Raw genomic sequence first — 56,580 nt, forward strand, 5'->3', positions numbered from 1 at the left:
CCTCGCCGACGCGCGCCGCGTCGTCCACGAGACCCATGGCGCGCGGGTACGCGCGGCGCAGGCGCGGCACCAGGCGGCCGGACTCCCCCGTCGTCGCGCCGTACATCGCGCCCAGGATGGCGATCTTGGCCTCCTGCCGGGTGGCGACGGCACCGCTCTCGACGATGCCCGCATAGAGGTCGCGCCCGCGCGCCGCCGCCGCGAGGGCGGTGTCGCTCGATATGGCCGCCAGGACGCGGGGTTCGAGCTGGGCGACATCGGCGACGACGAGCCGCCAGCCCGGGTCCGCCCGCACCGCCTCGCGCAGTTGCCGCGGCAGCTGGAGGGCGCCGCCCCCGGACGACGCCCAGCGGCCGGTGACGACGCCGCCGGGGACGAAGACGGGGCGGAATCTGCCGTCCGCGACCCATTCGGAGAGCCACGTCCACCCGTTGGCGGACAGCAGCCGCGACAGCTTCTTGTATTCGAGCAGCGGTTCGATGACGGGATGCCGCTGCTCGGCGAGCTCCCAACGGCTCGTGGACTCGACGAGCACGCCGGCGCGATGCAGCGCCCGCAGCAGCTTCGGCTGCGAGTCGAGGCTCGCCGTCGGATCCCCCAGCGCCGCGCGCACCCGCTCGGCGGCATCGGCGAGCTTCGCCGGCTGGCCGCCACCCGGTGGGCGTTCGCCCAGCGTCTCGACGAGGATGCGGTCGTGCGCCTCGGCGTCCCACGGGAGTCCCGCGGCCCTCATCTCAGAAGCGACCAGTGCGCCGGCGGACTCCGCCGCGATGAGCAGCCGCAGCCTGCCCGCCTCGGAACTGTCCGCGATGGCGGCACGCTGCCGGACGAACTCGGTCAGGGCGGCGTCGGCATCCGCGGGCGGGCCCGCGGGGCGCTGCGCCTGATCGAGCTCGAACAGCGCAGGCGCCGCGTTCTCGGCATCGACGTAGGGTGCGGCATCCCATTCCACCGCACGCCGCACCGCAGCGGAGTCGGCGACCAGGGCCGAGTCGCGGAGGATCGCGTGGCAGAGCCGCAGGTCGTGGCAGCGGGCGACGCGGATGCCGTCGGTGAGGAGGGCGCCGTACCACTGCGGGGTGTCATGCCAGACCCAGCGTGGCGCCCAGCGCGCCTCGGCGTCCGCGATCCACGACGTCAGCCGTGCCGGGTCGACCTCCTCGCGGCCGAGTTCGGTCGCGGACGCATCCAGCAGGATGGCGCGGACCAGGCGTGCGGTCCGTCCGAGGACGATCCAGGCCGGAGCCTCAGCTGCGTCCACGCCGGCACGGTCCGGCTGTGCTCACAGCCCGGATTCGTCGTCGCGCACCAGCAGGCAGCCGCACTCCGGGCACGTGACGACCTCGTCGTCCGCGGCCTGCCGCAGCACCTGCAGGTCGGTGCCGGCGAGCACCATGTTGCAGCCTTCGCACGTGCGACGGCGCAGGAACGCCGCCCCGGAGCTGCGGACGGCGACACGGTCGTACAGCGCGATGAGGTCGGCGGGAAGGGCACCGGCGATCGCTGCGCGGTCGCGGGTGGCGGCATCGAACGCCGCCGTCGCCTCGGCGACCGCGCGCTTGCCCTCGGCGCTGAGCTCGGCTCCCTCCGCGTTGGTCGCCGCGATCAGCGCCTCCTGCTCGGCGACGGCCGCGTCCGTCAGCTCGAGCCGCTCCATGACCGCGAGCTCGGCGTCCTCCAGGTCGCTCTTGCGTCGCGCGAGGGCGGCGAGCTCGCTCTCGAAGCCCTGCGCCTCCTTGGAGTTGGTGGATGCTGCGAGCCGCTGCGCGTCACGCGCGGCGCGGGCGTCGACGACGGCGACGTCGGACTCGATGCGCGACAGCTCCGTGCGCAGATCGTCGCGGGCGCCGAGACGCGTCGTGAGCTCCTGCGAGAGCTGCTGACGGCGCCCGAGCAGCTCCTGGACGCGACCGGCCTGCGGGGGGTTCTTGCGGGCGTTCTCGGCCTGGCGGATCCGGGCGTCGAGCTGGGCGACCTCGACGAGGCGGCGCTGGTCTGCGGGGCTGGCTTTCACGTGTCCAACCTACCGTGGGCATCGACGCCGCGATCGGCGGCGGCTAGCATTCGACGACCGGTCCTTCCGATGACGAAAGGCGCGCACCATGGGCGTTCTCCGCACCAAGTCCGTCGAGCGGTCCATCGCCGACACCGATGAACCGGAGTTCCGCCTCAAGAAGTCGCTGACAGCTCTCGACCTCACGGTCTTCGGCATCGGCGTCGTGATCGGGGCGGGGATCTTCACGCTCACCGGTCGCGCCGCGCATGAGGTCGCTGGCCCCGCGATCGTCATCAGCTTCGCGGTCGCCGCCATCGCCTGCACGCTCGCCGCCCTCTGCTACGCGGAGTTCGCGTCGACCGTGCCCGTATCGGGCTCGGCGTACACGTTCTCGTACTCGTCGCTCGGCGAGCTGTTCGCCTGGATCATCGGGTGGGACCTCATCCTCGAGATGTTCCTGGGCGCGAGCGTGGTGGCGCAGGGATGGAGCGCGTACCTCGGCACGCTCCTCGAGCAGCTCGGGATGCCGATCCCGGCAGAGATCGGCTACGGCGGCGTCGTCGACCTCATGGCGATCCTGCTGGTGCTCGTGCTCGGCGGGCTCATGACCTTCGGCATCAAGGAATCGCTCCGGGTGAACATGGTCCTCGTCGCGGTGAAGCTCTTCATCGTGCTGTTCGTGATCGTGGCCGGCCTCCTCTTCATCAATCCCGCCAACTGGTCGCCGTTCGTGCCCGCCGCGGCACCGACGGACGCGCCGACCGGCCTCAGCCAGCCGCTGCTGCAGTTCTTCTCGGGGATCGAGCCGACCGCCTTCGGCGTCGGCGGCATCTTCGCCGGCGCCGCCCTCGTGTTCTTCGCCTACATCGGCTTCGACGTCGTCGCCACGACCGCCGAGGAGACGCGCAACCCGCAGCGCGACCTGCCGATCGGCATCATCGCGTCGCTGGTGATCTGCACGCTGCTCTACTGCGCGGTCGCGCTGGTCGTGACGGGCATGGTGCCCTATCAGGACCTCGACCCCGCTGCCGCCCTCGCCAACGCCTTCGCGTTCCACGGTCAGACCTGGATGGCCACGCTGATCTCGGCGGGCGCCGTCGCCGGCCTCACGACGGTCGTCCTGACGCTGCTGATCGGCGCGACCCGCATCATCTTCGCGATGTCGCGCGATGCGCTGCTGCCGATGGGCCTCGCGAAGGTGCACCCGCGGTACCGCACGCCCTGGCTCATCTCGCTCATCGTCACGATCGTCGTCGCGGTCGTCGCCGGGTTCACGCCCGTCGGACTCCTCGAGGAGATGGTGAACATCGGCACGCTCTCCGCTTTCGTGCTGGTCTCGGTCGGCGTCATCGTGCTGCGCCGCAAGCGCCCCGACCTGCCTCGGGCGTTCCGCGTGCCGCTCAACCCGTGGCTGCCCGCATTGTCGGCGGCGATCTGCGTGTACCTGATGCTCAACCTCACCGTCGAGACCTGGCTGCGATTCGTGGTGTGGCTCGTCATCGGGTTCGTGATCTACTTCGCCTACTCGCACCGGCACTCGAAGATCGGCCAGCCCGGCTACGAGGACTTCGCGCTGCCGCATGTCGTCTCGCACCAGCGCGACGACAGCGACGACGATCCGCGGCCGGATCGGGAATGAGGAGCACGGTGGGCCCTGCCGGGATCGAACCGACGACATCCACGGTGTAAACGTGGCGCTCTACCAGCTGAGCTAAAGGCCCTCGCGGTCAGTCTACGAGGTGCGTCCGGTTCGTCCCGAACTCGGTAGGCTGGCAGATGGTGCGTTGTGGAGGGCTGACAAAGCCCGCGGCGCTCCGGTAGCGATTCCCTGGCATGATCTGCCAGACGACGAAAGGTCTTCTGTGACTGTCAACGATCAGGATCCGTACTCGCAGGAACCCCTCGACAGCGATCCCGATGAGACCTCCGAGTGGCAGGAGTCCCTCCAGCAGCTCGTGCAGGCGAAGGGCCACGGGCGTGGCCGCGAAATCATGCTGAGCCTGCTGCAGACCTCGCACGAACTGCAGCTGAACGTCCCGCAGGTTCCCACCACGGACTACATCAACACGATCGCCCCCGAGAACGAGCCCGAATTCCCCGGCGACGAAGAGCTCGAGCGCCGCTACCGCCGGTGGATCCGCTGGAACGCCGCCGTCACTGTCCATCGCGCACAGCGGCCCGGCATCGGCGTCGGCGGCCACATCTCGACGTACGCGTCGTCGGCCTCGCTGTACGAGGTGGGTTTCAACCACTTCTTCCGCGGCCTCGACGACCCGACCGGCGGCGACCAGATCTTCATCCAGGGCCACGCCTCCCCCGGCATCTACGCCCGCTCGTTCCTCGAGGGGCGTCTCACCTCGGAGCAGCTCGACGGCTTCCGCCAGGAGAAGTCGAAGGCGCCGAACGCGCTGCCGTCGTACCCGCACCCCCGTCTCATGCCGGAGTACTGGCAGTTCCCGACGGTCTCGATGGGTCTCGGCCCGATCAACGCCATCTACCAGGCGATGTCGAACAAATACCTCACCAACCGCGGGATCAAGGATCTCTCGAACTCGCGGGTGTGGGCCTTCCTCGGCGACGGCGAGATGGACGAGGTCGAGAGCCGCGGTCAGCTCCAGGTGGCTGCGAACGAGGGCCTGGACAATCTGACCTTCGTCGTCAACTGCAACCTGCAGCGCCTCGACGGACCCGTCCGCGGCAACGGCAAGATCATCCAGGAGCTCGAGAGCTTCTTCCGCGGCGCCGGCTGGAACGTCATCAAGGTCGTCTGGGGCAGCGGATGGGACGAGCTGCTCGCGAAGGACACCGACGGCGCGCTCGTGCACCTCATGAACACGACGCCCGACGGCGACTTCCAGACGTACCGCGCCGAGGACGGCGCCTTCATCCGCGAGCACTTCTTCGGCCGCGACGAGCGCACCGCTGCTCTGGTGAAGGACTGGTCGGATGACGACATCTGGGGCAAGCTCCGCCGTGGCGGTCTGGACTACCGCAAGGTCTACGGCGCCTACAAGGCGGCGACCGAGCACAAGGGTCAGCCGACCGTCATCCTCGCGAAGACGATCAAGGGCTACGGGCTCGGACATCACTTCGAGGGCCGCAACGCGACCCACCAGATGAAGAAGATGACGCTGCAGGACCTCAAGTACTTCCGCGACTCCATGCGGATCCCGGTCTCGGACGCGCAGCTGGAAGAGAACCCGTACCTGCCGCCGTACTACAACCCCGGCGGCAACGACGAGACGATCCAGTACATGCTCGAGCGTCGCCGGGCGCTGGGCGGGTTCCTGCCGGAGCGCCGCTCGCATCACGTCGGCCTGCAGCTGCCGGGCGACGAGGCGTACGCGCTGCCGAAGAAGGGTTCGGGAACGCAGGAGATCGCCACCACGATGGCGTTCGTCCGGCTCCTGAAGGACCTGCTGCGGGCGAAGGACTTCGGGCACCGCATCGTGCCGATCATCCCCGACGAGGCGCGCACGTTCGGCATGGACGCGTACTTCCCGACGGCGAAGATCTACAACCCGCACGGCCAGAACTACACCTCCGTGGACCGCGAGCTGCTGCTCGCGTACAAGGAGAGCCCGCAGGGTCAGATCATCCACGTCGGCATCAACGAGGCCGGCGCGGTGGCCGCGTTCACCGCCGCGGGCACGTCCTACGCCACGCACGGCGAGCCGCTGATCCCGGTGTACGTCTTCTACTCGATGTTCGGGTTCCAGCGCACCGGCGACGCGCAGTGGGCCGCGGGCGACCAGATGGCGCGCGGGTTCATCATCGGCGCGACGGCAGGACGCACGACGCTGACCGGTGAGGGCCTGCAGCACGCCGACGGCCACTCGCTCCTGCTGGCGTCGACCAACCCGGCCACCCTGTCGTACGACCCCGCCTACGGCTACGAGATCGCGCACATCGTCCGCTCGGGCATCGAGCGCATGTACGGCGGCAACCACCCCGACCCCAACGTCATGTACTACCTCACGGTGTACAACGAGCCGCTGGTGCAGCCGGCGGAGCCGGAGGGCGTGGATGTCGACGGCATCGTGCGCGGCATCCACCGCGTCTCGACCGCGGAGGGCGAGGGCCCGAAGGCCCAGCTCCTGGCGTCGGGCGTCGGCGTGCCGTGGGCGCTCGAGGCGCAGCAGCTGCTGCGCGACGACTGGGGCGTGCAGGCCGACGTGTGGTCGGTCACCTCGTGGAGCGAGCTGCGCCGCGACGGCCTTGCCGCCGACGAGCACAACTTCCTGCACCCCGAGGAGGAGCCGCACACCGCGTACCTCACCGACAAGCTGCGGGATGCCGCAGGCCCCGTCGTCGCGGTGAGCGACTTCATGCACGCCGTCCAGGACCAGATCCGCCCGTGGGTGCCGAACCGGTTCGCGACCCTCGGAGCCGACGGCTTCGGGTTCTCGGACACGCGCGCCGCCGCCCGTCGCTTCTTCAAGATCGACGGACCGTCGGTCGTCGTCCGCACGCTGCAGGCGCTTGCCGAAGAGGGTGCGGTCGACCGCGCCCTCGCCGCGCAGGCGATCGAGAAGTACCGCCTGCACGACGTGACCGCGGGAACGAGTGGGAACGCGGGCGGCGAGAGCTGACCTGACGACGATGGGCAAACCCGCCGAGGTGATGGACAAGGTCGAGACGCTCGCCTGGCTGCGACGCATCTCGGGTGACCTCGCCACCGTCACGATCAAGCGCCTCGACGACACGCTGCCCTGGTATGCCGAGATGCCGCCGGCCCGACGCTCCGCCGTCGGGCTGGTGGCACAGGCGGGCATCACGTCGTTCATCCAGTGGTACGACGATCCCGCCTCCACGCCCTGGATCGCGGCCGACATCTTCGCGGCCGCTCCCCGGGAGCTCCTGCGGAGCGTGAGCCTGACGCAGACGCTGCAGCTGATCCGCGTGACGGTCGAGGTGACCGAGGAGCGGGTAGCCGGCAAGGGCGAGCATCTGCGGGAGGCGATCCTCCTGTACTCCCGAGAGGTCGCCTTCGCCGCGGCGGACGTGTACGCCCGCGCGGCGGAGGCCCGTGGACTGTGGGATGCCCGGCTCGAGGCCCTCGTCGTTGACTCGATCCTGACCGGGGAGGCCGACGAGGAGCTGCCGAGCCGCATCGCGGCACTGGGCTGGCACGGCCACGGCGAGGTCGCGGTGCTCGTCGGCACGACTCCCCCGCAGTTCGACGTCGACCAGCTGCGCCGGACGGCGCGCAAGCTCGGCGTGGACGTGCTGATCGGTGTGCAGGGCTCTCGCCTGGTGCTCGTCGTGGGGCGCGCCGAGCCGGCCGCCATGGCCGAGGACGCCGTGACAGACCTGCCGTTCGCCGAGATCGCCCGACGCCTGGAGCCGGGGTTCGGAGCCGGCTACCTCGTGCTCGGTCCGACGGTGCCGGCGCTCGTGGACGCGAGCCAGAGCGCGCGGGCGGCGCTGGCAGGCTTCGCCGTCGCGCGGGCGTGGCGTCACGCGCCCCGCCCCGTCGAAGCGGACGACCTGCTGCCCGAGCGCGCCCTCGCCGGCGACCCCCTCGCCAAGCTCACCCTTGTCGATCGCATCTACCGACCGCTCCAGGCGCACAGCGCCGACCTGGTCGCGACTCTCTGGGCGTACCTCGACAACGGCCGCTCGCTCGAGGCGACCGCCCGCGAGCTCTTCGTGCACCCGAACACGGTCCGCTATCGCCTCAAGCGCGTGTCGGAGGTCATCGGCTGGGATGCGACGGGCCCCCGTGAGGCCCTGATCCTGCAGACCGCGCTGATCCTCGGCTCCATCGGAACGGATGCCGCCCGCCGCCGCCCGCCGGCGGCGCGACGCGGCGCCGGCTGACGCCGAGGACGACCCGACGTGTGGACCACGCACAAAGGCAACCGCGATTCTTGTGACGGTGTCGCCAGAACCCCCTCCACGATCCTTGACAGGATGGAACGGTGAGAATCGCGGTCTTCCCCGGACAGGGCTCCCAGTCCCCCGGCTTCCTGGCACCCTGGCTCGACGCGGACGGCGCAGCCGATCGGCTCGCGCAGTACTCGGAGTGGTCCGGCGTGGACCTCGTCGCCGCCGGTACCGAGTGGGATGCCGACCGCATCCGCGACACGCAGGTGGCGCAGCCGCTGATCGTCGCTGCGAGCCTGATGTCGTGGAACGCGCTGCCGGACCGTGAGCGCATCGCCGGTGTCGCCGGTCACTCCGTCGGCGAGTTCGCCGCGGCGGCCGCAGCCGGCGTCCTCAGCGAGCAGGCAGCATTGACGCTCGTCGGCATCCGCGGTCGCGCGATGGCCGAAGCCGCGGCTGCCGCCGAGACGGGCATGAGCGCGGTGATCGGCGGCGACGAGGCGTCCATCCTGGCGCGCCTCGACGAGCTCGACCTCGCGCCGGCCAACTACAACGGCGGCGGCCAGCTCGTCGTCGCGGGTGCTCTCGATGCGCTCCAGGCGCTGGCGGCGGAGCCGGTCGCCGGCACCCGCGTCATCCCGCTGCAGGTCGCCGGAGCCTTCCACACCCGCTACATGGCGCCGGCCGTCGAGACGCTGCGCGCCGCGGCGGCCGAGGTGGCGGCATCCGACCCCGACGTCCTGCTGTGGACCAACCGCAACGGCTCGGCCGTGACGTCCGGCCGCGAGTTCGTGGACCTGCTGGTCGACCAGGTCGCCTCTCCGGTGCGCTGGGACCTCTGCATGGCGTCTTTCGCCGACGCCGGCGTGTCGGGCCTCGTGGAGCTGTCTCCGGCGGGGACGCTCGTCGGGCTGGCCAAGCGCGCGCTGCGCGGAGTGCCGGCCGTCGCCGTGAAGACGCCCGATGACCTGGAGGCCGCCATCGCCCTGGTGGCCGTCGACGCATGACCGGAGTATCCGCATGACCCGCATCCTCGTTCAGCCCACCGGTGCCGCCCACACGCGCATCTACGCGTACGGCGCCGCCCGTGGCGAGATCGCCGTGCCGAACGACGACCTGATCGGTCCGATCGACTCGAGCGACGAGTGGATCCGCCAGCGCACCGGCATCATCACGCGCATGCGCGCCGTTCCCGAGACCTCGGCCATCGATCTCGCGACGGATGCAGCGACCGAGGCGATCGCCAAGTCCGGTGTGGACCCGAAGCTGATCGATGCCGTCATCGTCGCCACCGTCACCAACCCGAAGCAGACGCCGTCCGTGGCAGCCATCGTCGCCGACCGCGTCGGGTCGAACCCTGCAGCGGCCTACGACGTCAACGCCGCGTGCGCCGGCTTCTCGTACGGAGTCGCGCAGGCTGACGCCCTCATCCGCGGGGGTCTCGCCCACTACGCCGTCGTCGTCGGCGCCGAGAAGCTCAGCGACGTCGTTGATCCGACTGATCGCAGCATCTCGTTCCTGCTCGGCGATGGCGCCGGCGCCGTCGTGATCGGTCCGAGCGACACGCCCGGCATCGGTCCGACCGTCTGGGGCTCCGACGGCTCCAAGGCCGACGCCGTGGGCATGAACCACACGCTCACCGAATTCCGCGACGGCGTCGCACCGTGGCCGACCCTCCGCCAGGAAGGACCAACGGTCTTCCGCTGGGCGGTGTGGGAGATGGTCAAGGTCGCCCGCCAGGCGCTCGAGGCGGCCGGAATCGAGGCCTCGGACCTCGCGGCCTTCGTGCCGCACCAGGCGAACATGCGCATCATCGACGAGTTCGCCAAGCAGCTCAAGCTCCCCGACACGGTTGTGATCGGCCGCGACATCGAGACGACCGGCAACACCTCCGCCGCGTCCATCCCGCTCGCGACGCACCGTCTGCTGGAGGAGCATCCCGAGCTCAGCGGCGGGCTGGCGCTGCAGATCGGCTTCGGTGCCGGACTCGTGTTCGGTGCACAGGTCGTCGTCCTTCCCTGACCCGGCGGAGCGCGACCCTAGACTGAGACGGCCCGTTCGGGCCCCCGCAACCCCTAGAAAACAGGAGAACCCCATGGCATTCACCAACGACGAGGTCCTCGCCGGACTCGCGGAGCTCATCACCGACGAGACCGGCATCTCGGCCGACGAGGTCGCCCTCGAGAAGTCGTTCACGGACGACCTCGACATCGACTCGATCTCGATGATGACGATCGTCGTCAACGCCGAGGAGAAGTTCGGCGTCACCATCCCCGACGACGAGGTCAAGAACCTCAAGACCGTCGGCGACGCCGTCACCTTCATCACGTCGAACCAGGCGTAAACCCCCCGGTGGGGGCTGCGGCCCCCACCGGCGCATCCATGAGGATCTAGAACGACATGAGCAACTCCCGCATCGTCGTCACCGGCATCGGCGCATCGTCGCCGCTCGGCGGCACGGCACCCGAGAGCTGGTCCGCGCTCCTGGAGGGCGTCTCCGGCGCCCGCACCCTCGAGTACGACTGGGTCGAGAAGTACCAGCTGCCGGTGACCTTCGCCGCGGAGGCGAAGGTGCGTCCCGACACCGTGCTCGAGCGCCCCATCGCGAAGCGCCTCGACCCCTCGTCCCAGTTCGCGCTCGTCGCGGCCATGGAGGCGTGGGCGGATGCCGGCAGCCCGGAGATCGAACCGGAGCGACTGGGCGTCGACTTCGCCACGGGCATCGGCGGGCTGCACACGCTTCTCGACGGCTGGGACACTCTGCGCGAGAAGGGACCGCGCCGCGTTCTGCCGATGACGGTCCCGATGCTCATGCCGAACGCGGCAGCCGGAAACCTCTCGCTCCACTTCAACGCCCGCGCCTACGCGCGCACCGTCGCCAGTGCCTGTGCGTCGAGCACCGAGTCGATCGTCAACGCGATCGAGCACATCCGCGCCGGCTACGCCGACGTCGTGATCGCCGGCGGCACCGAGTCCGTCATCCACCCGGTGACGATCGCCGCGTTCTCCTCGATGCAGGCGCTCTCCCGTCGCAACGACGATCCCGCGACCGCCTCGCGGCCGTGCAGCGTCGACCGTGACGGCTTCGTCATGGGCGAGGGCGCGGCCGTCCTCATCCTGGAGACCGAGGAGCACGCGCGTGCGCGCGGCGCCAAGATCTACGCGGTCGCGGCCGGCGGCGGCGTCACCGCGGACTCGTACCACATCACCGCCAACGATCCCGAGGGGCTCGGCGCCTCGCGCGCGGTGCGCCTGGCGCTCGAGATGGCGGATGCCTCTGCCGACGACGTCACGCACATCAACGCGCACGCCACCTCGACGCCCGTCGGCGACCCGAACGAGTACACCGCGCTGCACTCGGTGTTCGGCGACCGCATCGACGAGATCCCGGTGTCGGCCACCAAGGCGTCGACCGGCCACCTCCTCGGTGGCACCGGCGCGCTCGAGGCGATCTTCACGGTGCTGGCCCTCCAGGACCGCGTCGCTCCGCCGACCATCAACCTGACGACGCAGGACCCCGAGGTGCCGTTCCGGATCTCCGGCACCCCTACGCCGCTCGGAGACGGGCCGCACCTCGCGATCAGCAACTCGTTCGGCTTCGGCGGGCACAACGCGGTCGCCGCGTTCGCCTCGATCTGAGGTCGCCGGAGCGACTGCGTCGGCCCGCGAAGCGGGTCGACCTCCCTCACACGAAGACGCCCCCGGTGAAGCCGACCGGGGGCGTCTGTCGTGTCAGGCGGTGGTTCGCGGTCTCGCTGCCCGGGATTCACGGCCTCCGAGCCTCGGTAGTGGCGCCTCGCACCGCCTGCGTCTGAGAGAGTCTCAGCCGACCTTGTGCAGCCAGACGACGGGCGCGTCGTCGCTCGCGTGCCGGAACGGCTCGAGCTCCTCGTCCCATGCGGCGCCGAGCGCGACGTCCAGTTCCCGCCGCAGCTCGAACGCGTCGCCGCCGGCGATCTCCATCGCGTAACGGACGCGGTCCTCGCCGATGACGACGTTGCCGGCGGTGTCGGTCTGCGCATAGTGGATGCCGAGACCCGGCGTGTGCAGCCAGCGGCCGCCGTCACTGCGTGGTGTGGGATCCTCCGTGACTTCGAAGCGCAGATGCTCCCAGCCGCGGATGGCCGTCGCCAGAGCCGACCCGGTGCCGGCGGCGCCCTCCCAATAGAACTCGGCGCGGCGGCTGCCGGTGAGGACGGGCTGGTCGACCCAGTCGAAGCTGACCGCTCTGCCCAGTGCTCGACCGACCGCCCACTCGAGGTGCGGGCACAACGCCCGTGGCGCGGAGTGGATGAAGATCACCCCACGCGCTTTTTGTGTCGCCATGATCTCTCCGTTCGTCAGGTGCGTCTTCCCCTACGACCTGTGACGGTGTCATGACGTGCTGTTCGGTTGTGCTGCCGCCCATTATCGCGGAGAGGGCGGGGAAATCACAAGACTGTGATTTCCCCGCCCTCTGCGATCGGGACGAGGAGGCTCAGGCCTCGCTCATCGCCTGGACCTCGGCCTTGCCCTTGGCGGCGTAGTACGCGGCGCGGGCGGCGTCGCGGCGAGCCTGCTCGGCCTGGCCGGCGTCGAGCACGTCCTGCGCGACCTCGACGTAGTCGGTGGTCGGCTTGCCGTGGTACTTCTCGATGTAGGCGTCGAGCTCGGGGCCGGACTCCCACGACGTGATGAGGCAGTAGCGAGCCTCGTCGCCGGTGTGGTGGACCGCGTGCCACAGGCGCTGCGTGTCGACGATCAGCTGGGCGCCGGCCGGAAGGGCGACGCGGTACTCGATGCTCGGGTCGGTACGGTTCTCGCGCAGCACGAAGTAGCTGTTCTTGTCGTCGGTGAGGTTGAAGAAGCCGCGGACGACCCAGCCGGTGCCGTCGGGGTTGAGCCGGTTGTTGTCGTCCTGGTGCAGGTTGTACAGCGCGTCGGCGTACGTGTTGGGCTGCAGCTCGATGACGCGGCAGCGGCCGACGTTCGCGCCCGGTTCCTGCGCGCGACGCGTCATGTCCGGTGCCTTCTCGACCTGCGAGGGGATCCAGACGCCGTCCTTGTCGGTGCGCGGGGGCGTGTGGTTCCAGAACCCGTTGCACTCGATCTCGCCCTTGGCCGAGGCCAGCGGCGCGAAGCGGGTGTCACCCGACGACTTCCAGTCGACGTACTCGATGGACAGCCACTCCTTCGGGTCGAGCTCCCTGTCGTAGGGGTCGAGGACCACGAAGCCGGTCTCATCGAGAGCGGCAGACTTGATGTAACCCATGACGAATCATGCCTTTCGGTCAGTGAGCCAGCACGTTTTAACAGGCTCAACTTAGGCAAGCCTACCTCGGGCCCCTGAAGGCTCCGGAGGACCGCGCCGTGAATAACCGCGGGGCGCCCGGGCAGCCGGTTCGGCGGGGTGAGCCCCCTTTAGACTGGATGGGCCATGGTCACTGCCACGAATGTCGACGCCACTGCTGTCAACACCATCGGATGGCTCTCGGCCGCGGATTGGACGATCGTCGTCCCTGTCTACCAGCGCCAGTACCGGTGGGACATCGGCGGATGCGAGCAGCTGCTCTCAGACATCCGCGCGGTGGCCGACCTCGACGATCGCCACATGCACTTCATCGGCTCGATCCTCTCGTCGGCCAGCGGCCAGGGCGAGGATGCCGAGCTCGTGCTGATCGACGGCCAGCAGCGGACGACGACCCTCATGCTGCTCGTCGCGGCGCTGCACCACACCGTCCGCGAGGCGGATCCGGAACTCGCCGATCAGCTGCAGCGCGTTCTCGTGCACTCCCACGACGCGACGCAGACGAAGCTGCGCCCGCATCGCGCATGGGCGTCGGTCTTCGAGCGGGTCGTGCTCGACCTCCCACTCCCCCACGGCGAGCAGCGCGACTCGCGGTTCGACGACAACTACGCGTTCTTCCGCAGCCAGATCAGCCTCGACGAGGCACCCCACATCTGGCGCGGTCTGCAGAAGCTCGAGCACGTGGCGATCACGCTCGGCATCGGTGCGAACGCGCAGCAGATCTTCGAGAGCCTCAACTCGACCGGCGAGCCGCTGCGCGACCACGAGCTGATCCACAACTACGTGCTCATGGGCCTCACCCATGCAGAGCAGCGTGAGATCGAAGCAGAGTACTGGCAGCCGATCGAACAGAACACCGGCGACTCGATCGCCGAATTCTGGCGGCAGTACCTGGTCATGAGAACGGGGCGTGAGGTGACCGTCGTCGGCGGGCGGGGCGTGTACGAGGCCTTCCGCCACGAGTTCCCCCGCCTCGAGTTCGCCGATCTGGTGCGCCACGCCGCCGAATGGCGAGACCTGTCCCGCGTGTACCGGGTGCTGCTGCACCCGAGCGAGGCGCCGGATGCCGAGATCACTCGCCATCTGTCCCACCTCAGCACCTTCGGCACCGGCATGTACCCGCTCGTCATGCGGGCGTACCGAGATCTCGAACTGGGTTCGATCGCGCGCGGCGAGCTGATCGAGACGCTCGAGATGGTGCAGTCGCTCCTCGTGCGCCGCTCGGTCGTCGGCACCGGAGTGGACCGCCTGGTGGCGCGCCTCTGCCGGGCGCGTGAACAGGGCCGCGGGGCGCTGGTCTCGGCGATCTCGCGAATCACTCCGTCGGACGAGCGCGTCGCGGTGGCGCTGAAGTACTCCGAGCTCCCCCACGCCCGGTACGTGCTGGGTCGCCTCGCCGGGGTCGATGGTGCCGGCGGGCTCGACGTCGAGCACATCTTCCCGCTCGCGCCCGGTGATGGCTGGTCGGGCGACGGTGTGCGGGAGTGGGCGTCGTACAGCGACGACGAGCAGAACAGCCACCGCGCCCTCGCGAACACGATCGGCAACCTCACGGTCCTCGAGGAGGATCTCGCGCTGCGCGCCTGGGACCGCTCGTTCCCCCAGAAGCAGGCGCTGTACGCCCGCAGCACCATCGAGACGACGTCGGCGCTGGCGGAGCTCCCCGGGTGGGGGACGGCGGCGATCGCGCAGCGATCGATGCAGCTGACGCGGCGCTTCGTCGAGGTGTGGAAGCGGCCCGGCGGTCCTGCGATCGACGACGACGGGCTCACCCCGATCCTCGACGCCGTCCGCCGGCGAGGGTGGCCTCCGGGATGGCACCGCGAGTGGTCGTACGTGGAGTACTGCGGCGAGCACTGGGAGGTGCCCGACGTCAAGTACCTCTTCAACCGCGTCTTCAAGCGGCTGTGGGCCGACTCACGCGACGCCGTGGTCGCGTACAGCGCGCGACGCGGCGGGCCCGTCTACACCGCGCAGTCGTGGAACGGCCAATGGGATCGCCTCGACGATGAGCACTCGCTCTACATGGGGTGGGACTCCAGCTACATGCTGAGCGCCGTGCAGGGTGTCCTCGAAGAGGCGGGCCTCGCGGCCGAGGTCTTCGTCAAGTACTCGTACATCGGCAGCGCGATGTGAGAAGGGGACGGATGCCTCGGCTCGAGGCATCCGTCCCCTTCATCGTGGGTCGCGCGCGGGCGTCACTCGAAGGTGACGGCGGCGTTCTCGTTGTTCAGCACGATCACCGGGGTGATCGAGGGGTGGCCCGCTGCCTGGATCTTCGCCAGGTCGAAGCGGAGCAGGGGCGTGCCGGCCGTGACCTTCTGCCCCTTCTCGACGAGGGTCTGGAAGCCATCGCCCTTCATGCCGACCGTGTCGATGCCGACGTGGATCAGCAGCTCGGTGCCGTCACTCAGAACGAGCGCCACGGCGTGACTGCTGTCGAACGTCGCCCCGATGGTGCCGTCGGCGGGAGCGACCACCGTGTCGCCGGTCGGCTCGATGGCCAGGCCCGGGCCCATGATGCCCTGCGCGAACGTCGGATCGGGCACCGCGGACAGCGGAACCACCCGTCCCTCGAGTGGCTGGCGCAGCGTCACTGTCGTGGTCGCCGGGGTGTCGGTGAGCACCGCGGTGGCGCCCGCGGCGGGAGCGATCGAAGGCTCGGGCGCTGCGCCTGCCGGCACGGCGACCTCGCCCGCAATGATCTGCTCCATCGCGTCCTTCACGAACTGGACGTTGGTTCCGTAGACCACCTGCACCGACTTGCCGCCCGGCTTCATGGTGCCTGCAGCCCCCGCGCGCTTGAGTGCGGTTTCGTCGACCTTGCTGGGGTCGTCGATCTCCATCCGCAAGCGCGTGGCGCAGTTCTCGAGTTCGAGGATGTTGTCCTTTCCTCCGAGCGCATCGATGAAGCGGCCGCCGGTGACCAGGTACTTGTCATCGGCCGCGTGCGTGTCGTACTCCGTGCCCTCGCCGAGGATGTCGTCGTCTTCACGGCCCGGCGTCTTCAGGTTGAACCGCTTGATGAAGAAGTAGAACACCACGAAGTAGATGAAGAACCAGAACACACCCATGACGGGGATGAGCCACGGGTTCTGCGCCATCGGGTTCATCCAGTTGAGGACGAGGTCGATGAAGCCGCCTGAGAAGCCGAAGCCCATGCGCACCGGCAGAATCTGGCTGATGGCCATCGAGATGCCGGTGAAGACCGCGTGCACCAGGTACAGCACCGGCGCCAGGAACATGAAGGCGAACTCGAGGGGCTCGGTCACACCGACGAAGAACGACGAGATCGCGCCGCCGAGCAGGATGCCGTAGGCGAGCTTCTTGCGTGTGGTCTTGGCCGTCAGGTACATCGCGAGGGCCGCACCGGGCAGACCGAACATCATGATCGGGAAGAAGCCCGTCATGTACTGACCGGTCACGCCGTACGTGCCCTCACCGGAGAGGAAGTTGTTCAGATCGTTGATCCCAGCCACATCGAACCAGAACACGGAGTTCAGGGCGTGATGCAGACCGACAGGGATCAGCAGGCGATTGAGGAAGCCGTAGATGCCCGTGCCGAACGGTCCGAGGGTGACGATCCACTCGCCGAACGTGACGAGGCCGCCGTAGACCCAGGGCCACACGAAGAACAGCGCGATGGCGACCACGAGGGAGAAGCCAGCCGTGACGATCGCCACCGAACGCTTGCCCGAGAAGAACGACAGGGCGTCGGGGAGTTTGGTGTCTTTGAACTTGTTGTAGCAGTACGCGCCGATGAGTCCGCAGATGATGCCGACGAACACGTTCTGCACCTTCAGGAAGGCGGGATCGACCTCGTTGACGTCGGCGATGCCGGTGTAGAGGGCGACCGTCTCCGGCTTGAGCAGCGTGGTGACGACGAGCCATGACACAAGCCCGGCCAGCGCCGAGGTGCCGTCGGATTTCTGCGCCATTCCGAGTGCGATGCCGACGGCGAACAGCAGTGCCATGTTGTCGAGCAGCGACCCGCCCGCAGCGCCGAGGAACGCCGAGACGAGGTTGGGACTCTTCCCGCCGTTGCTGATCCAGTAGCTCAGGCCCGACAAGATCGCGGCAACCGGCAGCACAGCCACCGGGAGCATGATCGATCGGCCGAGCCTCTGTAAGAACTTCATTGTTCGCCTCCACGAGGGGCCAGGGGACAGGTGATGTCGATGACGCTACAGGCAAACCGACTCGCGCGGCACTGGGTCCCCCTCCGAAAGTAAGGAGGGTGAACGAATCCGCCCGGGGCGTACCCGAGTGGGCCGTGGCGCGCGGCACCACCTCACCGGCAGCCCTCTACGCTGGCTCCATGACGGACTCGCCGACCGACACAGCGACGCGCATCCGGTGGGGCTGGTTCGCGGCGTGCATCCTCCTCGGATCCGCGGGGATCCTCCTCGGCATGCTCGTCGCCCCGCCCGAGGACCGATCGGGATACCTCGCCGGTGTGCTCGGCGGTGTCGGCACGACCCTGCTGCTGGTCGGCGTTGTGCTGCTCCTCGAGCGGCGGATCATCGACAGCGCCGTGAAGGTGGTGCGTGATGCGGCCGAGGAGGCGCGGATCCGTTCGGACCGGGTGATGCGCGAGCAGGTGCACGACCTGGAGGAGAGGATCACCGACCTCTGGGCGACGACGGAGACCGGCGAGGACGTCGCGCGCAAGCAGCAGCAGACGAGCCGGATGGCCCACGAGTTCACCGAGCGCGTCGTGAACGAGTACACCGGCGAGCCGGAGCCGTACGGCCCCGATCCCGATCCGGGCGACGCACGACGCTGATCACAGCCAGACGCATGGAGAACCGCCGCAACCCTTCGGGCAGCGGCGGTTCTCGACTCGTAGGGCGGGTGGGACTTGAACCCACGATCGTCGGGTTATGAGCCCGCTGCCTTGACCAGCTTGGCCACCGCCCCTCGGCACGGAGTGCGCAACGAGCCTACCGGTCCGCTCCGAGCGGTGCGTGCGTCAGCGCTTGTCGGGATCGTCGAGGCGGTCTTTGACGGGGGGCTCGGGCCACACCTTGGCGACCGCCTCGGTGACCTTGACGGAGCCGGTGCGCGGGTGCGCGGCATCCCCTGCTCCGCCGTCGCTCCCCCGCTGGATCGGCAGCTCCTGGCTCTCGCTGAGCACCTGCGGATGATGTCGTGCGAGCTGGAACACGCCCCACACGGCAATGGCGCCGACGACGGCGAAGGAGATGTAGACCCACAGCGGGGCGCCCGCCGCCTCTTGGAGCACCGTCAGACCGATGATGATCGCGACGATCGGGTCGATGACCGTGAGCCCCGCGACGACGAGGTCGGGCGGGCCCGACGCGTAGGCGCTCTGGACGAAGTAGGCACCCACGATGGCGCCGATGATCAGCGCGGCCAGGCACAGGAGGGTAAGCCAGTTGAAGTTGCTGTCTTTGACACGCTCGATGACGACCTTGGCCAGAGTCGCGACGAAACCGTAGATGACGCCGGCGGCGGTGATGTAGAACAGCGCACCCATGCGCTTGCGCAGCCAGATCCACAGTCCCGCGAACACCAGGGTGACGACGAGCAGCAGGACCAGAATCGTGATCAGCTGGCCGTTCGACACCGGCTTCTCGGTCGCGAACAGGGCAGCGATCGTGACGAAGATGAAGATGCCGCCGACGCAGGCCGCGATCGCGATGAGCGAGCGCTTCGTCGGCCGGTGTCCGCTTATCTGCGCGTTCAGCAGGGTCGTGATGACGAGGGCGACCGCGCCGAGCGGCTGCACGACGATGAGCGGTGCGAAGTACAGGGCCGACAGCTGGCAGACGATGGCGAGCCCCAGCATCACGGTGCCGATCACCCACGAGGGGCGGGCGAGCAGCTTCACCAGGTGACTGGGCCCGAGGCCCTGGGTCGAGTGCCCTCCACTGAGGCGCTCCACCTTCGTGACGCCGCGGTGCTGGTACTGGGCGCCGAACGACATGAACACCGCACCGAGCAGGGCGAGAGGGATGCCGATCAGGATGCCGGGGTTCTGGAAGGCACCGACGAGCTGATCGCCGACGTCCTCGAGTTCCACCGCTGTCCAGAGCACGTATCGACACTAGCCGCAGGCGCCGCTCGATAGGCTCAAGGCGTGGCTGTTCTCCCGATTCGCATCATGGGCGATCCCGTCCTGCATGCCCCCGCGTCCGTCGTCGAAGAGATCACGGATGATGTCCGCGCACTGGTCGCGGACATGTTCGAGACGATGGATGCCGCCCCTGGCGTGGGCCTGGCGGCCCCTCAGGTCGGCGTGCCTCTGCGCATCTACACGTACACGTACGCCGGCGACGACGGTGAGCCCTGGCGCGGCGTGATCATCAACCCGGAGCTCTGGATGCGGCCTCTCGAGCCGGGTGCGCCCGATCCGGACGAGGAGTCGGAGGGGTGCCTGTCGTTCCCGGGCGAGCGGTTCCCCCTGCGCCGTTCGGAGGAGGTGCTCGTGACCGGCATCGACCTCGACGGCGCACCCGTGAGCATCCAGGTAGACGGATGGCGGGCGCGCATCATGCAGCACGAGTTCGATCACCTCGACGGCATCCTCTATGTCGACCGCCTCGACGACGGTGACTGGAAGACGGTGCAGAAGATCGCACGCAAGCGCGGCTGGGGCCGGCCGGGAAGCTCCTGGACTCCGGGCGTGGACGACATCGAGGCCTGATCCTCGGCCTCCAGCGTATACCCCTGTCGGGTATACGCTGGAGGCAGGGCGAGGCAACAGGTCTCGCGATCTGCGTTCCGAGCGAGGAGAGACGGATGCCGCGACGGCGACTCCCCCGCTCCTGGCACCGTTGGTCGATCGCGGCGCGGATCGTCGCCGCGGCGGCGATCATCGTCGGACTCCTCGGCATGCATGTGCTCATGTCCCCGGCGACGCACGCCGCGCACATGACCGCCGCCGCTGACGGTTCTGCCATGGCCGCCTTCACCGTCTCCCCGCAGTCGCACCACGACGGATCGGCGGCGGCCGCGGCGATGACGGACGCGGCCGCGCTCGACGAGAGCTGCACGGGCGTATGCGCGGATCCGTCGAGCCGTGGTTCGTCTCACGGTCAGGACCACGGCATCTGGACCGTCATCTGCGTGCTGGCGCTGCTGCTGACCGTGCTGCTGGTCGTTCCCTCTCAGCGCTCGTGGCAGTCGCCATGGCGCCTCCTTCCTCCCGCAGGAGTGCGGTCGGTCGGCGGGATCGACAGCGCGCCGCGGCATCCACCCTCCCTCACTCTGCTCTCGATCAGCCGGACCTGAGTCGCCGACTCCCGGCTCTCTGCCGGGACACGCCTCCGGGCCTCGTGCGAGGTCACGGAGTACCGCTGACGGCACTGATCGAAGGAGAAGAGATGAACACGCGCACGCGCACCCTTGCGGTGATCCTGCCGCTCACGATGGCATTGGCCGTGACCGGCTGTGCAGGAGCGGCCGACACGAGTCGCGACATACCGGGAATGCACCACGAGTCCGCGAGCTCGGCATCGCCGGTCGACGCGAAGATGGCCGACCAGATGTTCGTGACCATGATGATCCCCCACCACGAGCAGGCGATCGAGATGGCTGAGATCGTCCTCGCTAAGGACGGGGTCGATCCCCGCGTGGTGGCGATCGCCGAGCGCATCCGGGCCGCACAAGGCCCCGAGATCGAACTCATGGCGGGCTGGCTCGATGACTGGGGCGTCGAACGTGCCCCGAGCGGCATGGATCACGGCGACGGCATGATGTCGGAGGCCGACATGACCGCTCTCAGCGACGCCGACGGAACGACGGCAGGCAGGCTCTTCCTGGAGCAGATGGTCGAGCACCACCGGGGTGCCGTCGAGATGGCGGAGGCAGCCCTGGAATCGGCCGAGGATCCTGACGTGCGCGCCCTCGCCCAACAGGTGATCGAGGACCAGAACGCGGAGATCACCGAGATGCAGGAGCTCGCGGCCACGCTGTGAACGAGGCTCTGGCGGGTGGGGATCTGTGGACCCGCCCGTCAGGGCGTCAACCGTCGCCGCGGCGATTCTGGCGCTCGACCCACCGGCGAAGCTCCGCGTCGGCTCCGGGCGGCGCCTGTGCGATCACGTTCATGCCCTGGCGCACGAGGGTCGTGCCGGTGCGCATCGGGCCCCACACTCGGGCAGTGGTCAGCTCGCCGGTGTCGACGTCGCGCACCTGCACCTGCGTGGTGTCCGTGGTCTTGCGCGTGCCGGCCTTCCCCGCGACGTGCTGCACCACCAGCACCGGCAGGCCGTGGGCGGCAGCGGTGGCGATGACGGCGTCGAGGTCGTGGGCGGCCCACTGGCTGCGGATGCCGCGCACCGTCCACAGGGCCACCAGCACGACGAGCACCGTAGCGATGCCGGTCGGCACGAGCCAGCAGCTCACGATCGCGAGGGCCAGAGACCAGAGCACGATCCCGCGGACCGCGAGCAGGATCGCCGCGATCGACGGCACGAGCGCGAGGAACAGCCAGGGCTCCGGCGCGGAGACGGGGAACATCCATGGCTCCCCGTCGAAGAGCACGACGAGCCCGACCCAGACGACCGCCCCGGCGAACAACGCGAGCGCGCCGAGCAGCGGCGCGGCGCGGTAGATCGGTGCCGGGGCGGGGACGCCGCCTTCGACCGCCAGCAGCGGCGAGGGCTTCGCGCGACCCGCCATGTGCACCCCTCGATCTGATCCCGGAGACGAAGAAAGCCTCGGGGGTGGAGCCCCGAGGCCTTCGCTCCCCCACTTGGACTCGAACCAAGAACCTATCGGTTAACAGCCGATTGCTCTGCCAATTGAGCTATGGAGGAATGGTCCGCACTCTCGCGCGGGCAACCAGACCATACTAGCAAAGCTCAGCCCGTGCTCATGACCATGGCCGGCTTCGTCACGAGCTCACGAGGCGCCGGTCAGCCTCGCCGCCGGGAGTCCACAGCAGGTCGTCGGTGCCGTGCCCGTAGGCGACGGCGTGCCCCGCCCGCAGCACCAGGACGTCCGCGTCCAGCTCGTTCACGACGTCACGCTCGTTGGTCACGATGAGGGCCGCCATGTCCAGCTCGCGCCGGCGACGCAGCACGGCTTCGCGTGCTGCCTTGCGCACCTCGACATCCATGTTCGCGAAGGGCTCGTCTGCGATCAGCACCCGCGGCTGCAGAACCAGCGCGCGCGCCAGCGCCACCCGCTGGCGCATGCCGGCGCTCAGTTCGTAAGGGTATTTGGCGGCGGCCCCGAGGGGCAGCATCAGCTCGTCGAGCAGCGAGGCGACCCTGACGGCGAGGGCACGCGCACTCACCCGGCGGTCGCGGCTGGTGATGGGCTCACCGATCACATCGCCCACCGTGAGCCGCGCGGGCAGGCGGGCGCCGGCTGACTGCGGGAGATAGCCGGCGTAGTACGTGAGCTGGCGGTGCGCGCGACCCGGACGCCGCACCGAGATGCCCTCGAGGAGACCGTCTCCGCCGACGACGGCGAGCCCCGTCTCGTCGGCTCCTGCCAGCACGGAAGCGAGCGAGGACTTGCCCGAGCCGGTCGGTCCCATCACCGCCAGGATGCCGCCGTGAGGCAGGCGGAACGAGACGCCGTCGACGACGCGCTGGGACGGCCCGCCCCGGCCCGCGCGGCGGGCGATCGAAAGGTCGGAACAGTCGATCGCGACATCCGCGTCTCGTCGGCGAGCCATCTGTTCATCCTGCCGCGCGAGCGCCGTCGGCGCCAGCCGAGATCCGCGCGTCACGATGGTTCGTCGACGAGTGCCTGGCGCTGCGCATCCAGTTCGCGCAGCCGCAGCCGGATGGTGCGGCCCTCTTCCGATGCCGCCGGTACGCGCTGGATCGCGCCGAGGAGCTCTGCCTTCTCTCGATCGAAGCGACGCAGCACCAGGCGTCGCGCCAGATCGCCCGCCGATGTCACCGCCGCGTCGTCGTTGAGCGCCGGGAAATCGCCGGCGAGCAGCTCTGCGGCGAGCGAGCGGAAGGGCTCCCGCACGGTGGCGACGGCATCCGCCGACCAGCCCGGCCGCTGCATGCCGGGAGCTTCGCGAACGGCGACCCGGACGGCGTCGAGGGCGGCGTTGCGGAACGGCAGCTCCAGAGCCCGTTCGACCAGTGTCGCGTCCATGCGATGACCGAACTGCAGCACCCCCATGAGCGCGTCGCGCTCCAGACCGACCTCCGGGGTGCGGGGCAGGGTGGCCAGCGTGACGCGCAGCGCGCCGTCGTCGGCGGCGGGTTCTGCGGCCGGCGTCCCAGGCGCGGCGTCGCGACGGCTACCGCCTCGGCCCGCCCGCTCGACCTCCCGGCGCACATCTTCGGTGTCCATGCCGAGCCGCCGGGCCAGCACCCGCACGTACTCGGGCTGCAAGAGCGGGTCACGCAGCTCTGCGACCACCGGGGCGGCCGTGCGCAGCGCGCCGACGCGGCCTTCGACGCTGGCGAGGTCGTAGCCGGAGATGCGCTGATCGAGGACGAACTCGACCATGGGCACCTTCGTCTCGAGGAGCGCGCGCACGGCGCCGTCGCCCCGCGCGAGCCGAAGGTCGCAGGGGTCGAGGCCCTCCGGGCCGGTGGCGACGTACGTCTGGGCGTTGAACCGCTTGGCGTCGGCGAACGCGCGCAGCGCAGCCTTCTGGCCCGCGGCATCCGGGTCGAACGTGAAGACGACTTCGCCCGCCGTGGAATCGTCGCCCATCACGCGGCGGAGCACGGTGATGTGGTCGGAGCCGAACGCGGTGCCGCACGTCGCGATCGCCGTCGTGATGCCGGCCAGGTGGCATGCCATGACGTCGGTGTACCCCTCGACCACGACGACGCGGTGCTCGCGCGACACGTCGCGCTTGGCGAGGTCGAGCCCGTAGAGCACCTGCGCCTTCTTGTAGATCGTCGTCTCGGGGGTGTTGAGGTACTTCGGGCCGTTGTCGTCGTCGTAGAGCCTGCGCGCGCCGAAGCCGATGACCTGACCGGTGACGTCACGGATGGGCCACACCACCCGGCCGCGGAACCGGTCGTAGACGCCGCGCTGGCCCTGCGACACCAGGCCCGCCGATGAGAGCTCCTCGTCGGTGTAACCCTGGGCGCGCAGCGCCGAGTGCATGCCCGACCATCCCTTCGGCGCGTAGCCCACGCCGAAATGCCCCGCTGCGCCCGCGTCGAACCCGCGCTGTCCGAGGAAGCGCCGCGCGATGTCGGCCTCGGGCGTCATCAGCTGCGCGCGGAAGAACTCCGCCGCCGCCGCATTGGCGGCGTACAGCCGCGCCCGCCCCGTGTGCTCGGGGGCGGCGCCGCCGTCCTCGTAATGCAGCGTCAAGCCGATGCGGCCCGCGAGGCGCTCGACCGCCTCCGTGAACGTCACGTGGTCCATCGCGCGCAGGAACGAGTACACGTCGCCGGACTCACCGCACCCGAAGCAGTGGTAGAAACCCGCCTGCGGGCGCACGTTGAAGCTCGGGCTGCGCTCGTCGTGGAACGGGCAGAGGCCCTTCAGCGAGCCGACGCCCGCGGACTTCAGCGCCACCCGCTCGCCGATGATGTCGGCGATGTTGGTGCGGGCCTTCACCTCGTCGACGTCGGCCTGACGGATGCGCCCCGCCATCAGCGCACCTCGGACGAATCGCGGGCCGTGCGCGCGGCCGCGTCCATCGGGCGAGCGCCCGGTGCCCACACGCCGACGGATGCCGGATCCACCGGTCCGACGAGCGACCCGTGCCACGCGATCGCCAGCTGGTCGGTGAGGCTGGCGACCTGGTCGACGACGACGCGCCGGCGTGCGGCATCCGTCATCGCCGCCGCGAAGTCCTCCGCGTGCAGGGGGTCCAGCGCGTCAGGGCGCTCCCACAGCGCCGTCGCCAGGCGCTTCAGCAGCCGTCGCTGCTCCCTGTAGAGGTCCTTGCGTCCCTCGATCGACACGACCGCGGCACCGATGATGCCCTTGAGCACCGCCATCTCGGCCTCGACGACGCGGGGCACCACGAGGTGGCCGCGGTAACGGGTCAGCACCGAGGTCGCGTACGACTCCCGGGTCGCAGTGGTCGCAGCGCGGGCGAATCGGCCGATGAGGTCTGACGTGAGGTTCTTGAGGCGCGCCAGGTCCGCACGCGTGCCGTCGAACGAGTCGATCCACTCGGGAATCCGCGTGAGGCGGAACAGGGCGTCCTCGAGCTCGTCGCGCGCGAAGTCGAAGCCCACCCAGGACTGGATCGCGGTGAGCAGCCACTGGTGCTCCCGCGCGTCGACGAGCCGGGCAGGGTCGAGGTAGCCGTTGACCACGGCGTCCTCGAAGTCGTGGACCGAGTAGGCGATGTCGTCGGAGAGGTCCATGACTTCGGCTTCGATGCACCGCACGCGCCCCGGCGCATCGGCCCGGAGCCAGCGGAAGACCGCTTCGTCTTCGGGGTACACGCCGAACTTCAGGCGTCCGCCCGGATCGGGCAGCGGGTGGTCGGCCGTCCACGGGTACTTGCAGGCGGCGTCGAGGCTCGCACGCGTCAGGTTCAGGCCGAAGCTGCGGCCCTCGGCGTCGATGACCTTGGGTTCGAGACGGGTGAGGATGCGCAGCGTCTGCGCGTTGCCCTCGAAGCCGCCGAAGCCCTCGGCCCACTCGTTGAGCGCCCGCTCGCCGTTGTGACCGAACGGCGGGTGACCGAGGTCGTGGCTGAGGCAGGCGGTGTCGACGACATCGGCGGCCAGATCCAGCGCGGTCGCCAGCTCGCGCCCGACCTGTGCGACCTCGAGCGAGTGCGTCAGGCGGTTGCGTGCGAAATCCGCCGGACTCGCGGGGCTGAGCACCTGGGTCTTCGCGGCGAGGCGACGCAACGCCGCCGAGTGCAGCACGCGGGCACGGTCGCGAGCGAAGTCGTCGCGCTGCGATCGGTGGCGCTCGGCGTGGAAGCGGGCGGCGTCGGCGTCGTCGTACCCCGCCGGGCGGTCGGAGGCGCCGGCCACGTCACCCGCCACTGTGGTCGAGTTCCGCTTCGGCGAGGGCGGTGGATGCCGCGGCCCCCAGCTCGCGCGAGTTCAGCCAGCCATCGGGCAGCGCGGGACGCTTCGGGGTGCCGGCGCGACCTCGCTGGCCCTCCGCGGCGGCGCCCGGGTAGGGCGCGTCGAGGTCGAGGGTCGCGAGGAGGTCGTCGATCTCGGCGAGGGTGGATGCGGTGGCGAGGCTCGCGCGCAGGTCGCCGCCCACCGGGTACCCCTTGAAGTACCACGCGACGTGCTTGCGGATGTCGCGGCAGCCGCGGCCCTCGTCCTCGAAGAACTCGACCAGCAGCTCCGCGTGGCGGCGGAAGGCTCGGGCGACGAACCCGAGGGTCGCATCGACCGGCTCGGCGAGTGCGGAGCCGGGTGCGCCGAGCGCGCGGGCCAGGTCGCCGAAGAGCCACGGGCGCCCGAGGCAGCCCCGACCGACCACGACGCCGTCGCATCCCGTCTCGTCCATCATGCGCACCGCGTCGTCGGCGGACCAGATGTCGCCGTTCCCGAGCACCGGGACGCTCGTGACCGCTTCCTTGAGCTTCGTGATGGCCGACCAGTCGGCCTGCCCCGAATAGAACTCCGACGCCGTGCGGGCGTGCAGGGCGACGGCCGCGACGCCGGCGTCCTCGGCGATGCGTCCGGCGTCGAGATACGTCAGGTGGTCGACATCGATGCCCTTGCGCATCTTGACCGTGAGCGGGATGTCACCGGCAGCGCGCGCCGCGCGCGTGACGATGTCGCGGAACAGTCCGAGCTTCCACGGCAGGGCCGCTCCGCCGCCCTTGCGGGTGACCTTGGGGACGGGGCACCCGAAGTTCAGGTCGATGTGGTCGGCGCGATCCTCTTCGACCAGGAGGCGGACGGCCGCCTCGGTCGTCGCCGGATCCACGCCGTAGAGCTGGATCGAACGCGGCTTCTCGGACTCGTGGTGCGTGATGAGGCGCATCGTCGTGGCGTTGCGCTCGACGAGCGCGCGCGTCGTGATCATCTCGCTGACGTAGAGGCCGGCGCCGTACTCACGGCAGAGTCGCCGGAACGCGGTGTTGGTGATACCCGCCATCGGCGCCAGCACGACGGGCGCATCGAGTTCGATGGGCCCGATGCGCAGCGTGCGCGCGGGAGCGAGGGCAGTCGTCACGTCTCCATTCTCTTACAGGAATCCGTCCCTTGGCTGAACGGAGGGCTTCCCTGTGCGTGGCCGAGCCTCGGCGCCCGGGTTCGCTGGAGGAAACCGTCCGTGACGGCTGACCGGAGACAGCGAACGGGCCCGTCGCGATGAATCGCGGCGGGCCCGTTCAGGTGCGTACGAGGTCAGGCGTCGACGCCCGCGGGCTCGCGGTGCTCGGACCACACCTGGCGGACGATCTGTGCGAAGGCCTCAGCGGGCTGCGCGCCCGACACGCCGTATTTGCCGTCGATCACGAAGAACGGCACGCCGTTGATGCCGTACGCCGTGGCCTGCGCCTGGTCGGCGCGGACGGCGTCCAGGTAGCGGCCGCTCTGCAGGGCCTCACGCGCGGCGTCGGCGTCGAGTCCCGCATCCGTGGCGAGGTCGACGAGCTCGTCCTCGCGCCCGAGGTGGCGGCCCTCGGTGAAGTACGCCGCCATGAGGCGCTCGGCGAGCTCGTGCTGGCGTCCCTGCTCTTTCGCGAAGTGGAGCAGCTCGTGGGCCTTGACGGTGTTGGTGTGCTTGAGGAGGTCGAAACGGTACTCCAGCCCGGCGTCGGCGGCGACGCCGGTGACGCGCTCGAGCATCTGCTGCACCTGCTCGCGGGGCATCCCCTTGTGCTTCGCGAGGAAGTCGAGTTCATCGCCTTCGAAGTCGACGGGTGTGTCGGGCGACAGCTCGAAGGAGTGGAAGGTCACCTCCACAGCGGGGGCGTCGTCATCCGCGGATGCCACAGCCAGCCCGTTCTCGAGGTTGCGCTTGCCGATGTAGCACCAGGGGCAGGCGATGTCGCTCCACACGTCGATCTTGATGGCGTCCGTCATGCTGAGGACAACGGTCCGAGCGCACGCTTCTATTCCGTCGAATGCGTCGCGAGACGGAAAGCTCAGGGTGTCGGCGGGTCCGCGTCGGGGACGAACCGGAATCGCACGCGGACATCGTCGTACGGGACGACGATGGTCGAGGCATCCGGCGACCAGGCGTCGGGCACGAGATAGAGCCGCCCGCCGCCCTGTGCCAGCAGGCGCAGGCCGAAGTAGCGGTAGCCGAACGTGGGCTCCCCTGCGCCGGGATCCTCGGCGGATGCCTCGCCTCCGAGCTGCTGGAAGGTGATGTCGTCGTTGCCGGGATAGAGCCGCTCCCGTGTGTCGAGGACGACCGCGGGCAGCGTGCTGAGGTCGGCCGCGAGGGACCGCGCCTGGCCGAGACCCCACCACTGCGCGATGGTCGCCGTCGACCAGAACGTGCCGGCGATCATCACCAGGACCAGCAGGACGACGACGCCCCGGCCGCCGCTCGCGCTGTCCAGGGCGCGCACGGTCGACGCCGCGTAGGCGGCGAGGCCCGCGCCGATCGCGAGGAACAAGGGCGTCAGCAGCTGTCCGTAGGTCCATCCGGGGAGGAACGGCACCACGAAGGCGAGTGCGAGACCCGCAAGCACGAACGCGATGCCGGTCCACGCGACGATTCCGATCACGCGGCGCTGGGTCGCCCGCTGCTGCACCACGAGCCACTTCCGCAGTGCGCGGTGGCCGAGGATCGCCAGGACCGCCAGCAGGGTGAGCACCATGACGGGGATGAACAGCGCTCCGGGGCTGCGCATGACGAACTCCTGGGAGCTCAGTCCGATGATGTCGACGTCCACGCCGAAGTAGCGGAAGAACTCGCGCGTCGAGACGTAGCCGAAGTAGAACAGCAGCGCCGTGACCAGGGTGAGCGGGGCCACGAACGACGACAGGAAGCCCATCCACTTCTCGAAGCCGAGTCCGGGCTCACTGCGCGGTGCGGCGGCGGGGTCGGGAGGGGTTGCGGTGGTGCTCGTCGTCTGCGTCGCGTGCGCGGGCGCGCCGGCGGCTGATTGCTCCGGCCGCGGACTGCGTGCGCGACGGGCCATCACCCGCTCCCCTCCTCCTGCTGATCCTGGTCCTGATCCTGCTGGTCCTGATCCTGCTGGTCCTGATCCTGGTTCTGCTCCTCGTCGTCCGAGACTTCCGGGTCGTCGACGATGATCGGCGGTCCGGGGTCCACCTCCCGAGCGGCGACGATGTCGCAGATCTCGGCGGTCGGGCACTCCAGGGTGCCCACGAAAGTGATCGCGGTGCCGTCCTGGAAGTCGCTTCCAGGACGGAGGACGAGGCTGCACGTGATCTGGGACTGGTTCGCCTCGACAGTCATGTCGAGGCATCCGCGATCGGCTTCCCGCGAACCGCAGACGGCGCTTTCCACCGCAAGGCCGGGGCGGTCTGTCACCGCGCTCTGAAAGGTGAAGCGGACGCCCTCCGGAACGTCGCCGCCCCAGAAGACCGCGATGGTCTTGCACCACAGCCCCGCCTCGATGATCTCGGCGGAGCCCTGGTCTCCGTAGGCCGGGCCGCCGTACTGGGCGACGGGCCCGGTGCGCACACGGTCCTGCGCCGGGTCCTCCCCGCCGTCCGCGTCGCCTCCGCCCTCGTCGCCACCGCCCTCGTCGGTGGGCGTGGGCGTGGCATCCGGAGATGGACGGGGACTCGCGGTCGTCGTGCGACCTGCGCCCTCCTCGGTCACCGGGGTTCCACATCCCGACAGGGTGAGCAGCAGGACGATGCTCAGGCCCGCCGCAATGGCGACCCCAGGTCGTGACAGCGCCATGATGCGCCTCCTGACCGGCCGCATACGCGGCTCACGTCAATGATGAGGGCGCGGGGGCTCGCTGGATACCCCGACCGCGTGCCGGCGTCGAATCAGGATGCCGATGCGTCGGGCGCGTCCACGGCGCCGCCGAATCGGCGGTTGCGCCCGAGGTATGTGTCGATGCCGTGCCAAAGGTCCTGCCGCGAGAAGTCCGGCCACAGCGTGTCGAGGAAGACGAACTCTGCGTAGGCCGACTCCCACAGCAGGAAGTTCGACGTGCGCTGCTCGCCGCTGGAGCGCAGGAACAGATCGACGTCCGGCATGTCGGGACGGTAGAGCCGCCGCTGGATGAGCTTCTCCGAGACGGCGGACGGCTTGAGCCTGCCGGCCGCGATGTCGTCGGCGATGGAGCGCATCGCGTCGACGAGCTCGATGCGTCCGCCGTAGTTGACGCACATCGTGAGGGTCAGCACGTCGTTGCCCGCGGTGAGTCGCTCCGCGAACTGCAGCTCCTTGATGACGCTCGACCACAGCCGCGGCTTGCGTCCGGCCCACTGGATGCGCACCCCCCACTCGTTGAGCTGATCGCGTCGACGGTGCAGGACGTCGCGGTTGTACCCCATGAGAAAGCGGACCTCTTCGGGCGAGCGCGACCAGTTCTCGGTGGAGAACGCGTACACCGACAGGTGCTTGACGCCGGCCTGGATCGCGCCGGCGACGACATCGAGGAGGGCGGCCTCGCCGGCCTTGTGGCCCTCGATGCGCGTGAGACCCCGGCGGTTCGCCCAGCGGCCGTTGCCGTCCATCACGATGGCCACGTGGTTCGGCACCGCACCGCGCGGGTATGCAGGAGGGTAGACACCGGTCCAGTCCAACGGGCGATACGGCACCGCGTCGCGGTGCGTGTAGGGCTTCGGGGTCACCGGTCGCCTTCCTGCGGGGCTGAGACGTGCGAGAGCGAACGGATGCCGCGCTCCAGGTGCCACTGGGCGTAAGCGGCGATGAGCCCTGACGCTGCGGCCGTCGAGCCGGCGGATGCGGCATCCACCAGGTCCCACTCCCCCGCCATGAGCGACTGGAGAAGCGACACGGTGGCGGCGTCCACGCGGGCGGCGCCCGTCGGCGCACAGTCGCGGCAGATGATGCCGCCCTGCTGCGCGACGAACGTGTCGTGCGGGCCGCTGCGGCCGCAGCGGGCGCACTCGCCGAGCCCGGGAGCCCAACCCGAGAGCGCCATCGCGCGGAGGAGGTACGAGTCCAGCACGCTGCGCGAGGCGTGCTCGCCGCGCGAGAGGGCGCGGAGCCCGCCGACGAGCAGCAGGTACTGCTGCGGCGTCGCCTCGGCCTCGTTCAGCCGGTCGGCGGCCTCCACCATCGCGTGAGCCGAGGTATAGCGGTCGTAGTGCGCGACGATCTCGGCGCCGTAGGAGCCCAGCGACTCGGCCTGCTGCACGATGTCGAGCGAGCGGCCCTGGTACAGCTGCACATCGGCGACCATGAACGGCTCGAGCCGCGCGCCGAACCGCGAGGACGTGCGACGCACCCCCTTCGCGACCGCGCGCAGCTTGCCGTGGCGACGGCTGAGCATCGTCACGATCCTGTCGGCTTCCCCCAGCTTGTGGGTGCGCAGGACCACGACTTCATCGCGGTAGGTGGGCACCCGTCAATTATGGATGCCGTGTCCCCGGCTCGGGCCCTGACGCCCCGGACGCCGTCGTGCTGAGCGCCGCGGCGACCTGCGCGAGATCGGGCAGCGCCCGGTCGATGGTCTCCATCGTGGCGGTGAGCGACATCCGGAAGTGGCGCGGCTGGTCGAAGAGCGTGCCGGGCATCACGTGCACACCGCGCGCAGCGAGGGCGTCGCAGAAGGCGGCCGCATCGCCGCCCGGGGCCTCCCCCCACAGGTAGAAGGTGCCCTCGGGGCGGGTGACGCGCACGCCCGCGTCGACGAGCGCGCCGAGCAGCCGATCGCGCTTCCGAGCGAGTTCGGCCATGTCGAGCGACACCGACTCGAGCGCGGGCACGGAGTACTGCATCACGGCGTCGGGGAATCCCCATCCGATCGCGAGACCCAGGGGCATGAGCGCGGCGCGCAGTTCCTCCCGTTCGGCCGGCGGGATAAGCGGCGACAGGGCGAGGTACCCGAGGCGCTGCCCCGGTGCGAGCAGCACCTTGCCGTAGCTGTAGTCGATGACCGTCCATGCGTACGAGGCGGCGGGGCTCGCGAAGTCGATGCCGTCGAAGCGGATGCGCCGATACGGTTCGTCCGATACGAGCCAGATGCGGCGACCGTGCGTGCGCGAGGCCTGTTCGAGCACGTCCGCGAGCGCCTGCCAAGTGTCCTGCGAATAGACGCGTCCGGTCGGGTTGGCCGGAGAGTTGACGACGACGAGCCGTGTGCGCGGGCTGATCGCGCGCGAGATCGCGTCGACGTCGAGATCGAACGTCTCAGGATCGAGCGCGACGCGCACGGGAAGGAGGTTCGCGGCATGGAGCATCGGCTCGTAGCAGAACCATCCGGGCAGGGGGATGATGACCTCGTCGCCCGCGTCCGCCAACAGCGCGAACGCCAGCGAGAGCGCGCCGAAGGCGCCCTGGGTCATGGCTATGTCGTCGGGCTCGAAGTCGAGGGCGAGCTCGGTGCGCAGGCCCGCCGCTACCGTCTCCTGCGCAAGCCGCTCGCTCGTCTTGTAGGCGAACCAGTCCACCGACCGCGGCTCGACCTGCGCCCGCATGGCCGCCGTCAGCCCTGGAAGGGCAAGCTCGTGCGGGTTGCCGAAGGTGAAGTCGAGAGCGTCGGGGTCGTCGGCCGTCGCCTGGATGCGTGCGAAGAAGGCCGTCACGACGTCGACCGCCGCCTTCGCCCGCGTCGCGCGATCGGACATCGCCGCCATCGCGATCACCTCTCCCCAGTACCGCGTGAGCCCTCGCAAGGATCCCAGCAGGCGCGGCTCAGGTCAACCCCGAGAAACATAATGTAGTCTATTCACTATGTCCGGAACACAGGTGCTCGATTCGCTGCTCGCGCTCACCCAGGTCCTCCAGGCCGACCAGGAGCGCGAGCTCGACCGTCGCGGGCTGACCGCTCCCCGCACGCATCTGCTCTGGGTGCTCCATCACGGCGGGCCGGCCACGCAGGTGCAGCTGGCAGAGGCCCTGGACGTCACTCCGCGCCACATCACCACGCTGGTGGATGCCCTCGACGCGACGGGCCTGGCACGCCGCGAGCCTCATCCCACCGACCGGCGTGCCGTGCTCGTCCACCTCACCGGTCGAGGGCGCACGCTCATGCAGGCCATGGACATCGAACACGCCGAACTCGGCGCCGCCCTCGTCGACGGCCTCGACGCGCAGACCGTCGACGCGATGGTCCGCGGAATCGACCACGTGCGCGGCAGGCTCGAGCACCTGATCGCCGAGCACGAGCGGGCGCAGCGCGAGAGGGAGGATCACACGTGACCGACGTCACATCCACCGCGGCCCCGCGCACTCCGCTCGCCGCGCGGGTCGCGAAGCTGGCGCGCGCCGCGTGGCGCGCCGAGATCGGCGTGTGGAAGAGCCTCTACCGCTGGCTGTTCCGTCGGCCACGGGTGCCGAGGGGAGCATCGGGCTTCTCCTACCACTCCCCCGTGCTGACGATCCTGGTGATCTTCATCGTCCTCTCGGCGATCGAGATCCCGATCGTCGACCTGATCGTCCACGACTGGCCGTGGGTGCGCATCCCCCTCCTCGCCGCAGGCATCTGGGGCGTGACGTGGATGATCGGCCTCCTGCTGGGCTTCCTCACCCGTCCCCACGCCGTCGGTCCTGAGGGCATCCGCGCTCGCTCCGGCGCCGAGGTCGACATCGACCTGCCGTGGGAGACCGTGGCGAGCGTCGAGAAGTCCCGGGATGTGCTCGAGAAGGCGCCGAAGATCCGCGACGAGCCGCACGGACGCACCCTCGCACTGCGCATGCAGGACGAGACCAACGTCCTCGTCATCCTCGAGCGTCCGGTGACCGCGCGCCTCGGCGATACCGCCGCCGAGGTCGACGCCGTGCGGCTCTGGGTCGACGACCTGGACGGGTTCATGACGGCGGTGCGTACGCACATCCCCTGACGCGCCCCGACAATGGAGGGGTGGACGAGCCGATCTTCGTGATCCCGCTGTGGGCGGACCTCACCGCCGTCGGACTCGGCGGGATCCAGGGCGCCCTTTTCGCCTCGGGCTTCCGAGGCCAGCGGCGGCTCGACCTGCTCGGCGTCGCCATCATCGGCATCGTCGTCGGGATGGGCGGCGGTCTCATCCGCGACCTGCTCCTGAACGTCACGCCCACCACGCTGCAGAGCAACTGGTACCTGCTGACAGCCACCGGCGCGGCACTGCTCGGGATGCTGCTCGCCGGCCTCTTTCAGAGGCTCAACGGCGTCATCGTCGGCCTCGACGCCCTGGTCATCGGCCTGTTCGGCGCCTTCGGCACCAGCAAGGCGCTCGCGCTCGGCCTCCCCCTCGTGCCGGCTGTCTTCGTCGGCGTGTGCGCGGCCGTCGGGGGCGGCATCCTCCGCGACATGATCATGGGCCTTCCGGTGGCGATCATGCACGTCGGCTCGCTCTATGCGGTCGCCGCCGGAGCGGGGTGCCTCGTCCTCGCTGTCGCGAACGCGCTCGGGCTCGATCTGGTGATCGCCGCGATCGTCGGCATCGTGGTCACCACGGTGATCCGGCTGCTCGCGGTGATGTTCGACATCTCGCTGCCGGAGCAGCGCGCCCTGTATCGCCGCAAGGTCGCCGTCGAGACCTCGACCATCCCGATCGTCAAACCCTGATCGACCGGTTGACCGCTGCCGGCTCGGACGCACACCGACGGGCGCGCGCGGGGATCACCCGCGCACACCCGTCGACGGTTCGCGCTCAGACGGCCGCGAGGGCCCCTGAGCGCTCCCGCGTGCGGATGGCGCGGTTCACGCCCGACACGATCGCTTTGAGCGATGCGGTCGAGATGTCAGAGTCGATGCCGACGCCCCACAGGCGCTCGCCATCGACCTGAAGTTCGATGTACGCGGCGGCCTGGGCGTCGCCGCCGGCGCTGAGGGCGTGCTCGACGTAGTCGTACAGCGTGACGTCGAATCCCTGCGCGCGGACGATCTCGAGGAACGCCGCCACGGGACCGTTGCCGCGGCCGGAGGCCTCGAAGCGCTCATCGCCGTCGCGCAGCGTGATGTCGAGTGCGACATCGCCCGACAGGTCGCTGCGGGTGCTCGTCGCCAGCAGCTCGAAGCGGCCCCAGCGCTCGTCGGCGACATCCGACGGCAGGTACTCGTCGGTGAAGATCTTCCAGATCTGGTCGCTGGTGACCTCGCCGCCCTCCGCATCGGTCTTGGCCTGCACCACGCCGGAGAAGTCGATCTGCAGCTTGCGCGGCAGGTCCAGCGAGTGGTCGGTCTTGAGAAGGTAGGCGACGCCGCCCTTGCCCGACTGCGAGTTGACGCGGATGACCGCCTCGTAGGAGCGGCCCAGATCCTTGGGGTCGATGGGCAGGTAAGGCACGGCCCAGTCGATCTCGTCGATGGTGACGCCGGCTGCCGCAGCGCGGGCCTCCATCGCCTCGAACCCCTTCTTGATGGCGTCCTGGTGGGATCCGCTGAAGGCGGTGAAGACCAGGTCGCCCGCCCACGGGCTGCGCTCGTGCACCGGCAGCTGGTTGCAGTACTCGACCGTCCGCTTGACCTGGTCGATGTCGCTGAAGTCGATCTGCGGATCGATGCCCTGCGTCAGCAGGTTGATGCCGAGCGCGACCAGGTCGACGTTTCCGGTGCGCTCACCGTTGCCGAACAGGCACCCCTCGATGCGATCGGCGCCGGCCATGTAGCCGAGCTCCGCCGCGGCGATCGCGGTGCCGCGGTCGTTGTGCGGGTGCAGCGAGAGGATGACGTTCTCGCGGTGCGCGAGGCGACGGCTCATCCACTCGATCGAATCGGCATAGACGTTCGGGGTCGCCATCTCGACGGTCGCGGGCAGGTTGATGATGACCTTGCGCTCCGGCGTGGGCTCGAAGATCTCGATCACCTGGTTGCACACGTCCACGGCGAACGCGAGCTCGGTGCCGGTGTAGCTCTCGGGCGAGTACTCGTAGAACACCTGCGTCTCGGGGATGCGCTTCTCGAACTCGCGGCACAGCCGCGCGCCCTCCAGGGCGATGTCGATGATGCCCTGCTCGTCGGTGCGGAACACGACCTCGCGCTGCAGCACGCTGGTCGAGTTGTACAGGTGCACGATCGCCTGCTTCGCGCCCGCGATCGACTCGTAGGTCCGCTCGATGAGGTGCGCACGCGCCTGCGTCAGCACCTGGATCGTCACGTCATCCGGGATCAGGTTCTCTTCGATGAGCTGACGCACGAAGTCGAAGTCCGTCTGGCTCGCCGAGGGGAAGCCGACCTCGATCTCCTTGTAGCCCATGCGCACCAGGAGGTCGAACATGACCCGCTTGCGCTCGGGGCTCATCGGATCGATGAGCGCCTGGTTGCCGTCGCGCAGATCGACCGCGCACCAGCGGGGTGCGGTCGTGACGCGCTGATCCGGCCAGGTGCGGTCGGGCAGTTCGACGGTGATCTGCTCGTGGAACGGCAGATACTTGTGAATCGGCATGCCCGAAGGCTTCTGATTGTTCTTCATGATCGATCGCTTCTCTCGTCTGTCTCGAGCCGTCAACCCGATCGGGGTGGCTCGATGCCTGATGATGCGGGCCAGGCGAAAGCTCCGCGACGAGGAAGGCCCTAGAACGAGGTCTCGTCGCGGCGGCTAAGAAGGAGAAGCCGGCCGAAGCGCATGGCACCAGGCTACACCCGGTTCTGCGCGCAGCGCGAACCGCTCGGACACGGATGCCGCGGCAGCCGCTTCTGAGACGATCGGGGTGCGCGCGACACCATCGAGGTATGAGAGGTCTCCGCCGCCCGCTCGGCATCGCCGCCACCGCCGTCTTCGTCGGGCTCGTCGCCGTCGCGTGCGCGCGCGCCGATCCGGCGAGCACGCCCCCGCCGGCTGCCCTCGGGGCGATCACGCCGGTCCTGCCGGAGGGCGAGGTCGCCGCGACCGGCACGGTGCTGGACGCCGCGGGCGACGTGCAGCTGTGCCTGGGCCCGGTGGCGGAGTCGTACCCGCCGCAGTGCACGGGGATCCCGCTCGAGGGGTGGAGCTGGGACGGCGTCGAGGGTGCCGAATCGTCGGGCGACGTGACCTGGGGCGCCTATGCGGTACGCGGCACGTACGACGGCACGTCGTTCACCGTGACGCAGGCGCCCATCCTGCTCGCCCTCTACGACCCGATCCGTTCTGAGGACCCGACCGGCGGCAAGCCGGGCGCGGGCAGCGAGGCGACGCTCGCCGCCATCCAGGAGGAGCTCCCCGAACGCCTCGGCGACGCATACCTGAGCTCCTCCCCGCAGGACGGGTGGCTCTGGGTCGACGTCGTCTGGGACGATGGCAGCTGGCAGGATGCCGCGAACGCGGAGTACGGCGACGACACCGTCATCATCCGGTCGGCGATGACGCCGACGGGCGGCTGATCCCGGCGCCACAACGGACGCCGGGGTGCGCGGAGCCGAGGCCGAGCTGCTTCGGCTCGCGGTCTGTCAGGGCAGCAGCGCGATCTTCCCTCCGGGATGCCCTTCAGCGAGGAGCCGAAGGGCCTCTCGCGCCTCGGCGAGCGGGTATGTGCGCGCGACGGGGACCTCGAGCCGCCCGCTGCCGGCCAGCGCGAGGAGCTCCGCTCTGACGCTGTCCCTGTAGGCCGCGCTGTCGGGCCGCGACCCGGCTATCGCCGTCATGCCCTCGGCGGCTGCCCGCTGAGCCGCCGCGATGGTCACGATCTGCGCGGGATCGGTGACGAGGGCAAGCGACGCGTCCACGGCCTCGTCGGTGCCCACGGCGTCGAGGGCCGCCACGATGGCGGTGGGCGCGGCATCCCGGATCCGCTCGACGACTCCCGGGCCGTAGGCCACGGGGAGGCCGCCGTAGCGACGGACGCGGTCGAAGCTCGACGGACGAGCCGTGCCGACCACGTGGACACCGAGCAGACGGGCCTGCTGGAGGACGCTGACGCCGACGGCGCCGGAGGCGCCGTGCAGCACCACGGTGTCGCCCGCGCTCACCCCGGTGACGTGGAGCATCTCGGATGCCGTCGACCCGGCCAGCAGGAGGTTCGCGGCCGCCTCGTGGGCGAGGGTCGGCGGCTTGGCGAGCACCGTGGTCGCCGCCACCGTGAGCTCGGTGGCGTACCCGCCGTGCACCCGGAACGCGACGACCTCGTCACCCACGCGCACGTCGCCCGAGACGATACGCGTGTCGGGACCGATCGCGGTGACCACCCCCGACACCTCGTAGCCGATGGGGATGGGCAGTCTGAGGCCGGGCCGCTCGGCCGCGACGTGCTTGTAGTCGGCCGGATTGACGCCGGCGGCATGCACGCGGATCGTCACCTCACCGGTCAGGGGCTCGGGCACGTCGCTCGTCACGAACTCCCACCCGTCGGGACTCCCCCACGTCGGGGCGATCCACCGCCGCGCCATGTCAGAACCCGAGGCGGCCGAGCTGCTTCGGGTCGCGCTGCCACTCCTTGGCGACGCGCACGTGCAGCTTCAGGAAGACCTTGGTGCCCACCAGCGGCTCGATCTGCGCGCGGGCTCGCACGCCGACGTCGCGCAGGCGCGAGCCCTTGTGGCCGATGATGATCGCCTTCTGACTATCGCGCTCGACGATGAGGTTCGCATGGATGTCGGTCATCGACCCGGTGTCGCGCTGTGCGATGTCCTCGATCGTGACGGCGATGGAGTGCGGCAGCTCATCACGCACACCCTCCAGCGCCGCCTCGCGGATGATCTCGGCGATGCGGTCCTCGGTCGACTCGTCGGTGACGACGCCGTCGGGGTAGAGCGCGGGGCCCTTCGGCATGAGCACGAGCAGCTCGTCGGTCAGCACGTCGAGCTGATCGCGGGTCAGTGCGGAGAGCGGAATGACGGCGGCCCAGTCCTCGCGCAGCTGGTCGACCTCGATCAGCCTCTCCGTGATCTCGTCGCGGGATGCGGCATCCGTCTTGGTGACGATCGCGACCTTCTTCGCCCGGCCGTAGCCGCCCAGCGACTCGGCGATGCGACGGTCGCCGGGGCCGACCTTCTCCGTCGCGGGTACGCAGAAGCCGATCACGTCGACGTCGCCCAGCACCTGCTCGACGAGGTCGTTCAGACGCTGTCCGAGCAGGGTGCGGGGCTTGTGGAGCCCCGGCGTGTCGACGATCACCAGCTGGCCGCCGGGCCGGTTCACGATGCCGCGGATGGCGCGTCGCGTGGTCTGCGGCTTGTCGCTGGTGATGGCGACCTTCTCGCCCACGAGGGCATTCGTCAGGGTCGACTTGCCGACGTTCGGGCGGCCGACGAAGGTGACGAAGCCGGAACGCCCGTCGGCAGGCTCGGGGGCCTGGGCAGAGGCGGGGACCGCGGCGGGCTCGGAAGCCGGCGCGGCGTCGTTGTCGGTCATGGAGTGTCTTCCTTCTTGGGCAGCCGGATCTCGCCGGTGCGAGGGCTCGGGATGCGGATCTCGCCGGTGCGCGGCCGGCCCATGTCGAGGGTGGGGGCGCCGCGTTCGACGAACACCGTGGAGATGCCGCGTCCGCGTCCGCGCGACGAGCCTCCGGTGAGCACGAGTCCGGCGTACTCGGCGGTCGCGCCGGGCTGCGGCACGCGGCCCAGCGCCTTGCCCAGGAGTCCGCCGATCGAGTCGACGTCCTCGTCCTCCAGCTCGAGTCCGAAGAGATCCCCGACCTCGTCGAGTCCGAGGCGGGCGCTCACCCGGTAGTGACCGGGCTCGAGCTCGGTGACCTCCTCCGCGCGGGGGTCGTACTCGTCGGAGATCTCGCCGACGAGCTCCTCGATGAGGTCCTCCAGCGTCACGAGCCCCGACACGCCGCCGTACTCGTCGACGACGAGGCAGACGTGCACTGCGTCGCGCTTCATCTGCTGCAGCAGTGTCTCGGCCTTCATCGACTCGGGGACGAAGACCGCGGGCCGCGCGATGCGGCTGATCGGGGCATCGCGCCACCCCGATTCGTCGCGGAAGCCGAACTGCACGAGGTCCTTGAGGTAGAGCACCCCCACGACGTCGTCGGCGTCGTCGTCGACGATGGGCACGCGCGACACGCCCTTCTCGAGGAAGATCGACATCGCCTCGCGCGTCGAGGCCGAGGCATCGACCGTCACCATGTCGGTGCGCGGCACCATGACCGCCCGCACGAAGGTGTCGGTGAAGTCGAAGACCGAATGGATGAGCTCACGGTCGTCCTGCTCGATGAGCTCGTTCTCGGCCGCCTCGTCGATGATGCTGAGCAGCTGCTCCTCGGACGCGAACGAGGACCCGCGAGAGGCGCCGGGCGTGATGCGGGTGCCGAGTGCGACGAGGCCGTGGGCGAGCGGTCCCAGGATGATGCGCACACCGCGGATGACCGGCGCGGCTCCGCGCAGGAGCGCCTTGGCGTGGAGCCTGCCGACGGTGCGCGGGCTCGCCCCCACGATGACGTACGACACGCCCGTCATCAGGACCGCCGCGGCGAGCATGGCCCACCAGATGTTGTTGAAGAGGTCGGTGAACGCGACCGTCACGAGCACCGCCGCTGTCGTCTCGGCGAGGACGCGGATGAAGATCACCGCGTTGGCGTGGGCGTCGGGGTCGGCCGCGATCTTGCGCAGCGGCTCCGAATTGCGGTCCCCTGCGGCGAGTTCGGCGAGATCGGCGCGCGAGGTGACGCTGAGTGCAGCGTCGATGGCGACCATCAGGGCGCCGAACGCGAGCAGCAGCACCGCCGCGACGAGAAGGAGGGCAGCGGTCATGCGCGCGGTCGTCGACGCTCGGATGCCTGGAACGAGGTGATGAGCTCCCGCTGCAGTCCGAACATCTCGCGCTCCTCCTCCGGCTCGGCGTGGTCGAAGCCGAGCAGGTGGAGCAGGCCGTGCGTCGTGAGGAGGATCAGCTCGTCGAGCGTCGAGTGCTTGGCCGCCACCGCCTGCGTCTCTGCGACCTGCGGGCACAGCACGATGTCGCCGAGGAGTCCGGGAGGCGTCGGGGCGTCCTCGGTGCCCGGGCGGAGCTCGTCCATCGGGAAGCTGAGGACGTCGGTCGGACCGGGCTCGTCCATCCACTGCACGTGCAGCGCTTCCATCGCGCCCTCGTCGACCAGCAGGATCGCGACGTCGGCGTCGGGGCTCACGTGCAGCTCCGCGAAGTTGTGCTCCATCAGCCGCAGCAGCACCGTCTCGTCGACGGCGATCCCGGATTCGTTGCCGATCTCGATGGTCATGAGCGTCCTCGCTTCGGAAGGTGGTCACGGGGTCCGCCGGTGCGCGGCATGCCGGCGCGGCGCTCCGCGCGGTTGGCGAACTCGGAGGCCTCGTCCCGCTCCCGTCGTGCGGCGAGGCGGTGCTCGTCGTAGACGGTGTACGCGTCGACGATCCGTCCCACGAGGGTGTGCCGCACGACGTCGTCGCTCGTGAGGTACGCGAAGTGGATGTCGTCGATGTCGCCCAGCACCCGGGTCACGAGGCGCAGCCCCGACGCACCCTGCGGCAGGTCGACCTGCGTGATGTCGCCGGTGACCACCATGCGCGTGCCGAAGCCGAGCCGGGTGAGGAACATCTTCATCTGCTCGGGCGTGGTGTTCTGCGCCTCGTCGAGCACGACGAACGAGTCGTTGAGCGTGCGCCCGCGCATGTACGCCAGCGGCGCCACCTCGATGGTGCCCGTCGCCATCAGCTTGGGCACCAGCTCGGGGTCCATCATCTCGTTCAAGGCGTCGTAGAGCGGCCGCAGGTAGGGGTCGATCTTGTCGGTGAGCGTGCCGGGCAGGAACCCCAGCCGCTCCCCCGCCTCCACTGCGGGACGCGTGAGGATGATGCGGCTGACCTCCTTGCGCTGCAGCGCCTGGACTGCCTTCGCCATCGCCAGGTAGGTCTTGCCGGTTCCGGCCGGACCGATGCCGAACACGATCGTATTCTGCTCGATCGCGTCGACGTACGCCTTCTGGCCCAGCGTCTTCGGGCGGATGACCCGGCCGCGGGACGACAGGATCGCCTCCCCGAGCACCTCGGACGGCCGAGGACCGCCCTCCGTGCGCAGGATGCGGTTCGACGAGGTCACGTCCTCCTCGCCGAGCGCGTGCCCCGCCTTCGTCATCGCGAGCAGCTCATCGACGAGCGACCGCGCGGCGGCGACGGCGTCGGCCTCGCCCGTGAGCGTGATCTCGTTGCCGCGCACGTGCACGTCGACACCGGGGTGTTCCCGTTCGACGACCCGCAGCAGACGATCCTGGGGACCCAGCAGCTGCACCATCGCGACCCCGTCCGCGTAGACGCGGTCGCTCACGGTTTCGTGACCGTCTTGATCAGGCACCGACACTCTTCTCTTCAAGGCCTCCCGCGAGCACATGGGCGTGCACGTGGAAGATGGTCTGGCCCGCATTCGGGCCGGTGTTGAACACGAGGCGGAAGTCCCCGTCGGAATGCTCCGCGGCGAGGGTGTTCGCCAGGCCGACCAGCTCGGCCATCAGCTCGGGATCCCCGGCGGCGAGTTCCACGACGTTCCGGTATTCCTCGGTCTTGGGGATCACCAGCAGATGCAGGGGCGCCTGCGGCGCGACGTCGCGGATCGCGAACGCATTCTCGGTCTCCGCGATGATCTCGGATGGGATCTCTCCGTTGCGGATGCGCGTGAAGATCGACGGCTCGCTCATGGTCGCAAGTCTAGCGACGGGGGCGTTCGAGGGGCTCGGGGGCCGCTCGGTGAGCCCGTCGAACGGCTCACCAGCGCGCGAGGGCGGTGCTCACGACCGCGAGGGCCGCCGGACCGGCCGTCGACGTGCGCAGCACGGTGTCGCCGAGCCGGACGAGTCGTGCTCCGGCGCCGGCGAGGGCGTCCAGCTCGTCGGGTGCGATGCCGCCCTCCGGGCCGACGACCAGCACGACGTCTCGGTCGTCACCGGCCTCGACCGCGAGGGCGCTGAGCGGCTCGGCCGCGGTGGGCTCGAGGACGAGGATGCGGGATGCCGCTGCCCGGCGCACGAGTCCGGACGTCGTGGTGAGCTCCGCCACCTCGGGGACCCAGGCGCGGTGGGCCTGCTTCGCGGCCTCCCGCACGATGCTCGTCCAGCGCGCACGGCCCTTGACCGCCTTCGCCGCATCCCACCGCGAGACGCTTCGTGCGGCTTGCCACGGAACGATCTCGTCCACTCCGAGCTCGGTCGCCGCCTGGACCGCCAGTTCGTCACGGTCGCCCTTGGCGAGCGCCTGCACGAGCACCACGCGCGGACTCGGCTGCGCGACATCCGTCCGCTCGTGGATTCGCACCACGACCTCGCGCGGTGCCACCGACTCGACGACGCCCGTGAGCCAGACGCCGCGGCCGTCGCCGACCGTCACCTCTTCGCCGACGCGCACCCGCCGAACGCTGGAGGCGTGGTGCGCCTCGGCGCCGGTGAGCGTCACGGCATCGCCCGGCGCATCCGCCGGCCCGTCGAGGAGGAAGTGGAGGGCCACCGGTCAGGCGTTCCGGAACCGGTCGCGCAGCTTGGCGAACAGGCCTTGGTGGAACTCGGAGAGCCGCGGGGCGGGCGCCTTGGTGCGCTTGGCGAACTCCTCGATGAGGGCTCGCTCCTTGTGATCCAGGCGCGTGGGCGTCACGACATGCACGCCGACCCTCAGATCGCCGCGCTGCGAGCCGCGCAGGGGGGTGATGCCGCGGCCCTTGATCGTGAGGATGTCGCCGGCCTGCACGCCCGGGCGCACCTCGAGGTCCACCGGGCCGTCGAGCGACTCGATCGTCGTCGTGGTGCCGAGGATCGCGTCGGGCATCGACACCTCGAGGGTGGCGAGCAGATCGTCGCCGTCGCGGCTGAACACCTCGTGGGGCGAGACGGTGACCTCGATGTACAGGTCGCCGTTCGGGCCGCCGGCCTGGCCGACCTCGCCCGAGCCGGGCAGCTGCAGCCGCAGGCCGGTCTCGACTCCGGCGGGGATGTCGAGCGACACCGTGCGGCGCGCGCGCACGCGGCCCTGGCCCTGGCACGTCGCGCAGGGGTACGGAATCGTGGTGCCGTAGCCCTGGCACACGTTGCACGGCTGCGTCGTGACGACGTTGCCGAGCAGGCTCCGCACCTGCCGCTGCACGTTTCCGGTGCCGTGGCAGATGTCGCAGGTGACGGGGCTGGTCCCCGGCTGGCAGCACGAGCCCTGACAGGTCTCGCAGAGCACCGCGGTGTCGACCTCGATGTCGCGGTGCGTGCCGAACACGACGTCGCCGAGCTCGAGAGTCACGCGCACGAGGGCGTCCTGGCCGCGCTCACGCCGCGATCGCGGGCGCCCGCCCCGCGTGCCGCCCGCCGCGCCGAAGAAGGTTTCGAAGATGTCGTTGAAGCCGCCGAAACCGCCGGCGCCGCCGAACGGCGACTCGCTCCCGCCCATGTCGTAACGGGCCCGCTGCTCGGGATCGCTCAGCACGTCGTACGCGTGCGTCACCAGCTTGAACCGCTCGGACGCGTCCTCGCCGGGGTTCACATCCGGGTGCAGTTGCCGGGCCAGCTTGCGGTACGCCTTCTTGATCTCGTCGGTGGTGGCGTCGCGTGAGACGCCGAGGACCTCGTAGTGGTCAGCCACTTTCGCCTTCCTGCCGCGGTCGTGCCGCGGAATCGATGATGCGCGTGCGCGTCAGCGGGAGTTGTCGTCCTGCTCGAGCATCCGCGTGAGGTAGCGCGCGACGGCACGGACCGTCGCGAGGTTCGTGGGATAGTCCATGCGCGTCGGGCCGAGGACACCGACGCGGGCGAGGGATCCGGTCGCGTCGTAGTCGCTGGCCACGACGGATGCCTCGGCCAGGCCGAACGCCTCGTTCTCGCGACCGATGCTCGCTGCCAGGCCCTGTTCGTCGGCGACCATCTCGCCCATCAGCCGCAGCAGGGTCACCTGCTCCTCGATCGCCTCGAGGAGGGGGTAGATGCTGCCTCGGAAGTCGGATTCGCTCCGCGCGAGGTTCGCGCTGCCGGCCATCACCAGCTTGTCCTGGCGGAACTCCTCGAGCTCTTCGGCGACCGCACGGATGATCTCGTCCGTCGCCTTCTCGTGTGCGGGTGCCTGCGCATCCGGTCCCTCGAGCCGTTCGGCGATGCGCTGAAGTCCCTCGCGGACGGGCCGGCCGACCAGCAGCGTGCCGAGGCGGGCGCGGATGTGCGCGAGGTCGGTGTCGTCGAAGTCCTCTCCGACGAAGGTCAGCCGCTGCGACACGCGGCCGGTGTCGGTGACGACGATCACCAGCATCCGTCCCCCGCCGAGCTGGACCAGCTCGACGTGTGTGACGTTGGCGCGGGCGAAGGACGGGTATTGGACGATCGCGACCTGGCCGGTGAGCTGCGTGAGGGCACGCACGGTGCGCACGAGCACGTCATCGAGATCGCCCGAGCCGTCCAGGAAGGACGCGATGGCCGAGCGCTGGGCCGACGAGAGCGGGCGGATCTCGGCGAGGTGGTCCACGAAGACGCGGTAGCCCTTGTCGGTCGGCACGCGTCCCGACGATGTGTGCGGCGCGACGATGAGCTCTTCGTCTTCCAGCAGAGCCATGTCGTTGCGGATCGTGGCCGCGGACACGCCGAACGCATGCCGCTCGACGATCGTCTTGCTGCCGACCGGCTCACGCGTGTCGACGTAGTCCTGGACGATCGCCCGCAGCACCTGCAGGCCTCGTTCGCTGACCATCCCGCCTCCTCACGCTGCTGTCGGCACCAGGGCGTCTGGCACTCGCACGACTGGAGTGCCAATTCTATCCGATGACCCTGTCAGGATCGCCGAACGACGCCGCGCCCGATGGAGCCGCGCCGCGGCAGGGCGGCGGGCGGTGTCACTCGGTCAGCGCGCGCACGACGGCATCCGCCAGCAGGCGCCCCCGCCGCGTCAGCACCACGCGGCCCCGCAGCGCCGTCGGCCCCTCGATGAGGCCGTCCGCGATGAGCGCGGCGACCGCGTGGCGCCCCTCGCCCTGCAGCTCGCCGACCGGAAGCCCTTCCCGGACCCGCGTGCGCAGCAGCACGCGCTCGAGCGCCCGGGCCTCGGCATCCGGCGTCTCACGTCCGGCGGCGGGTGAGTCGCCCGCGGCGAGCCGCTGCGCGTACGCCGCGGGGTGCTTCACGTTCCAGAAGCGCACTCCCCCGATGTGGCTGTGGGCTCCGGGACCGAAGCCCCACCAGTCCGAGCCCACCCAGTACGCGAGGTTGTGCCGCGAGCGGTGGGCGGCGTCGCGCGCCCAGTTCGACACCTCGTACCAGTCGAATCCCGCGCCCGCGAGCAGGTCGTCGGCGAGGTCGTACATGTCGGCCTGCAGATCGTCGTCGGGCGCGGCGACCTCGCCGCGGCGGATCTGGCGTGCGAGCTTGGTACCGTCCTCGATGATGAGGGCATAGGCCGAGATGTGGTCGGGATCCAGTGCGATGGCTGACTCGAGCGACGACCGCCAGTCCGCGAGCGACTCGCCGGGTGCGCCGTAGATGAGGTCGACGCTGACGTCGAGACCGGCGTCTCGTGCAGCCGATACCGCGGTGCGGACGTTCTCGGGGTCGTGCGTGCGGTCCAGCGCCGCGAGCACGTGCGGAACCGCGGACTGCATCCCGATCGAGAGCCGTGTGACGCCGGATGCCGCAAGCTCGGCCGCGATCGCCGGCGAGACGGTGTCGGGATTGGCCTCGACCGTCACCTCGGCGCCGTCGACGATGCCGAAGGTGTCGCGGACGCCGCCGAGCATGCGGGCCAGGTCGCCCGGGGGCAGGAGCGTCGGCGTGCCGCCGCCGAAGAACACCGTCGTGGCCCGGCGGTTCCCGCCGGCGCGCTCGAGCACCGGCGCCGCCAGGGCGATCTCGCGCAGGAGGGTGTCGGCGTACTGGTCCTGGCGCGCGCCCCGCAATTCGGACGCCGTGTACGTGTTGAAGTCGCAATAGCCGCAGCGAACGCGGCAGAAGGGCACATGCAGGTACACGCCGAAATCGGTCGAGGGATCGATGCGGGTGCCCGACGGCAGCGAGCCGTCCGCGGGAACGGGCTCGCCGAGCGGAAGAGCGGAGCCCATCAGCGCCTCACGCGGGAGTCGTGTACAGCGGCGAGATGGCGCGCAGGTACCGCGTGAACAGCTCGCGCCGACGGCGCTTGGTGAGCCCGGGCAGTACGCGGTAGAGGACGGCACGGGGCGCATCGAACGCACGCACCGTGAACCACACCTCGTCGTTGTCGTACCAGTCGAGCATGAACGACTCTTCGCCGCTGACGACCGAGTCGCTCACCGTGCCGAGCGCGAAGCCGATGCGACGGGGCTCCTCCACGGCGAAGATGACGCGGAGCTCCGCGTCGGCGCGCAGGCCCTTGACGCGGCCGTCGACCCGGATGGTCGTGCCGGCGCTGACGTACGGCGTGCCGTCGGCGTCGAAGCGCTGCTCGGCCTCCGAGCGGCTGGGCGCGACCGGGGTGCCCTCGGCGTCGAAGCTGACGCCTGAGTACATCGGGCCGGAGGCGGGGCGCACGTCGCTCAGATCGAGGCCGGCGCCGCGCTGGGCGGTCCACGACAGCAGCGCTTCGCCGGCGGCGCGGAATCGGGCTTCCCCGCTGCCGATGCGCCACGACTCCTCCGCCGGGATGCTGCGCTCCGGCGGGTAGTGCATCAGATCCGGCGCCTGCGTCGCCCCGACGGCGGCGTAGTCGACGGTGTCGTCACGGAAGGTTCCTCGACGCATGCAGACCAGCCTACTTGGCACCCTTTCCCTCGACGTCACCCGAGAGCGCGGCGATGAACGCCTCCTGGGGGACCTCGACGCGACCGACCATCTTCATGCGCTTCTTGCCCTCCTTCTGCTTCTCGAGCAGCTTGCGCTTACGCGTGATGTCACCGCCGTAGCACTTGGCGAGGACGTCCTTGCGCATGGCGCGGATGTTCTCGCGCGCGATGATCCGCGCGCCGATGGCCGCCTGGATGGGCACCTCGAACTGCTGGCGCGGGATCAGCTTGCGCAGGCGCTCGGTCATCATCGTCCCGTAGGCGTACGCCTTCTCGCGGTGGACGATCGAACTGAATGCGTCGACCTTGTCGCCCTGCAGCAGGATGTCGACCTTCACGAGATCGGCCTCCTGGCTGCCTGCGGGCTCGTAATCGAGGCTCGCGTAGCCCTGCGTGCGGGACTTCAGGTGGTCGAAGAAGTCGAACACGATCTCGCCGAGCGGCATGTTGTAGCGCAGTTCGACGCGCTCCTCGCTGAAGTACTCCATGCCCAGCAGCTGGCCGCGACGCGACTGGCAGAGCTCCATGACGGTGCCGACGTAGTCCTTCGGCGTCAGGATGGCGGCCTTGACGACGGGCTCGCTCACCGTGGCGACCCGCCCGTCGGGATACTCGCTCGGGTTCGTGACCGTCACCTGCTCTCCGGTGTCGGTGGTCACCTCGTAGATCACGGAGGGCGCGGTCGTGATGAGGTCGAGGTCGAATTCGCGCGCGAGCCGCTCGGTGATGATCTCGAGGTGCAGCAGACCCAGGAAGCCGCAGCGGAAGCCGAAGCCCAGCGCGACCGACGTCTCGGGTTCGTACTGCAGCGACGCGTCCGAGAGCTTCAGCTTGTCGAGGGCCTCGCGCAGGTCGCCGTAGTCGCTGCCGTCGATCGGGTACACGCCCGAGAAGACCATCGGCTTGGGATCGGTGTAGCCCGCGAGCGCGTCGACTGCGGGCTTGCGCGCGGTGGTGACGGTGTCGCCGACCTTGGACTGGCGAACGTCCTTCACCCCGGTGATGAGGTAGCCGACCTCGCCCACGCCGAGCCCCCTCGTCGGGACGGGCTCGGGGCTCGACACGCCGATCTCGAGGAGGTCGTGCGTGGCCTTGGTCGACATCATCTGGATGCGCTCGCGCGGCTCCAGCTTGCCGTCGACCATGCGCACGTACGTCACCACACCGCGGTAGGAGTCGTACACGGAGTCGAAGATCATGGCGCGGGCGGGGGCATCCGCGTTCCCCTGGGGTGCGGGGATCTGCTCGACGATGCGGTCGAGGAGGGTCTCGACGCCCATCCCCGTCTTGCCCGACACGCGCAGCACGTCGTCGGGCGAGCCGCCGATGAGGTTCGCGAGCTCGGCGGCGAACTTGTCGGGGTCGGCCGCCGGCAGGTCGATCTTGTTGAGCACGGGGATGATGTGCAGATCGTTCTCGAGCGCCAGGTACAGGTTCGCGAGCGTCTGCGCCTCGATGCCCTGTGCCGCGTCGACGAGCAGGATCGCGCCCTCGCACGCGGCGAGCGAGCGCGAGACCTCATAGGTGAAGTCGACGTGGCCGGGCGTGTCGATCATGTTCAGCGCGAACACGTCGTCGGTGGTTGAGCCTGTCGAGACCGCCCAGGGCATCCGCACCGCCTGCGACTTGATCGTGATGCCGCGTTCGCGCTCGATGTCCATGCGGTCGAGGTACTGCGCACGCATGTCGCGATCGGAGACGACGCCGGTGATCTGCAGCATGCGGTCGGCCAACGTGGACTTGCCGTGGTCGATGTGGGCGATGATGCAGAAGTTGCGGATCAGCTCGGGCGGCGTGGCGGAGGGCTCGAGGGGCTTCAGGGCGCGGGGTGACATGTCCAGACGATTGTACGGGTGCGGGATGCCGAGACACTGCGAGTCGCCGGGCTGTGACGGCGAGGGCCCCGGCGATCGAGTTCCGCGCGATGCGACCGGCGTGCGTCAGGCGGGTGCGGGCAGTCGGCTCAGGCCCTCGAGCAGTTCGCTTCGGTCACTGGCCACGCACACCCGGATCCAGCCCTCCCCCGATGCGCCGAACGCACTCCCGGGCGCGACGGCGACGCCCAGCTCGTCGAGGAATCGCTCGCACCACGCCATGACGTCGCCGTGCGAGACGTGAGAGACGTCGATCCAGAGGTAGAACGCGCCGGTCGGCGCGACGTGGCGCAATCCGCGCGCCGACAGCAGCGCCGTCGCGACGGCGAGGTTGGCGCGGTAGTGCGCAGCGCTCTGCGACACGGCATCCTGGTCGCCGGTGAGCGCCTCGGCCGCGGCCCGCTGCGACGGCTCGTCGACGCAGCTGACGACGGACTCCTGCACGCGCAGCATCGTCTGCCGCCAGCCAGGAGGGGTGACGAGCCAGCCGACGCGGGCGCCCGTCATCGCGTACGTCTTCGACATCGAGAACACCGACAGCACCCGGCCGTCGCGATCGAGCGTCGCGGGACTCACGTGCGGGGCTCCCCAGGTGAACCGCTCGTACACCTCGTCGCTGAGGAGCCACAGGTCGTGCCGCTGCGCCAGCGCGATGAGCGCCTCCAGCGTCGAACGATCGAAGGTCGAGCCCAGCGGGTTGGAGGGCGTGTTCACGATGAGCGCACGCGTGCGCGGCGTCACGAGCGACTCGAGCTCCGCGAGATCCGGCTGGAAGTCGCGCTCCGGCCGCAGCGGATAAGGCACGGGCACGGCCTGCAGCAGGTGGGCGTTCATCGTGAACGTGGTGTAGCCGGGATCCGGCACCAGCACCTCGTCGCCGTGCGACAGCGTGAGCGCCATCGCGAGGTGCAGCGCCTGCGTGGCGCCGACGGTCACCCAGATCTGCTCGGTGTCGACATCGAGGCCGTTCTCACGCGCGAGCTTGCCGCGGATCGCCTCGCGGAGGGCTGGGATGCCCCCATTGGGCGTGTAGCGGATGGCGCCGGCCCGCCAGGCGTCGGCCGCCGCATCCCGGATCCTGCCGCCTGCGACCTCGCCCGGCTCGCCCACCGCGAGGATGATCGTGCCGGGTCGGCGCAGCGCACGCTCGAGGATGTGGCGCACCCCCGAGCCCGGCATGTGCGCGATGTGCGGAGCGATCTCGGGCATGCCGCCATGCTAAGGCGGCTCCCCCGCTAGCCTGTCGTCATGGTGGTGCAGGTCGTGCTCGTCCACGGCATCCGGACGTCCGCCACGATGTGGCGCGCTCAGGTCGACTACCTGACCGAGCGCGGCACTCCGGTCACGGCCGTCGACCTGCCCGGCCACGGATCGCGCATAGCCGAGGACTTCACGCTCGAATCGGCGATGGCGACGATCGACGGCGCGGTGCGCTCCGCCGCCGAACGCGGACCGGTCCTGCTCTCGGGGCACTCGATGGGCGGACTGCTGTGCGTCGAGTACGTGGGTGCGGAGGATCCGCCCCCTGTCTCAGGCCTCATCGCGGCGTCGTGCACCGCGATCCCCCGGGGCGTGGGACTCGGGGCCTACCGCATGCTCGCGCGCGGCTTCGACTCCCTCCCCGATCGCGGGATGTGGCTGACCGATCGCATGCTGGACCGGATCCTTCCCGATGAGACCCGCGCCGACTTCGGCGCCGGCGGCTACGCGCTGGATGCTCAGGACACCGCGCTGCGCAGTCTGTCGGTGCTCGACCTGCTCGCCGCCCTCCACCGCATAGACGTGCCGCTGTGGTTCGTCAACGGGCAGTACGACCAGCTCCGCGTGAACGAGAAGCTGTTCATGCGCATCGCGCAGCATGCCGAGCTCGTCGTCGTCCCCCGCACGACCCACCACGTCACCGTGATGCGCCCGCGCGTGTTCGACGCGCTCCTCGAAGTGGCCCTGACGACCCTGGAGTCGTCAGACCGCTGACGTCGTGCGATCGCGCGTGCGGATCGCGTAGGTCATGAACCCGCCGATGATCGACAGGATGCCGCCCACCAGGAAGAGCAGCCAGAAGCCGCCGACGAGCGCCACCAGCCCGGCGCCGAGAAGCGGCCCGATGAGCTGCCCGAGGCTCGCCGAGACGTTGACGAAACCCAGGTCGCGGGCGTGGTCCTCCGCGTACGGCAGCAGATCGGTGCCCAGCGCCAGGCTCACCGACATGTACGCCCCGTAGCCGACGCCGAGGAGCGCGGCGGCGATCATCGCCGAGGTGAGCGACGGGGCCACGACGAGGATGATCGACGCGAGGCCCTGGATCACGGCCGGCCACACCACGAACGGCAGCCGGCGACCGGTGCGGTCGGAGATCCAGCCCGACACGATGGACGACACGACGACGAACAGCGTGTACACGAGGATCAGCAGCAGCAGCTCGTCCTCGGCGGTCGCGGCATCCCGGTGCAGGCCGTAGAGCAGGAAGAACAGCAGCAGCCCGGTTCCGAGCGCGTTGCCGATGTTGACCGTCAGGCGCCCTGCGAGCAGCCACGCGAAGTCGCGGTCGCGCAGGGCGGCGAGGCGCTCGCGCAGCGTCCTGACCTCTCGCGCCACGGCCACCTCCGCACGCGCAGGCGGATCGGGAAGGAGCAGGGCCGCCACCGTGCCCACGATGGCGAGGAAGCCGGCCAATGCGAGGTAGCCGACCACGACGCCGAGCTCCAGGAGCACGATGACGCCCACCCCGACCACGATCCCGAGCGCCTGCGAGGACGAGACGGCCGCGGACGCCGCGCCTCGCTGCGTCGTCAGCTGGTCGGCGATCAGTGCGGTGAAGGCCGCCGAGGCCACGGCGACGCCCACCGAGACGCCGACCCACGCGAGACCCACGCCCCAGGGGCCCGAGGCGAAGGCGATGGCGGTGAGCGACGCCGTGCCGAGCCAGACTCCGCCGAGCGCCCACGGCCGCCGGCGCCCCCATCGTCCGCGGGTGCGGTCGGACAGGCCGCCTGCGAGCGGGGCGGCGATGACACCCGCGACGCCGCCGATCGCCAGGACGAGTCCCGACGAGACGACCCCCGACACCCAGCCCGCGGCGTCGTCGGGCGTGTCGAGCTGGAGGGGTATGAGCAGCTGCAGCGGAGTCAGCTGGACGGTCCACAGCGCGAGCCACGCCAGAGTGAAGAGCGTGAACCAGCTCGCGCCCACCGTGCCGCGCTGCCGCGCGCTCACGAGCGCGCCTCGGCGATGAGCGTGCGGTACCAGTCGAACGAGGCCTTCGGGGTGCGCTCGGCCGTGTCGAAGTCGACGTGCACCAGCCCGAAGCGCTGCGACCACCCGTCGGCCCACTCGAAGTTGTCCAGCAGCGACCACACGGTGTACTCGCGGACGTCGACGCCCGCGCCGACCGCGGCGCCGACGGCGTCGATGTGGCCGGCCAGATACGAGATGCGGTCGGCATCGTGGACCGGGCCGTCGACGTGGGCGGGCTCGGGGAACGATGCGCCGTTCTCACCGATCACGAGTGGAGGAAGGCGGTCGCCATAGCGTTCGCGGAAGTCGAGCAGAAGCTCGGTGAGCGAAGCGGGCACGATGGGCCACTCCGGTCCGAACCCGGTGACGGGTGCACCAGGCGTGGGAACGATCTCGAAGGGAACGGGACTGCCCTCCGCGGCGGCCGCGACGGTCGTCGGGTTGTAGAAGTTGATGCCGTAGAAGTCCCCGGGCGTCGAGATGAGCCCGAGATCGCCGTCCGCGACCGGCATCGGCGGGATGCCGAGCGCCTCCAGATCCGGGTACGCCCCGGTGAGCACCGGCTCGGCGAAGACGCGGTTGTGGAGCACGTCGTACACCGCGGCGGCGGTGAGGTCGGCATCCGTCCGGCTTGCGGGAAGCACCAGCGTGTGGTTGTTGACGATGCCGACCTCCTCCGCGCCGGCGGCTCGCAGCGCCCGCTGTGCCAGGCCGTGGGCGAGAAGCTGATGGTGCACGGTGGGGAGGGAGCCGAACAGGAGCTGACGACCCGGCGCCAGCGTTCCCACGGCGTAGCCCTGCAGCGACGTGGAGACGGGTTCGTTGAGCGTGTACCAGTGACGGATGCGGTCGCCGAGCGCCTCGGCCACGATTCCGGCGTACTCGCCGAAGCGATCCGCGGTGTCGCGCGACAGCCATCCGCCCTGCTCCTCGAGCGTGCTCGGCAGGTCCCAGTGATACAGCGTCGCGAACGGCGTGACCCCGGCATCCAGGAGATCGTCGGCGAGCCGGCGGTAGTAGTCGAGTCCCGCCTGCAGGACGGGGCCGCTCGGTTCGGGCTGCACCCGCACCCAGGAGATCGAGAAGCGATAGCGGTCGACGCCGAGCCCGGCGAGGAGCGCGACGTCTTCGCGGTGTCGCCGGTAGCTGTCGGGGCCGGGGTCCGCGGTCGCGGTGTCCCGGACGGCGCCGGGTGAATCGACGAAGTCGTCCCAGATCGACCGGCCCCGTCCGTCGGCGGTGCGCGAACCCTCCACCTGGAAGGCAGCGGTCGCCGCGGACCACCGGAAGCCCGGCGGGAACGGTGCGAGGTCGACGGACGGAAGCTGCGGCACGGTGGACTCCTTCGTCATGGATGCACGCCTCGGGTGCGCGCACCCACGCCTAGATCATGCATCATCGCGCCTCTGCCTCGTGCACGCAGGCGGGCGTCAATGGGAGGTCGACCGACCTGATAGAATCCTTGTTTGGCTTGCGTGTGGGTTCGCCCTCACGACCGTCGCGAAGCGCCCCTCTCTCGCTGACCGGCACATCCATCCGATTCCCTTCGAACGAAAGAACGTCGACACGTGGCGAACATCAAGTCGCAGATCAAGCGCAACAAGACCAACGAGAAGGCGCGCGAGCGCAACAAGGCTGTCAAGAGCGAGCTGAAGACGCACGTCCGTCGCGCCCGCGAGGCGGTCGCCGCAGGCGACAAGGCCGCGGCCGAGAAGGCTCTGGGCACGGCGTCCAAGAAGCTCGACAAGGCTGTCAGCAAGGGCGTCATCCACAAGAACCAGGCGGCGAACCGCAAGTCGGCCATCGCCAAGCAGGTCTCCGCGCTCTGAGACTTCGACACGCTCTGCGGCCGTGAGGTCGCCGCCGGCGCGAGATCGCCCGGTGAGCGTCAGTCGAAAAGGCCCGTCCCGTCAGGGGCGGGCCTTTCGCATGTGCTCCGGGCTCAGGCGCCGTACGGCGCGCGGGTCGCGATGACCGTGATCATGCGCTCGAGTGCGAAGACCGCATCGCGAGAGCCGCCCTTGACCTCAGCATCCGCCCGCGCCGTCGCCTGGATGGCGCGGCCCAGGCTCTCTTCGTTCCACCCCATCAGGTCGCGGCGGGCGCGATCGACCTGCCAGTCCTTCATGCCGAGCCGGGCAGCGAGAGCCGCCGAGGGCTCGCGGTTACCCGCCACCCGCGCCATGGTGCGCAGCTTCATCGCGACCGCCGCGACGAGCGGAACGGGGTCGGCACCCGAGGCGAGCGCGTGGCGGAGCGCGATGAGGGCCTCGCCGTAGCGGCCCGCGATCGCGGTGTCGGCGACGGTGAACGCCGACGTCTCGACACGGCCGCCGTAGTAGCGCTCGACGATCTGGTCGGTGATGTCGCCCGGAACGTCGGCGATCAGCTGCTGGCACGCCGCGGCGAGCTCGGTGAGATCGTCGGCGAACGCCGAGACGAGGGCGCGCAGGGCGGTGGGCGCGATGCGCTTCTTGGCCGCCTGGAACTCCCCCGCGGCGAAGTCGAAGCGGTCGGAATCGCGCTTGACGGCAGGACACGCGATCTCGACGCCGGAGCCCTCCCCGGCGCGGATCGCGTCGAGCAGCTTCTTGCCGCGGACGCTCGCACCGGTGTGGCGGAGCACCACGGTCGCGCCGTCCTGCGGGGCGGACAGGTAGGAGACGGCTTCGGCCAGGAAGGTGTCGGAGCACTTCTCCACGCCGCTCACGCGCACCAACCGCGGCTCGCCGAACAGCGACGGCGACGTGACTCCCAGCAGTGTTCCCGCGGCGTAGTCGTCGGCGCGGATGTCGGAGACCTCGAGCGTCGGATCCTCGGCGCGCAGGTAGTCCCGCACCCCCGCGATCGCCCGCTCGGCGCAGACCTCTTCGGGACCGGACACCAGCACGATCGGCGCGGGCTGCGGCGCCCGCCACGACAGCTGTGGAATGGCGCTGCGCGCCGCCTTCGCGGGTGCTCGGCGAGCGGGAGAAGCCATTCCCCCAGCCTACCGACGACCACCGACGGCGGTCGTCAGCGGCAACTGCAGCGGCGACCCGTGCGCGTCGCCGGAGCACCGGCCCTCAGCCGCCGCGCTCGCGCCAGATCGTGACGGCTCCTTCCGACGACCAGAGCGCGATCGCGCCGTCCCGGTCGGTGCGTGCGATGCGCGCGCCCACGGTTTCGAGGATCGTGAGCGTCTCCTCTCGCGGGTGGCCGTAGTCGTTGTCGGTCCCGACCGTGACGAGCGCCACGGCGGGCCGAGCGGCGACGTACAGCTCGGCATCCTGGTCCGCACTGCCGTGATGGGCGACCTTGACGATCGCGTAGGGCGGGGCGAGCGCACCGGATGCCGTGAGCACGCGCTGCGGCGACGCGGACAGGTCGCCGAGTGCCAGCGTGGGCGGGATACCACCGCCGCGCACGTCGACGACGACGCTGGCGTCGTTGCCCTCCGGGAACGCCCGGCTGCCGGGCTTCGGCCAGAGCACACGCCACCGGGCCTCGCCGAGCGAGCCGGTGAGACCCGCTGATGCCTCTGTCGCCTGCGCTCCGTGTGCCGTCAGCGCGGCGATCTGGGCTTTGCCCTGGGCGTCGCCGGGACCGTGGAGCACGGTGCCGACGCGGCCCCGCACGGCGGCGAGTCCGCCGATGTGGTCGAGGTCGTAGTGAGTCAGCACGAGAAGGTCGATGCGCTCGATCCCGGCGCGCGACAGACATGCGGCGAGCGGCGCGGGATCCGGCCCCGTGTCGATGAGCGCGACGGCGCCGGCAGAGCGGAGCAGCACCGCGTCGCCCTGACCGACGTCGCAGGCGAGCACCGCCCAGTCGGCGGGCAGC

The 56,580-nt window shown here is 70.0% G+C and carries 53 protein-coding genes and 3 tRNA genes (1 of these 56 only partly in view); 18 read left to right on the forward strand and 38 right to left on the reverse strand.

The window, feature by feature from the left end:
- Together VIP82_RS19235 and VIP82_RS19240 are read right to left on the reverse strand one after the other, a co-directional pair.
- Positions 1-1,261: bifunctional 3'-5' exonuclease/DNA polymerase (locus VIP82_RS19235; RefSeq protein WP_331911580.1), on the reverse strand; the 1,261-nt coding region annotated here is incomplete at its 3' end.
- Between the two features lie 21 nt (positions 1,262-1,282).
- Positions 1,283-2,014, reverse strand: a complete 732-nt coding sequence (locus tag VIP82_RS19240) for a zinc ribbon domain-containing protein (RefSeq protein ID WP_331911582.1) — start codon at positions 2,012-2,014, stop codon at positions 1,283-1,285.
- Between the two features lie 88 nt (positions 2,015-2,102).
- On the opposite strand from VIP82_RS19240, the gene VIP82_RS19245 reads away from it, so the two are divergent.
- Positions 2,103-3,635 (forward strand): amino acid permease, encoded by a 1,533-nt coding sequence (locus tag VIP82_RS19245; protein WP_331911584.1) that lies wholly within the window; start codon positions 2,103-2,105, stop codon positions 3,633-3,635.
- A 9-nt stretch (positions 3,636-3,644) separates the two neighbouring features.
- On the opposite strand, the gene VIP82_RS19250 is transcribed toward VIP82_RS19245, so the two are convergent.
- Positions 3,645-3,717, reverse strand: a tRNA-Val gene (locus tag VIP82_RS19250).
- 141 nt (positions 3,718-3,858) lie between these two features.
- On the opposite strand from VIP82_RS19250, the gene aceE reads away from it, so the two are divergent.
- The 6 genes from aceE to VIP82_RS19280 all read left to right on the forward strand — a co-directional run bounded on the left by aceE (position 3,859) and on the right by VIP82_RS19280 (position 11,464).
- Positions 3,859-6,588: a pyruvate dehydrogenase (acetyl-transferring), homodimeric type gene (gene aceE, locus VIP82_RS19255; RefSeq protein WP_331911586.1), complete on the forward strand. Its 2,730-nt coding sequence runs from the start codon at positions 3,859-3,861 to the stop codon at positions 6,586-6,588.
- A 10-nt stretch (positions 6,589-6,598) separates the two neighbouring features.
- Entirely contained in the window at positions 6,599-7,819 is a 1,221-nt protein-coding gene (locus VIP82_RS19260) for a PucR family transcriptional regulator (RefSeq protein ID WP_414684706.1), read from the forward strand.
- Between the two features lie 101 nt (positions 7,820-7,920).
- A complete protein-coding gene (locus VIP82_RS19265; protein ID WP_331911588.1) occupies positions 7,921-8,832 on the forward strand; it encodes an ACP S-malonyltransferase in 912 nt (303 codons plus the stop codon).
- A gap of 13 nt (positions 8,833-8,845) precedes the next feature.
- Positions 8,846-9,847: a beta-ketoacyl-ACP synthase III gene (locus VIP82_RS19270; RefSeq protein ID WP_331911590.1), complete on the forward strand. Its 1,002-nt coding sequence runs from the start codon at positions 8,846-8,848 to the stop codon at positions 9,845-9,847.
- A gap of 73 nt (positions 9,848-9,920) precedes the next feature.
- On the forward strand, positions 9,921-10,169 hold the full coding sequence (locus tag VIP82_RS19275; RefSeq protein ID WP_013586517.1) for an acyl carrier protein: 249 nt from the start codon (positions 9,921-9,923) through the stop codon (positions 10,167-10,169).
- A gap of 56 nt (positions 10,170-10,225) precedes the next feature.
- Positions 10,226-11,464, forward strand: coding sequence for a beta-ketoacyl-[acyl-carrier-protein] synthase family protein (locus VIP82_RS19280; protein WP_331911592.1), 1,239 nt, complete (start codon positions 10,226-10,228; stop codon positions 11,462-11,464).
- Positions 11,465-11,647: 183 nt separating this feature from the next.
- Here the strand turns inward: VIP82_RS19280 and VIP82_RS19285 are convergent, their stop codons facing one another.
- Both VIP82_RS19285 and VIP82_RS19290 read right to left on the reverse strand, forming a co-directional pair.
- A complete protein-coding gene (locus VIP82_RS19285) occupies positions 11,648-12,151 on the reverse strand; it encodes a DUF3145 domain-containing protein (protein ID WP_331911594.1) in 504 nt (167 codons plus the stop codon).
- 151 nt (positions 12,152-12,302) lie between these two features.
- Positions 12,303-13,076, reverse strand: coding sequence for a hypothetical protein (locus VIP82_RS19290; protein WP_331911596.1), 774 nt, complete (start codon positions 13,074-13,076; stop codon positions 12,303-12,305).
- 165 nt (positions 13,077-13,241) lie between these two features.
- Between VIP82_RS19290 and VIP82_RS19295 the strand changes: the two genes are divergently transcribed.
- Entirely contained in the window at positions 13,242-15,248 is a 2,007-nt protein-coding gene (locus VIP82_RS19295; RefSeq protein WP_331911598.1) for a DUF262 domain-containing protein, read from the forward strand.
- 62 nt (positions 15,249-15,310) lie between these two features.
- Here VIP82_RS19295 and nagE read toward each other — a convergent pair whose 3' ends face one another.
- The gene (gene nagE, locus VIP82_RS19300; protein ID WP_331911600.1) at positions 15,311-17,251 is read right to left on the reverse strand and encodes an N-acetylglucosamine-specific PTS transporter subunit IIBC; all 1,941 of its coding nucleotides are present in this window, start codon (positions 17,249-17,251) and stop codon (positions 15,311-15,313) included.
- A gap of 179 nt (positions 17,252-17,430) precedes the next feature.
- Here nagE and VIP82_RS19305 point away from each other — a divergent pair, with 179 nt between their 5' ends.
- Complete coding sequence (locus VIP82_RS19305) at positions 17,431-17,898, forward strand: hypothetical protein (protein WP_331911602.1); 468 nt, start codon at positions 17,431-17,433, stop codon at positions 17,896-17,898.
- A 60-nt stretch (positions 17,899-17,958) separates the two neighbouring features.
- Here VIP82_RS19305 and VIP82_RS19310 read toward each other — a convergent pair.
- Both VIP82_RS19310 and VIP82_RS19315 read right to left on the reverse strand, forming a co-directional pair.
- Positions 17,959-18,032, reverse strand: a tRNA-Ile gene (locus VIP82_RS19310).
- Between the two features lie 52 nt (positions 18,033-18,084).
- A complete protein-coding gene (locus VIP82_RS19315; protein ID WP_331911604.1) occupies positions 18,085-19,173 on the reverse strand; it encodes a DMT family transporter in 1,089 nt (362 codons plus the stop codon).
- Positions 19,174-19,215: 42 nt separating this feature from the next.
- Here VIP82_RS19315 and def point away from each other — a divergent pair, with 42 nt between their 5' ends.
- The 3 genes from def to VIP82_RS19330 all read left to right on the forward strand — a co-directional run bounded on the left by def (position 19,216) and on the right by VIP82_RS19330 (position 21,055).
- Positions 19,216-19,782 (forward strand): peptide deformylase, encoded by a 567-nt coding sequence (gene def, locus VIP82_RS19320; protein ID WP_331911606.1) that lies wholly within the window; start codon positions 19,216-19,218, stop codon positions 19,780-19,782.
- Between the two features lie 95 nt (positions 19,783-19,877).
- Positions 19,878-20,369 (forward strand): DUF6153 family protein, encoded by a 492-nt coding sequence (locus VIP82_RS19325; protein WP_331911608.1) that lies wholly within the window; start codon positions 19,878-19,880, stop codon positions 20,367-20,369.
- Between the two features lie 92 nt (positions 20,370-20,461).
- Positions 20,462-21,055 (forward strand): DUF305 domain-containing protein, encoded by a 594-nt coding sequence (locus tag VIP82_RS19330; RefSeq protein WP_331911610.1) that lies wholly within the window; start codon positions 20,462-20,464, stop codon positions 21,053-21,055.
- Positions 21,056-21,101: 46 nt separating this feature from the next.
- Here VIP82_RS19330 and VIP82_RS19335 read toward each other — a convergent pair whose 3' ends face one another.
- From VIP82_RS19335 to VIP82_RS19390, 12 genes are all read right to left on the reverse strand, one after another.
- Positions 21,102-21,761, reverse strand: a complete 660-nt coding sequence (locus tag VIP82_RS19335) for a hypothetical protein (RefSeq protein ID WP_331911612.1) — start codon at positions 21,759-21,761, stop codon at positions 21,102-21,104.
- Positions 21,762-21,825: 64 nt separating this feature from the next.
- A tRNA-Asn gene (locus VIP82_RS19340) sits at positions 21,826-21,898 on the reverse strand.
- Positions 21,899-21,975: 77 nt separating this feature from the next.
- Positions 21,976-22,767: an ATP-binding cassette domain-containing protein gene (locus VIP82_RS19345; RefSeq protein ID WP_331911614.1), complete on the reverse strand. Its 792-nt coding sequence runs from the start codon at positions 22,765-22,767 to the stop codon at positions 21,976-21,978.
- Between the two features lie 50 nt (positions 22,768-22,817).
- Positions 22,818-24,674: a DNA primase gene (gene dnaG / locus VIP82_RS19350; protein WP_331911616.1), complete on the reverse strand. Its 1,857-nt coding sequence runs from the start codon at positions 24,672-24,674 to the stop codon at positions 22,818-22,820.
- A complete protein-coding gene (locus tag VIP82_RS19355; RefSeq protein WP_331911618.1) occupies positions 24,674-26,035 on the reverse strand; it encodes a deoxyguanosinetriphosphate triphosphohydrolase in 1,362 nt (453 codons plus the stop codon). Before VIP82_RS19355 ends, dnaG begins: the two co-directional genes overlap by 1 nt.
- Positions 26,025-27,191, reverse strand: a complete 1,167-nt coding sequence (dusB, locus tag VIP82_RS19360) for a tRNA dihydrouridine synthase DusB (RefSeq protein ID WP_331911620.1) — start codon at positions 27,189-27,191, stop codon at positions 26,025-26,027. The genes VIP82_RS19355 and dusB overlap by 11 nt, the downstream gene beginning before the upstream one ends.
- Before the next feature lie 173 nt (positions 27,192-27,364).
- A complete protein-coding gene (locus VIP82_RS19365; RefSeq protein WP_331911622.1) occupies positions 27,365-28,045 on the reverse strand; it encodes a DsbA family oxidoreductase in 681 nt (226 codons plus the stop codon).
- A 62-nt stretch (positions 28,046-28,107) separates the two neighbouring features.
- Positions 28,108-29,115: a hypothetical protein gene (locus tag VIP82_RS19370; RefSeq protein ID WP_331911624.1), complete on the reverse strand. Its 1,008-nt coding sequence runs from the start codon at positions 29,113-29,115 to the stop codon at positions 28,108-28,110.
- Positions 29,115-29,849, reverse strand: coding sequence for a hypothetical protein (locus VIP82_RS19375; RefSeq protein ID WP_331911626.1), 735 nt, complete (start codon positions 29,847-29,849; stop codon positions 29,115-29,117). Before VIP82_RS19375 ends, VIP82_RS19370 begins: the two co-directional genes overlap by 1 nt.
- A 92-nt stretch (positions 29,850-29,941) precedes the next feature.
- Complete coding sequence (locus VIP82_RS19380) at positions 29,942-30,754, reverse strand: isoprenyl transferase (RefSeq protein ID WP_331911628.1); 813 nt, start codon at positions 30,752-30,754, stop codon at positions 29,942-29,944.
- Positions 30,751-31,491 (reverse strand): DNA repair protein RecO, encoded by a 741-nt coding sequence (recO, locus tag VIP82_RS19385; protein WP_331911630.1) that lies wholly within the window; start codon positions 31,489-31,491, stop codon positions 30,751-30,753. The genes VIP82_RS19380 and recO overlap by 4 nt, the downstream gene beginning before the upstream one ends.
- 7 nt (positions 31,492-31,498) lie before the next feature.
- A complete protein-coding gene (locus VIP82_RS19390; RefSeq protein ID WP_331911632.1) occupies positions 31,499-32,725 on the reverse strand; it encodes an aminotransferase class I/II-fold pyridoxal phosphate-dependent enzyme in 1,227 nt (408 codons plus the stop codon).
- Between the two features lie 97 nt (positions 32,726-32,822).
- Here VIP82_RS19390 and VIP82_RS19395 point away from each other — a divergent pair, with 97 nt between their 5' ends.
- Genes VIP82_RS19395 through VIP82_RS19405 form a run of 3 tightly spaced genes read left to right on the forward strand, consistent with a single transcriptional unit; the run spans position 32,823 to position 34,638 of the window.
- Entirely contained in the window at positions 32,823-33,290 is a 468-nt protein-coding gene (locus tag VIP82_RS19395; protein WP_331911634.1) for a MarR family winged helix-turn-helix transcriptional regulator, read from the forward strand.
- Positions 33,287-33,931 carry a hypothetical protein gene (locus tag VIP82_RS19400; protein WP_331911636.1) on the forward strand — a complete coding sequence of 215 codons (645 nt, stop codon included), beginning with the start codon at positions 33,287-33,289 and terminating at the stop codon, positions 33,929-33,931. The genes VIP82_RS19395 and VIP82_RS19400 overlap by 4 nt, the downstream gene beginning before the upstream one ends.
- A 20-nt stretch (positions 33,932-33,951) precedes the next feature.
- Positions 33,952-34,638 carry a trimeric intracellular cation channel family protein gene (locus VIP82_RS19405; protein ID WP_308867172.1) on the forward strand — a complete coding sequence of 229 codons (687 nt, stop codon included), beginning with the start codon at positions 33,952-33,954 and terminating at the stop codon, positions 34,636-34,638.
- Between the two features lie 85 nt (positions 34,639-34,723).
- Here the strand turns inward: VIP82_RS19405 and leuA are convergent, their stop codons facing one another.
- The gene (leuA, locus tag VIP82_RS19410) at positions 34,724-36,484 is read right to left on the reverse strand and encodes a 2-isopropylmalate synthase (protein ID WP_331911638.1); all 1,761 of its coding nucleotides are present in this window, start codon (positions 36,482-36,484) and stop codon (positions 34,724-34,726) included.
- 260 nt (positions 36,485-36,744) lie between these two features.
- Here leuA and VIP82_RS19415 point away from each other — a divergent pair, with 260 nt between their 5' ends.
- Entirely contained in the window at positions 36,745-37,374 is a 630-nt protein-coding gene (locus VIP82_RS19415) for a hypothetical protein (RefSeq protein ID WP_331911640.1), read from the forward strand.
- Between the two features lie 66 nt (positions 37,375-37,440).
- On the opposite strand, the gene VIP82_RS19420 is transcribed toward VIP82_RS19415, so the two are convergent.
- The 13 genes from VIP82_RS19420 to VIP82_RS19480 all read right to left on the reverse strand — a co-directional run bounded on the left by VIP82_RS19420 (position 37,441) and on the right by VIP82_RS19480 (position 50,733).
- On the reverse strand, positions 37,441-38,376 hold the full coding sequence (locus VIP82_RS19420; protein WP_331911642.1) for an NADP-dependent oxidoreductase: 936 nt from the start codon (positions 38,374-38,376) through the stop codon (positions 37,441-37,443).
- Between the two features lies 1 nt (position 38,377).
- Positions 38,378-39,340, reverse strand: a complete 963-nt coding sequence (gene era, locus VIP82_RS19425) for a GTPase Era (protein ID WP_331911644.1) — start codon at positions 39,338-39,340, stop codon at positions 38,378-38,380.
- The gene (locus tag VIP82_RS19430) at positions 39,337-40,686 is read right to left on the reverse strand and encodes a hemolysin family protein (RefSeq protein ID WP_331911646.1); all 1,350 of its coding nucleotides are present in this window, start codon (positions 40,684-40,686) and stop codon (positions 39,337-39,339) included. Before VIP82_RS19430 ends, era begins: the two co-directional genes overlap by 4 nt.
- Positions 40,683-41,153 (reverse strand): rRNA maturation RNase YbeY, encoded by a 471-nt coding sequence (gene ybeY / locus VIP82_RS19435; RefSeq protein ID WP_308867167.1) that lies wholly within the window; start codon positions 41,151-41,153, stop codon positions 40,683-40,685. Before ybeY ends, VIP82_RS19430 begins: the two co-directional genes overlap by 4 nt.
- Positions 41,150-42,181: a PhoH family protein gene (locus tag VIP82_RS19440; RefSeq protein WP_331911710.1), complete on the reverse strand. Its 1,032-nt coding sequence runs from the start codon at positions 42,179-42,181 to the stop codon at positions 41,150-41,152. Before VIP82_RS19440 ends, ybeY begins: the two co-directional genes overlap by 4 nt.
- Positions 42,182-42,233: 52 nt before the next feature.
- Positions 42,234-42,581 (reverse strand): HIT domain-containing protein, encoded by a 348-nt coding sequence (locus VIP82_RS19445; protein ID WP_331911648.1) that lies wholly within the window; start codon positions 42,579-42,581, stop codon positions 42,234-42,236.
- Positions 42,582-42,648: 67 nt separating this feature from the next.
- Entirely contained in the window at positions 42,649-43,383 is a 735-nt protein-coding gene (locus VIP82_RS19450; protein WP_331911650.1) for a 16S rRNA (uracil(1498)-N(3))-methyltransferase, read from the reverse strand.
- A 3-nt stretch (positions 43,384-43,386) separates the two neighbouring features.
- Complete coding sequence (gene dnaJ, locus VIP82_RS19455) at positions 43,387-44,499, reverse strand: molecular chaperone DnaJ (RefSeq protein WP_331911652.1); 1,113 nt, start codon at positions 44,497-44,499, stop codon at positions 43,387-43,389.
- Between the two features lie 51 nt (positions 44,500-44,550).
- Complete coding sequence (gene hrcA / locus VIP82_RS19460) at positions 44,551-45,591, reverse strand: heat-inducible transcriptional repressor HrcA (protein WP_331911654.1); 1,041 nt, start codon at positions 45,589-45,591, stop codon at positions 44,551-44,553.
- A 142-nt stretch (positions 45,592-45,733) separates the two neighbouring features.
- Positions 45,734-46,951, reverse strand: coding sequence for a radical SAM family heme chaperone HemW (gene hemW, locus VIP82_RS19465; RefSeq protein ID WP_331911656.1), 1,218 nt, complete (start codon positions 46,949-46,951; stop codon positions 45,734-45,736).
- A gap of 7 nt (positions 46,952-46,958) precedes the next feature.
- Positions 46,959-47,609: a DUF1990 domain-containing protein gene (locus VIP82_RS19470; RefSeq protein ID WP_331911658.1), complete on the reverse strand. Its 651-nt coding sequence runs from the start codon at positions 47,607-47,609 to the stop codon at positions 46,959-46,961.
- A gap of 10 nt (positions 47,610-47,619) precedes the next feature.
- The gene (gene lepA / locus VIP82_RS19475; protein WP_331911660.1) at positions 47,620-49,485 is read right to left on the reverse strand and encodes a translation elongation factor 4; all 1,866 of its coding nucleotides are present in this window, start codon (positions 49,483-49,485) and stop codon (positions 47,620-47,622) included.
- Between the two features lie 105 nt (positions 49,486-49,590).
- Positions 49,591-50,733 (reverse strand): pyridoxal phosphate-dependent aminotransferase, encoded by a 1,143-nt coding sequence (locus tag VIP82_RS19480; protein WP_331911662.1) that lies wholly within the window; start codon positions 50,731-50,733, stop codon positions 49,591-49,593.
- 39 nt (positions 50,734-50,772) lie between these two features.
- Here VIP82_RS19480 and VIP82_RS19485 point away from each other — a divergent pair, with 39 nt between their 5' ends.
- Positions 50,773-51,498: an alpha/beta fold hydrolase gene (locus VIP82_RS19485; RefSeq protein WP_331911664.1), complete on the forward strand. Its 726-nt coding sequence runs from the start codon at positions 50,773-50,775 to the stop codon at positions 51,496-51,498.
- Here the strand turns inward: VIP82_RS19485 and VIP82_RS19490 are convergent.
- Together VIP82_RS19490 and VIP82_RS19495 are read right to left on the reverse strand one after the other, a co-directional pair.
- Positions 51,487-52,737: an MFS transporter gene (locus VIP82_RS19490; protein ID WP_331911666.1), complete on the reverse strand. Its 1,251-nt coding sequence runs from the start codon at positions 52,735-52,737 to the stop codon at positions 51,487-51,489. The genes VIP82_RS19485 and VIP82_RS19490 overlap by 12 nt on opposite strands.
- Positions 52,734-54,110, reverse strand: coding sequence for a GH1 family beta-glucosidase (locus tag VIP82_RS19495; RefSeq protein WP_331911668.1), 1,377 nt, complete (start codon positions 54,108-54,110; stop codon positions 52,734-52,736). The genes VIP82_RS19490 and VIP82_RS19495 overlap by 4 nt, the downstream gene beginning before the upstream one ends.
- 216 nt (positions 54,111-54,326) lie before the next feature.
- Here VIP82_RS19495 and rpsT point away from each other — a divergent pair, with 216 nt between their 5' ends.
- Entirely contained in the window at positions 54,327-54,587 is a 261-nt protein-coding gene (gene rpsT, locus VIP82_RS19500; protein ID WP_331911670.1) for a 30S ribosomal protein S20, read from the forward strand.
- Between the two features lie 113 nt (positions 54,588-54,700).
- On the opposite strand, the gene holA is transcribed toward rpsT, so the two are convergent.
- Positions 54,701-55,738 carry a DNA polymerase III subunit delta gene (gene holA, locus VIP82_RS19505; RefSeq protein WP_331911672.1) on the reverse strand — a complete coding sequence of 346 codons (1,038 nt, stop codon included), beginning with the start codon at positions 55,736-55,738 and terminating at the stop codon, positions 54,701-54,703.
- A gap of 85 nt (positions 55,739-55,823) precedes the next feature.
- Positions 55,824-56,580: the end of a ComEC/Rec2 family competence protein gene (locus tag VIP82_RS19510; RefSeq protein WP_331911674.1), read on the reverse strand. Its footprint extends 1,631 nt past the window's final position; the window shows 757 of its 2,388 coding nt (coding positions 1,632-2,388); its start codon lies beyond the right edge, outside the window — the gene reads right to left on this strand; its stop codon occupies positions 55,824-55,826.

Origin of the sequence: Microbacterium sp., assembly GCF_036566905.1 — a bacterium.
Taxonomy (GTDB): Bacteria; Actinomycetota; Actinomycetes; order Actinomycetales; family Microbacteriaceae; genus Microbacterium.

Excerpts from the sequence above, each read along its gene's own strand:
- VIP82_RS19430 (WP_331911646.1), bottom strand. The coding sequence starts at position 40,686 with ATGACCGCTGCCCTCCTTCTCGTCGCGGCGGTGCTGCTGCTCGCGTTC.
- hrcA (WP_331911654.1), bottom strand. The coding sequence starts at position 45,591 with ATGGTCAGCGAACGAGGCCTGCAGGTGCTGCGGGCGATCGTCCAGGAC.
- VIP82_RS19335 (WP_331911612.1), bottom strand. The coding sequence starts at position 21,761 with ATGGCGGGTCGCGCGAAGCCCTCGCCGCTGCTGGCGGTCGAAGGCGGC.
- VIP82_RS19390 (WP_331911632.1), bottom strand. The coding sequence starts at position 32,725 with ATGGCGGCGATGTCCGATCGCGCGACGCGGGCGAAGGCGGCGGTCGAC.
- VIP82_RS19290 (WP_331911596.1), bottom strand. The coding sequence starts at position 13,076 with ATGGGTTACATCAAGTCTGCCGCTCTCGATGAGACCGGCTTCGTGGTC.
- lepA (WP_331911660.1), bottom strand. The coding sequence starts at position 49,485 with ATGTCACCCCGCGCCCTGAAGCCCCTCGAGCCCTCCGCCACGCCGCCC.
- VIP82_RS19480 (WP_331911662.1), bottom strand. The coding sequence starts at position 50,733 with ATGCCCGAGATCGCTCCGCACATCGCGCACATGCCGGGCTCGGGGGTG.
- VIP82_RS19375 (WP_331911626.1), bottom strand. The coding sequence starts at position 29,849 with ATGGCGCTGTCACGACCTGGGGTCGCCATTGCGGCGGGCCTGAGCATC.
- VIP82_RS19325 (WP_331911608.1), top strand. The coding sequence starts at position 19,878 with ATGCCGCGACGGCGACTCCCCCGCTCCTGGCACCGTTGGTCGATCGCG.
- VIP82_RS19260 (WP_414684706.1), top strand. The coding sequence starts at position 6,599 with ATGGGCAAACCCGCCGAGGTGATGGACAAGGTCGAGACGCTCGCCTGG.
- VIP82_RS19470 (WP_331911658.1), bottom strand. The coding sequence starts at position 47,609 with ATGCGTCGAGGAACCTTCCGTGACGACACCGTCGACTACGCCGCCGTC.
- VIP82_RS19415 (WP_331911640.1), top strand. The coding sequence starts at position 36,745 with ATGAGAGGTCTCCGCCGCCCGCTCGGCATCGCCGCCACCGCCGTCTTC.
- VIP82_RS19285 (WP_331911594.1), bottom strand. The coding sequence starts at position 12,151 with ATGGCGACACAAAAAGCGCGTGGGGTGATCTTCATCCACTCCGCGCCA.
- VIP82_RS19275 (WP_013586517.1), top strand. The coding sequence starts at position 9,921 with ATGGCATTCACCAACGACGAGGTCCTCGCCGGACTCGCGGAGCTCATC.
- holA (WP_331911672.1), bottom strand. The coding sequence starts at position 55,738 with ATGGCTTCTCCCGCTCGCCGAGCACCCGCGAAGGCGGCGCGCAGCGCC.
- VIP82_RS19395 (WP_331911634.1), top strand. The coding sequence starts at position 32,823 with ATGTCCGGAACACAGGTGCTCGATTCGCTGCTCGCGCTCACCCAGGTC.
- dnaG (WP_331911616.1), bottom strand. The coding sequence starts at position 24,674 with ATGGCGGGGCGCATCCGTCAGGCCGACGTCGACGAGGTGAAGGCCCGC.
- VIP82_RS19330 (WP_331911610.1), top strand. The coding sequence starts at position 20,462 with ATGAACACGCGCACGCGCACCCTTGCGGTGATCCTGCCGCTCACGATG.
- era (WP_331911644.1), bottom strand. The coding sequence starts at position 39,340 with ATGACCGACAACGACGCCGCGCCGGCTTCCGAGCCCGCCGCGGTCCCC.
- VIP82_RS19485 (WP_331911664.1), top strand. The coding sequence starts at position 50,773 with ATGGTGGTGCAGGTCGTGCTCGTCCACGGCATCCGGACGTCCGCCACG.
- VIP82_RS19440 (WP_331911710.1), bottom strand. The coding sequence starts at position 42,181 with ATGGTGCAGCTGCTGGGTCCCCAGGATCGTCTGCTGCGGGTCGTCGAA.
- VIP82_RS19270 (WP_331911590.1), top strand. The coding sequence starts at position 8,846 with ATGACCCGCATCCTCGTTCAGCCCACCGGTGCCGCCCACACGCGCATC.
- VIP82_RS19295 (WP_331911598.1), top strand. The coding sequence starts at position 13,242 with ATGGTCACTGCCACGAATGTCGACGCCACTGCTGTCAACACCATCGGA.
- VIP82_RS19370 (WP_331911624.1), bottom strand. The coding sequence starts at position 29,115 with ATGGCCCGTCGCGCACGCAGTCCGCGGCCGGAGCAATCAGCCGCCGGC.
- nagE (WP_331911600.1), bottom strand. The coding sequence starts at position 17,251 with ATGAAGTTCTTACAGAGGCTCGGCCGATCGATCATGCTCCCGGTGGCT.
- VIP82_RS19245 (WP_331911584.1), top strand. The coding sequence starts at position 2,103 with ATGGGCGTTCTCCGCACCAAGTCCGTCGAGCGGTCCATCGCCGACACC.
- ybeY (WP_308867167.1), bottom strand. The coding sequence starts at position 41,153 with ATGACCATCGAGATCGGCAACGAATCCGGGATCGCCGTCGACGAGACG.
- VIP82_RS19495 (WP_331911668.1), bottom strand. The coding sequence starts at position 54,110 with ATGACGAAGGAGTCCACCGTGCCGCAGCTTCCGTCCGTCGACCTCGCA.
- leuA (WP_331911638.1), bottom strand. The coding sequence starts at position 36,484 with ATGAAGAACAATCAGAAGCCTTCGGGCATGCCGATTCACAAGTATCTG.
- hemW (WP_331911656.1), bottom strand. The coding sequence starts at position 46,951 with ATGGGCTCCGCTCTTCCGCTCGGCGAGCCCGTTCCCGCGGACGGCTCG.
- VIP82_RS19445 (WP_331911648.1), bottom strand. The coding sequence starts at position 42,581 with ATGAGCGAGCCGTCGATCTTCACGCGCATCCGCAACGGAGAGATCCCA.
- VIP82_RS19345 (WP_331911614.1), bottom strand. The coding sequence starts at position 22,767 with ATGGCTCGCCGACGAGACGCGGATGTCGCGATCGACTGTTCCGACCTT.
- VIP82_RS19420 (WP_331911642.1), bottom strand. The coding sequence starts at position 38,376 with ATGGCGCGGCGGTGGATCGCCCCGACGTGGGGGAGTCCCGACGGGTGG.
- VIP82_RS19365 (WP_331911622.1), bottom strand. The coding sequence starts at position 28,045 with ATGACGGACGCCATCAAGATCGACGTGTGGAGCGACATCGCCTGCCCC.
- VIP82_RS19280 (WP_331911592.1), top strand. The coding sequence starts at position 10,226 with ATGAGCAACTCCCGCATCGTCGTCACCGGCATCGGCGCATCGTCGCCG.
- VIP82_RS19305 (WP_331911602.1), top strand. The coding sequence starts at position 17,431 with ATGACGGACTCGCCGACCGACACAGCGACGCGCATCCGGTGGGGCTGG.